The sequence below is a fragment of the Hydrogenophaga sp. genome, from assembly GCF_051860785.1.
Lineage (GTDB): Bacteria > Pseudomonadota > Gammaproteobacteria > Burkholderiales > Burkholderiaceae_C > Hydrogenophaga.
This window is the reverse complement of record NZ_JBIMLB010000021.1, coordinates 1-53,848: the sequence shown is the minus strand read 5'-3', so window position 1 is coordinate 53,848 and position 53,848 is coordinate 1. Positions and strand designations below refer to the sequence as shown.

The following is a 53,848-nucleotide window of genomic DNA, read 5'->3' as shown; positions in this document are numbered from 1 at the left end:
GGATCTGGCACTGCGCTACGCGGTGCCGCAGACGGTGCCTTCGACGGCGCTGCGCCTGTTCGGCGAACAGCTCACGCCAGTGGCCAGCCCCTGGCTCCTCAAGAGCCATCCCATCAGCAGCATCGAAGACCTCTCGAAATGCGCGCTGATCGAAGCCGGTGACGCACACCGCACCCGCCACCTGGAGTGGCTCACCTGGCAACGCTGGCTCGACACCTTCGGCAGCGTGCCCGCCGCCAGCAAGACCGGCAAGAGGGGCGCGCGCAGCCACCTGCAGCCCAAGCTCTCACCGCAGCGCTGGATGTACTTCAACTACGCCAACCAGATCGTGCAGGCCGCGCTGACCGGCCAGGGCGTGGCCCTGGCGCGTCTGCCGCTGGTGGCCGAGAGCCTGGCCAGCGGCGATCTGATCGAGCCTCTGCCCCACACGCGGCTGGACTCGCCCCTCGTCTACTGGTTGATGGTGGCGCCGCGCAGCGTGCAGCGCCCGGAGGTGAAGGCGTTCTGCGACTGGCTGCTGCAGCAGGCGGCGCTGACGCGCGAAGCCATCGGCGACGTGCCCGATCCGGACACAGTGGATCAAATCGATTGATGTCGACGACGAACCTTCACAGCCGCGCCAGCGGCAACCTGCGCAGCATCGTCTTCATGCTGATCGCGGTGGGTTTCTTCGCACTCATGGACGCGGTGCTCAAGACCCTCGCCGCGCGCTACCCGGTGCTGCAGATCGCCGCGCTGCGCGGCATGACTGCCCTGCCGCTGGTGCTGGTCTACATCGCCTGGCGCGGCGCCTGGCACTCGGTGTTGAAGGTGCGCTGGCCGCTGCACGTGCTGCGCGGCCTGCTCGGCATCACCATGCTGTCGCTGTTCACCCTGGGTGTGCGCGAACTGCCGCTGTCGGCGGCGTACACGCTGTTCTTCATCTCGCCCCTCTTGATCACCGCGCTCTCGGTGCCGGTGCTCAAGGAGCGTGTGCCGCAGGCGCACTGGTGGGCCATCGGCATCGGCTTCGTCGGCGTGGTGATCGCGCTGCGTCCGAGCGGCACGGACCTGCAGGCCGGGTTCGTCACCATCGGCGGCCTGGCCACGCTCGGTGCCGCTCTCTGCTATGCAGTGGCGGCCGTCGCCGGTCGACTGGCCAGCCGCACCGACAGCAGCGAGAGCATGGTGCTGTCGATGATGCTGTTCATGGCATTGGGCGCGGGCGCGCTGGCCCTGCCTGGCTGGGTGTCGATCCACCGCGCCGACGCACCCCTGTTGCTGGCGCTGGCCATCACCGGCTTCTGCGGCCAGCTCGCCATCACTGAAGCCTTCCGCCACGGCCAGGCTTCAGCGGTGGCGCCATTCGAATACAGCGCCCTGGCCTGGGGGCTGGGGCTGGACTGGCTGATCTGGCACACGCTGCCCAGCTCACACACCTGGCTCGGCGCGGCCATCATCATCGGCAGCGGGCTCTATTTGGTGCGGCGCGAGAAGCGCATCACCGAGGTGCACGCGAGCGCGGAGCATCCGTAACGATCCGCGAAGCGGTGGGGCCTCTATTTCACAGGCCACATCACCCCGGTGTCACTCAGGATGGCATCCAGCGGCACATCGTGGGCCTCGGGCTTGAGGTACGGCAGGTACCCGAAGTCGTAGCCCAGGCCCACGGTGAAGGGCTTGGGCTGAAGGCTGGCCAGGGTGCGGTCGTAGAAGCCGCCGCCGTAACCGAGCCGGAAGCCGCCGGGGCCATAGCCCACGCAGGGCACGAAGATCAGCGAGGGCTCGACGATCTCGGTGTCCTTTGGCTTCGGGATGCCATAGGCATCCTCTTCCATCGGGCAACCGGGGTACCAGGTGTAGAAGGTGAGCGTCTTGTCGATCTTGTTGACCACCGGCAGGCCGATGCGCCGGTGCCGCTGTGCGCCCTGCGCATCTTCCTCCAGACCGGCTTCCTGCCAGCGGAACAGCGCGGGCAGGGGGTCGAACTCGCCCTTGATCGGCCAGTAGGCGCCAATGATGGCGTCGGGCCGGTGGATCAGCCACACGCGCATGACCCGCTGCAGCAAATCGTTGCGCAGGTTGCGGTCGGCCAGGGCCTGGCGTTTCTCGATCAGCGACTTGCGCCACTCGATCTTCAGCGCCGCTGCCGATCCTTCCGCGGGCGCCGTGTGGGGTCGTGGGTCACTCTGACCTTCTTTGTTGTCCATAATCAGCGCATGAAACGGGTTGGTATGACACAGGGAATTCAGAAGCGGATCGCGGCCGGCTGGCGGCTCATTATGGCGGGCGCGCTGCTGCAGGCTGGTCTGGCGTGTGCGCAGAGTGCATCCGGTGGGTCCGATGCCGCCTTGCTGGAGATGCGCGAAGCCTTCCGGCGCAACAACACGGGGCAACTCGCCAGCTTGCTGCCCCAGATCCGAGGCCACGCGCTGGAGCCCCTGGCCATGTACTGGGACATGCGCCCCCGTCTGGAGACCGCCAGCGTGGCCGACATTCGCGTCGCACTGGACCGCATGGCCGGTACCTACTGGGAAGATCGGCTCCGCAACGACTGGCTGCTGCTGCTGGGCAAGGCGCGCAACTGGGCCGTCTTCGAAGCCGAGCTGCCGAAATTCCGCATGCAGGACGACCGCCAGGTGCGCTGCTACGGGCTCATGCTCGACGCAGCTGCGGGCCGCATCCCGGCAGATGCCGCTGCCGTGCAGGTGCAGGCCAACTGGCTGGCCCAGCGCGAAGCAGAAGACGGCTGCGCCACCGCCGCGCAAGCGCTGCTGGCCAGCGGGCACCTGAAGCCCGAGGCGGTGTGGCAACGCGCCCGGCTGGCCATGGACTCCAACCGCGCGCGCGTGGCCAGCCAGGCCGTGGCGATGCTGGATCCCGAAAGGGCCGCAACGGTGGAGCAGATCGCAAATGACCCGGCGAAGTACCTGGACGACAAGATCACCGCCATCCGTCCGCGCACCAAGGAGCTGGTGACGCTGGCCATCATCCGCCTGGCCGCCAACGATGCGGCTGCAGCCGCGGTGGAAGCCGACCACCTGCGCTGGAAGGCCCAGCTCACCAAGGAAGAGCGAAGCTGGATCTGGGGCGTGATCGGCAAGCGATCGGCGCAAAGACTCCAGGCAGACGCCCTGACTTACTTCGCCAATGGCGAGGAGCGGTTCATGCACGACGAGCACCTGGCCTGGAAGGCGCGCGCGGGCATGCGCGCCAGCGCCTGGGCCGCCGTGCGCGATGCGGTGGCCGCCATGAGCGAGGACCAGCGCAACGATCCGACCTGGGTCTACTGGAACGCGCGCGCCGTGCAGGCGCTCAAGCTGCCCGATCCTGCGACCGCCTCCGTGCAGGCCAACGCGCTTTACGAATCCATTGCCTCACCGCGCGGCTTCTACGAACTGCTGGCCATGGAAGCGCTGGGCCGCCCGATCACCGTGCCGCCCGCCCCGGAGGCCCTGAGTCCGGAGGAAATCGCAGCCGCGCAGACCACCCCTGGCCTGCGCCGAGCGCTGATTGCCATGAAGCTCGGCCTGCGCAGCGAAGGCGTGCGCGAGTGGAACTACACCGTGGGCCTGCACACGCCGGGCGGCATGCCTGAACGCGAGCTGCTGGCCGCGGCCGACCTGGCCTGCAGGCACGAGTTCTGGGATCGCTGCATCAACACCAGCGAGCGCACGCCGCAGGTGCTGGACCACGCGCAGCGTTTCCCCTTGCCGCACCGCGAATCCGTGGTGCCGCGCGCCCGGGAAATCGGCCTCGACCCCGCCTACGTCTATGGCCTCATTCGGCAGGAAAGCCGCTTCATCACCGACGCGCGTTCAGGGGTGGGCGCATCCGGCCTCATGCAGGTGATGCCCGCCACCGCGCGCTGGACCGCCCGCAAGATCGGCCTGACCGACTTCAAGCCCGGCCAGATCACCGATCGCGACACCAACATCCTGATCGGCACCGCCTACCTCAAGTTCGCGCTGGACGATTTCGAAGGCTCACTGCCGCTGGCCGCTGCCGCCTACAACGCAGGACCGGGCCGCTCGCGCACGTGGCGCAACGGCCCCACGGTACCTGGTGAAGTGTGGGCCGAGAACATTCCCTTCGAGGAAACGCGCGACTACGTCAAGCGCGTGCTGGCCAACACCACCCATTACGCCGCGATCATCACCGGCCAGCCACAATCGTTGCGAGCACGCCTGGGCACGGTGGGCCCACGATCCCAGACCTCGCAAGCCATCAACACCGAACTGCCATGACCCCGATCCGAAACGTTCTTGTCCTGGGCGGCACCGGCTTCGTGGGCCGCCACGTGTGCGAAAAGCTGCACCGCCAGGGCTGGCGCATCACGGTTCCCACGCGGCGAGCCATCAACGCCTCGAGCGTTCAGCCTTTGCCGCGTGTCACGGTGATCGAGGCCAACGTGCACGACCCCGCCCAGCTGCTCGCGCTGATGGAGGGACACGACGCCGTGGTGAACCTCGTGGCCATTCTGCACGGCACCGAAGATGCGTTCGAAAAGGTGCACGTCGAACTGCCCCTGGCCATCGCGGAGGCTTGCGCTGCAGAGGGCCTCAGGCGCGTGGTGCACGTCAGCGCCCTGGGTGTGAGCCTGGACGCGCCGTCCCGATACCAGCGCAGCAAGGCACGTGGCGAAGAAGTCCTTCGCGGTGCCAGCCTGGACCTCACGATCCTGCGGCCCAGCGTGATCTTTGGCGCCGGAGACCGCTTCCTCAACCTGTTCGCCCGCATGCAGTCCGTGCTGCCCCTGGTGCCGCTGGCGGGCGCCCGCGCGCGCTTCCAGCCGGTGTGGGTGGAAGATGTGGCCAGCGCCGTGGTGGCCAGCCTGCGCGATGTGGATCTGCCCATGAGCAGCGTGGGCCAGACCTTCGAATGCGCCGGCCCCGAGACCTTCACCCTGGCCGATCTGGTGCGCCTTGCGGGACGCCACGGCAGCCATCAGCGCCCGGTGATGCCCCTGCCCGGCACGCTGGCGCGATGGCAAGCCCGCGTCATGGAGATGCTGCCGGGCGAGCCGCTCATGAGCCGCGACAACCTCGATGCCATGTCCACGGACAACGTGGCCACCAACCAGTGGCCCGGTCTGGCCTCCCTGGGCATCGAGGCCGCCAGCGTGAACACCATCGCCCCGACGTACCTGGGTAATCAGGGCGGCCGCAGCCGGTTGCTTGCTTACCGCCATTCGGCACGTCGTTGAGTCGTTTGGGGATCGAACCCCTCAGGGTGAAGTATTTGTTTGGCAAACTTCGTCGCCTCGCCAAAAGCGAGTACTTTCAACCGACAGGAGAGCCCATGACCGCCACCCTCGTACCCTCCCCGCTCCCGACGCCGTCCCGCCACGTCGGCCTGCTGCACGCGAACAACGGTGTGCGCACCGAGCACCAGCGAGAGGTGATCAACCGCCTCAAGCGCATCGAAGGCCAGGTGCGCGGGTTGATCGAGATGGTCGACAGCGCCCGGCCTTGCGAGGACGTGGCGCAGCAGATGTCGGCCGCGCGCAAGGCGATGGACAAGGCCTTCTACCGCATGATGGCCTGCACGGTCATGGAAGCGGTCTCGGAATCGGCCTCGGAAGTGGAAACCTTCCGTGAAGTCGAGCGCTCCACACGCATCCTGGAAAAGTACGCCTAAAGAATTGAGCCCCCACGCTCCGCCGCTGCGCGGGTCGCTGCCCCCCGAGGGGGCTGGGCCTGCCTTGGGGGCGGCCCGGCGGCGGGCCCGTTGCCCCCACGCTCGGCCGCTGCGCGGGTAGGTGAATGGCGAATCAGTGGAGGCATGGTTTGGCATCAATGCCGCAGCCAGCCTCCACTAACATGCCGGGATTCAAACAGAGGAATCCCATGGCACTGCAGCTCTACATCGGCAACAAGAACTACTCGTCCTGGTCCATGCGCCCCTGGGTGCTGATGAAACAGGCCGGCATTCCGTTTGAAGAAGTGATGGTGCGATTCGACTCGTTCGACGCCGATTCCAGGTTCAAGAGCAAGCTGCGCACCGTGAACCCGCTGGGCAAGGTCCCCGTGCTCGTGGACGACGGCCTGGCGATCTGGGACACGCTGGCGATTGCAGAGTATCTCGCGGAGACTTTTCCGCAAAAGCGCCTGTGGCCTCTAGACCCCAAGGCGCGCGCCCGCGCCCGCAGCGTCTGCGCCGAGATGCACAGCGGCTTCGGGGCGCTGCGCAACCACTGCCCCATGAACATTGAAGCCTTGCTGCCCGACGTGGGGCGGCTGATCTGGCGCGACAAACCCGATGTGCGCGCGGATGTCGCGCGGCTTTGCGGCATGTGGAGCGATCTGCTGGCGTCCCAGCCAGAGGGCAGCCTGCTGTTCGGTGACTTCACGATTGCCGATGCGTACTTCGCACCGGTGTGCATGCGCATCAACACCTACGGCCTGCCCGTGCCTGCCGATCTGGCGGCGTATGTCGCGCGGGTCACTGCGCTGCCCGGTGTCCAGGCCTGGATAGGCGACGCGCTGAAGGAGCACGATTTCATCGACTTCGACGAGCCCTATCGTCTGGGGCGGTGACGGGGCGAAGCCCCTAAACTCGCTCCCATGAAAACCTACCTCGTGGGCGGCGCCGTGCGCGACGCGCTGATGGCGCGCGACGCCCATGCGCCCAAGGCTTCCCACGTGGACCGCGACTGGGTGGTGGTGGGCGCCACGCCCGAAGCCATGGTGGATCAGGGGTTCCTGCCCGTGGGCCGCGACTTCCCGGTGTTCCTGCACCCGCAAACCCGCGAGGAATATGCACTGGCGCGCACCGAGCGCAAGACCGCGCCGGGGTATCACGGCTTCGCGTTCCACGCAGCGCCTGGCGTCACGCTGGAAGACGACCTCGCGCGGCGCGACCTGACGATCAACGCCATGGCGGTGGCCGCCGATCAGGCGAACGACCCGGCAAACGCCCCGTTGATCGATCCGCACCAGGGCCAGCGCGACCTGCGCGATGGCGTGCTGCGCCACGTCACCGCCTCGTTTGCCGAAGACCCGGTTCGCATCCTTCGTGTGGCGCGCTTCGCCGCGCGCTTCCCACGCTTCAGCGTCGCGCCGGAAACCGGGGTGCTGATGCGCCAGATGGTGGAGCACGGCGAGGTGGACCACCTGGTGGCCGAGCGCGTGTGGCAGGAGCTCTCGCGCGGGCTCATGGAGCAGCGACCGAGCCGCATGTTCGAGGTGCTGCGCGAATGCGGCGCACTCCAGCGGCTGCTGCCGGAGGTGGATCGTCTTTGGGGGGTGCCCCAGCGCCCCGAATACCACCCCGAGATCGACACCGGTGTGCATCTCATGATGGTTCTGGACATGAGCGCGCGGCTGGACGCGAACCTGGCCACGCGCTTTGCCTGCCTGTGCCACGACCTTGGCAAAGGCACCACACCGGTCGACGCACTGCCACGTCACATCGGCCACGAAGCGCGCAGCGCGAAACTGCTCAAGCAGGTGTGCGATCGCTGGCGCGTGCCGGTGGAGTGTCGCGAGCTGGCCGACGTGGTGGCGCGCGAGCATGGCAACATCCACCGCAGCGGCGAACTCGGCGCGGCGGCGCTGGTGCGGCTGCTCGAGCGTTGCGACGCGCTGCGCAAACCCGCGAGGTTTCACGACGTGCTGCTGGCCTGCGAGTGCGACGCGCGCGGACGGCTGGGGCATGGCGAGAACGAGTACCCCCCCCGCGTGCGGCTGGCACAGGCACTGGCGCTGGCGCAGTGTGTGGACACCGCTGTGGTGGCCTCCCAGGCCCAGGCCGATGGCCTCGCCGGCCCACGGGTGGGAGAACGCATTCAAAAAGCGCGTGTGACAGCGGTCGCCCAGGGCATGGGTCTCGATCTGCTGGACTGAACGGAAACAAGTCGCAAGAGCGGCAACAAGTCCCGCACCGCAGCGCTCGGTCAAACGCGCCATCCGCTCGACCCGCCGTCGTGTCTGTTACGGTAGCGGGCAGATGAGCACATTTCCCACATTGCTGACAGACCGCATGGCGCTCTTCCTGGACTTCGATGGAACGCTCGCCGATCTCGCCCAACGGCCCGATTCGGTGGTCATCCCCGAGGATCTGGTGCCGCTGCTGGACCGGCTGCACAACCGACTGAACGGTGCGCTGGCGCTGGTCACCGGGCGTGCGCGCGAGGACATCGAACCGATGCTCAAGCCGTGGCGCTGGCCAGGCGCGTTCGAGCATGGCGCGCTGCGCCAGTCGGCACTCGGCCATTTCGAACAGGCGGCACCGCTGGGCCTGGCCGGCGCCCTGCAGGCCGCGCGCGCTGTGGCATCCCAGCATGAAGGCCTGCTGGTGGAACACAAGCGCACTTCGATGGCACTGCATTTCCGTCTGGCACCTGCGCTGGAGGCCCTGTGCGTGACGACGCTGGCTTCGGCGATCGCCAACGACCCCGAGTTGCAACTGCTGCGTGGCAAGGCCGTGGTGGAAGTGAAGTCCACCCGCGTGAGCAAGGGCAAGGCGATCGAGGCCTTCATGCAGGAAGCCCCTTTTGCCGGTCGCGAACCGGTGTTTGCTGGTGACGACGTGACCGACGAAGCCGGGTTCGAGGTGGTGCAACGCCTGGGCGGCAGAGGCATCAAGGTGGGCGACGGACCTTCCGTGGCTCGACACCGATGTCCGAGCCCGGAAGCACTGCGGACCTGGTTGTCCGAATCCCTGCACGTCCAGACCGCCACACCATGAAACCCGACGACATGCCCTCTCACCCGCACGGTTTCGCCCTGCCCGCGCCTCCTTCACTGTCACTCGGCGTGGTCGGCAACTGCGCCTTCAGCGCGCTGATCGATCCTCACGGCCGCGTGGTCTGGAGTTGCCTGCCACGCTTTGATGGCGATCCCGTCTTCCACGCCTTGCTGGGGGGAGAAGACGCCGAGCAGGGCTCTTTTGCGATCGAAATTGAAGACCTGGCCGAGGCACGCCAGCGCTACGAGCCCAACACCGCCGTGCTGGTCACTGAACTGTGGGACCGCCATGGCCAGGGCCTCGCCATCACCGATTTCGCGCCGCGCTTTCCCTCGCGCGGGCGCTTTTTCCGGCCCACCATGCTGGTGCGCCGCGTGCGACCGCTGCAGGGTGCGCCGCGCATCCGCGTGAGCGTCACCCCACGCTTCGACTGGGGACGCCAGACGCCCACCATCACCTCGGGCAGCAACCACATCCGATACGTGGGCGACCAGCAGACGCTGCGCCTGCAGACCGATGCCTCGATCAGCCACGTGCTGGCGCGCGAACCCTTTCTGCTGACGCGCGAACACAACTTTCTGCTCGGACCGGACGAAACCCTCGAAGGCGGCGTGGGGGACACCGCGCGCCATTTCGAACAGGAGACGCTGGCGTACTGGCGCGGCTGGAGCCAGCGCCTGGCGTTGCCCCTGGAATGGCAGGACGCGGTGATCCGCGCGGCCATCACGCTCAAGCTCTCGCTGTACGAGGACACCGGCGCGATCATCGCTGCCATGACCACCAGCATCCCCGAAGCACCTGGGACCCAGCGCAACTGGGACTACCGCTACTGCTGGCTGCGCGACGCTTTCTTCGTGGTGCGCGCGCTCAACAGCCTGGCCGAAGTGGGCACCATGGAGGACTACCTGCGCTGGCTGGCCAACGTGGTCGTGGGCGCGGGCGGCGGCCATGTGCAGCCGCTGCACGGCATCGGCCTGGAGCGTGAGCTGCCCGAGCGCATCTGCGAAACCCTGCCGGGCTACCGCGGCATGGGGCCGGTGCGCGTGGGAAACCAGGCGCAGGAACACTTCCAGCACGACGTGTACGGCAACATCGTGCTCGCCGCCGCGCAAGCGTTTCACGACCGCCGCCTGCTGCACCCTGCGGGTCTCGCTGAGTTCGAGCGGCTGGAGGAAGTGGGCGAGCAGGCCGTTCGCATCCACGACCAGCCGGATGCAGGCATGTGGGAGCTGCGCACCCGCGCTCGTGTGCACACCAGCTCGGTGCTGATGTGCTGGGCCGCCTGCGATCGCCTGGCCAAGATCGCACACACCCTGGGCCTGCCCGAGCGATCCACCTACTGGAAGCGCCATGCCGACGCCATGCGCGAACGCATCCTGCGTGAATCATGGAACGAGGAGCGCCAGGCCTTCGCCGAGAGCTTCGGCGGCCGCGACCTCGACGCCAGTGTGCTGCTGATGGCCGAGGTCGGCCTCATTGACCCGAAGGACCCGCGCTTCATCTCCACACTGGACGCGCTGGAGAAGCACCTGTGCGACGGCCCTTTCATGCGCCGCTATGAAGCGGCCGACGACTTCGGCAGACCCGAGACCGCTTTCAACATCTGCACCTTCTGGCGCATCGACGCGCTGGCACGCATCGGCCGTGTTGAAGAAGCCCGCGCCATCTTCGAAACCATGCTGGCTGCGCGCAACCCGCTGGGCATGCTGTCGGAAGACACGCATGCCACCACCGGAGAGATGTGGGGCAACTTCCCGCAGACGTATTCGATGGTGGGCATCATCAACGCCGCAGTGCGGCTCTCGGCCACCTGGGACACGGTGATTTAAATGGGTCGTCTCGTCGTCATCTCCAACCGCCTCGCCGATCCGCGCAAGACCGCCTCGGGTGGCCTTGCCGTGGCGCTGGGCCAGGCGCTGGAATCTTCGGGGGGCCTGTGGTTCGGCTGGAGCGGCAAGATCGTGGAAGACGGCACGCCGGGCGAAGGCGACATGCACCTGCAGCAGGCCGGAAAGGTGCAGCTCGCCACCGTGGACCTCAGTCGAGAAGACCACGACAGCTACTACCTCGGCTACAGCAATGGCGTGCTCTGGCCGGTGTTCCACTACCGGCTCGACCTGGCCGATTTCGATGCCGGCTACATCGGAGGCTACCGGCGCGTGAACCAGATGTTTGCGCACAAGCTGGCCAGTCTGCTCAAGCCCGACGACGTGATCTGGGTGCACGACTACCACCTCATTCCGCTGGCCGCCGAGCTGCGCGCCATGGGCTGCAAGCAGCGCATGGGCTTCTTCCTGCACATTCCGTTGCCGCCGCCCCTGATCCTGGCCGCAGTGCCTGAGCACGACTGGCTGATGCGCTCGTTTTTCGCCTACGACCTGGTGGGCCTGCAGAGCGAGGCCGATGTCGCGCACTTTGCGCGTTACGTCGGTACCGAGACGCCGGCCGACATCCTGGGCGAACACGAGTTCCGCGCTTTCGGCAAGACGCTGCAGGTGCAGGCCTTCCCGATCGGCATCGATGTGGAGGAGTTCATCGAGCTGGGCAAGGGCCGCGAATCGCAGGACATGCACAACCAGATGCGCACCGAGTACTCGCGCCGCCGCCTGCTGCTGGGCGTGGAGCGGCTTGACTATTCCAAAGGTTTGCCCCAGCGGCTCAAGGCATTTCGCCAGTTGTTGCAGGACTACCCGGAGAACCTCGGCAGCGCCACGCTGATCCAGATCGCGGCGCCCAGCCGCGAGTCGGTCGACGCGTACGCGGCGTTGCGCCAGGAACTGGAGAGCCTGTGCGGTTCGATCAACGGAGATCACGGCGAACTGGACTGGATGCCGGTGCGCTACATCCACCGCAACGTGGCGCGCAAACGCCTGCCGGGGCTCTACCGCGCGGCCAGCGTGGCCCTGGTGACGCCGCTGCGCGACGGCATGAACCTGGTCGCCAAGGAGTTCGTCGTCGCGCAGGATCCCGAGGACCCCGGCGTGCTGGTGCTCTCGCGCTTTGCGGGTGCAGCCGAACAGATGCATGAAGCCCTGCTGGTCAACCCTTACGACACTTCGCGCACCGCGCAGACCATTCAGCGCGCACTGCAGATGCCGCTCGAAGAACGCCAGCGCCGCCACCAGGCGCTGCTGACCGACATCCGCGCACACGACGTGCACTGGTGGCGCGAGCGCTTCCTGGCAGCGCTCGCCGCCATTCCCGCCCCGTAATCCATCCTCGCCGCAGGCGCCGGTCGCAAGGCCGGCGCCTGCTTTGCTTTTTCTTTTTTCTGGAGGAACTCCCTTGAACGACTTTATCGACCTTGCAAACCGCTGGGGAATCAGCCTGGGCGGCGCTGCGGCAAGCCTCATGCGCATCCTGGTGATCATCCTGGCGGCTTGGCTGCTGATCGTGGTTCTGCAACGCGCGGTCAGGACCTTGCGCGAACGCATTGCCAGCCGCATCGACGATCGCGAGGCAGCCAAGCGTGCCCAAACCCTGGGCCGCGTGTTCCGCTACCTCGTGGCGGTGGTCGTGAGCCTGGTGGCCGGCATGCTGGTGCTGGCCGAACTGGGCGTCTCGGTGGCACCCATTCTGGGCGCCGCCGGTGTGGTGGGTCTCGCGGTGGGCTTCGGCGCCCAAAGTCTCGTCAAGGACTACTTCACCGGCTTCTTCCTGCTGTTGGAAAACCAGATCCGCCAGGGTGACGTGATCAAGATCGGCGACCACGCCGGCATGGTGGAAGAGGTGACGCTGCGCTACGTGCAGCTGCGCGACTACGACGGCAACGTGCACTACGTGCCCAATGGCGTGATCAACACCGTGATCAACATGACCCGTGACTACAGCCAGGCGGTCCTCGACATCCGGGTGGCCTACCGCGAGAACGTGGACGAGGTCATGGAGGTGATGCGCGACGTGGCTGCCGCGCTGCGCGAGGAGCCCGATTTCATGGGCAAGATCATCGCCGACCTGGAAATCGCCGGGGTCGACAGCTGGGGTGAGTCGGGTCTGATCATCCGTTGCCGGTTCCGCACCCTGCCGCTGGAGCAGTGGGGTGTGAAGCGGGAATACCTGCGCCGGCTCAAGGCCGCTTTTGACGCCAAGGGCATCGAGATCCCCTACCCGCACCTCACGGTGTACGCCGGGCAGGATCGAGAAGGCAGGGCGCCCTCTTTCCCGCTGCAGCCGTTGCAGCAACGGCAGGAGACCTGAGGAATCCCACGGCGACCGTGGGATATCGGCCCGGCGGGCTGGTGCGGCGAGGCTGCGTGTGCCAACATGTGGCCCACTCCGCTCCACCACCATGGCCGCCCGCAATCCCCTGAATCGCACGCTGGCCGAAGGCATCCGGCGGGTGGGTTTCCGCAAGTGGTATGAGCGCGAACTGCTCTCCAGCCATGCGCACATGCTGCTGGCCCTGCTCTCGGTGGTGGCCCTGCTGGCGAGTTTTGAAGCCCTCGGCGGCGGCAGCACTGGCGAGCAGATCATGGACTTCGCCTTCGTGCTGCTTTGCGGCGCAATCTCGCTATGGGCTCTGCGTCGCTACCTTTTCCTGCTGATGCACGCCGAGGAATTGGCCAACCAGGCCAATTGCCCGCAGTGCAAGGCCTATGGCCTGTTGCAACTGGTCGAAGCCCAGCACCGGCCGAACGCGGGCTGGGTGCCGGTCTGCTGCAAGCGCTGCGGCTTCACATGGAAGCTTGACGACGACAACGGATGAGCGCGCCTCAGGCCACGGCGTCCAGCGCGTGCGAGGCACCCAGCAGCGCCGGCGATTGCGCTGAGGTGATCACCCACACGGGAATGGCGGCCAGGTAGGCCTGGAACCGTCCCTTGGCTTCGAAGCGCTCCCGAAACGGCGAAGCATCGAACCACGTGCCCAGCCGGGGAACGATGCCGCCCCCGATATACACGCCGCCGCGTGCGCCCAGGGTGAGCGCGAGATCGCCCGCCACTGAACCCAGCAGGCCACAGAACATGTTCAGGGCCTCGTTGGCCTGCGGGTGGCTGCCGGCCAGTGCCGCTTCACTCACGGCGGCGGCACTGGCCAGTCCACCGGCGCTGGCGCTGTCGGCCTCGCACAGGAGCAAGAAGGCCTCCAGCAGGCCTGGCCCACTGAGCATGCGTTCGGCCGAGGCGCGGCCATGCCGCCGCTCGAAACCGTCCATCACCAGCCGCTCGCGGCGCGTGGACGCCGGCAGGGTGACGTGGCCTCCTTCACCCTGAATCGGCACCCAGCCGCCCCGGCCATCGGGCAACAGGCCCGACACGCCCAGGCCGGTGCCCGCACCCAGCAGCCCAATGGCTGCCTGCGGCTTCGCCGGGCCACCGCCCACCTGACGCAACTCGTCGGCCGGCAGGTGGGGCAACGCGAGCGCCAGCGCAGTGAAATCGTTAAGCACGCGCAGGGTCTGCAGACCGAACTCGGCCTGGAGTGCGGCCTGGGAGAACGACCAGTCGTGGTTGGTCATCCGCACCAGATCCCCCGTGACCGGGTTGGCCATGGCGATGGCCGCTGCAGCAGGGCGCTCAAGCCCGAGGCCATCGAGGTAGCTGCGCAGCGCGTGCTGCAGGCTGGCGTGTTCGGCAACGCGCAGCACGCGCACATGTTCGATGGCTGCGCCGGCACTGGCTTGCCAGGCGAAGCGGGCGTGGGTACCGCCGACGTCAGCGAGCACACGACCCGAAAGGAAATTGGAAGGCATGTTCAGATGAGCTGTGCGATGAGGCTGGCGATGAAGCTCAGCAGGATGGTGGTGGTGAACGGCAGGAACCACTCGCGCCCGAATGCCTTGAAGCGGAAATCGCCCGGCAGCTTGCCGAAACCCAGCTTGTGCAGCAGCGGCGTGAACCAGCTGATGAGCAGCAAGGCCAGGAAGATGACGATCATCCAGCGGATCATGGTGGTGCTCAGAGCCTATGCGAGCGGTCGCCAGCCGAAAAACCCATGGGAACCCATCCTTCGGCGCTCGCGGCAGGGGCCAGCGCCAGGACCTTGAAGAGTTCACCCATCTCGTGCTCGTTGAGCAGCTTCTGCATCATCGCGTTCTGCTGCACATCGGCGCGCTGCGCCAGGTCGAGCAGGCCGCAGTTGAGCAGGAAGCGGCCCTGGCTGGCGTAGCCGATGACGCCGAGGCCGGCCTCCTGCGCGGCCAGTGCCACACCGGTGAAGTTCACGTGGGCGGTGATGTCCTTCGAACCCACCTCGGCCAGCGGTTCACTGTCGCTGCGGTGGCCGCGGTGGCAGATCAGCGTGCCCATGGTTCGCTGCGGGTGGTAGTACTCGGCCTCGGGAAAGCCGTAATCGATCAAAAAGGCCGCACCGCGTTGCAGGCGATCGGCCAGGGTTCGCACGAAAGCTTCGGCCTGAGGATGGATTTCGGTGAGGTAGTCGTGTTCGCCGGGCACCTCGAACGGCGGGCGCAGGCTGGTCGCGCGGTCGGCCCAGGCGAACTGGCCCGCATCGGCAAGCGCCACGCCGCGCTCGAACCACACGCCACCCAGGCGCACCAGCAGCTGCACCGGCATGGCATCGAGCACCTCGTTGCCCAGCACCACGCCGCTCAGGCGCTCGGGCAGGGCATCGGCCCAGTGCACGCGGCCCGCGTGCGCCTCCAGCGTGGCGCGCTGCCGCTCGCGCAGGCTGCCGGAGAGGTCCACGATGGTGTAGCGAACGGGTGCCTGGCCCAGCACGGTCAGCGCGTCAAGCACGTCGCGGGCGAGCGCGCCACTGCCGGCGCCGAACTCCCACACCTCATCGGTGCCGGTGGCGGCCAGTGCCTGCGCCACCTGGCGCGCCAGCGTGTGGCCGAACAGCGGCGTGAGTTCGGGTGCGGTCACGAAATCGCTGCCGTCCCGGGGCAGATGGCCGAACTTCGGCGCGGCGTTGGCGTAATAACCCAGCCCGGGTTCGTACAAGGCCATCGCCATGAAGCGGTCGAACGGCAGCCAGCCGCCAGCCTCGGTGATGCGGTGCCGGATAATCCCGGGCAAGTCATCTACCGAGCGGTCAACAAGTGAGGCGGGCGCCATGAGTGAGATAAGTGAACGATCGGCGATTATGCGGCCCACCCTTTTGTCTGCCACGCGGGTGCCCCATGGCTGATCGAATCCTGGTAACAGGTGGCGCGCAGCGCCTGGGCGCCGAGCTGGTGCGTGCGTTTGCACGGGCCGGCTGGGAGGTGTGGTGCCACTACCAGCACTCCGCCCGGCAGGCCAGCGAACTGCAAAGCGAGCTGCGGCAAGCCGGAGGGTCGGTCAACCTCATCCAGGCCGATCTGTCCAGGCAGGATGAAGTGCTGGGCATGGTGCAGGCGATCGAGCAGCGCAGCGGCCCCTTGCGCGCCGTGGTGAACAACGCCTCGCAGTTCACACCCGACACCGGCATGGACTTCGACCCCGCGCTCGCCAGAAGCATGCTGGAAGTCAACCTGATCGCGCCCTTGCTGCTGGGCAGGGAACTGGCTAGGCAGGTGAACGCGAAGCCCGTGACCGATGCCTGCGTGATCCACGTGCTCGACCAGAAGGTCTACAACCTCAACCCCGATTACTTTTCGTACACCACGTCCAAGCTGGCGCTGGAAAGGGTGGTGGCCCTGCAGGCCCAGGCGCTGGCGCCCTCGGTGCGCGTGTGCGGCGTGGCGCCCGGACTCATGTACCTCAGTGGCCCCCAGGATGCGACCAATTTCGAGCGCGCGAGCCGCATCAACCTGCTGCGCAAACCCATCGACCCGGGCGATGTGGCCAAGGCCTGCCTGTTCCTGGCTGGCACGCCGTCCATCACGGGCACCACCCTTTGCGTCGACAACGGCCAGCACCTGGTTCCACTGGAGCGCGACGTGATGTTCGTCATCGACGATCTGTTCAAGGAGGCCGAACGTGGCCAGAGCAAATCCTGAGATCGACACCTTGTTGCTGGAGTGCCGCAAGCTCTTCCTGCGCCGTCACGAGGTGTGGGTCCAGATCGGCGTGCACGACTTCGAGAAAACCGCGCCGCAACGCATGTGGATCGATGTGGAGCTGTATGTGCCCTACGCCCAATCCACGCCACAGCACGACCACATCGGCGAAGTCGTGGACTACGACTTCGTCCGAGAGGTCGTGGCCCGGCGCTTGCAGCAAGGCCACATCGAGCTGCAGGAAACGCTGTGCGACGACCTGGCCAGAAGCCTGCTGGGGCATCCCGGCGTGCGCGCGGTCCGCCTCTCCACCTGCAAGCCCGACGTGTACCCCGACACCGAAGCCGTGGGCGTCGAGGTCTTCCGCATCAAACCCGTGGCCCCGGAGGCAACGTGAACACAAGCACATCCCCTTCACCGCAGTCCGGCACGCAGATCCTCACGCTCACGGGGCTGCGCTTCGACGCCAACCTGGGCATCCTGGACCATGAGAAGTCCACGCCACAGCCGATCCAGGTCGACGCCGAACTCAACCAGGGCACACAACCGCTGCTGCCCCACGACGACGACATCGGCCACGTGCTGGACTACCGCAAGGTGCGGCAGATCATCATCGACGAGTGCACCGCCGAACACGTGAACCTGCTGGAAAGCCTGATCGGCAAGCTCACGCGCCGGCTGATGCAGTTGCCGGGCGTGATCGGCGTGCGGGTGAAGATCGCCAAGCTGGAGATTTTTGAAGACTGCGAGGTGGCGATCCGCATGGAAAGCGGGAAATGGTGACGTGACCACCCCGCGCCGGACCTGCGGCGGCATCCGATCTCTTGAATCAAGTGAAATTTGTCAAGTTATTGATTTTTTGTAACTTTTCAAACTTCAGTAGAATCGCTTCTCATGAACCCCATCCGCAACCCCTTTGCGCCTGGTGCCGGCACACCACCTCCAGAGCTGGCCGGGCGCGACGCGCTGCGTGAATCGCTGCGCATTGCGCTGGAACGCGCCCGCATCGGGCGGCCCGCCAAAAGCGCCATGCTGGTCGGGCTGCGCGGTGTGGGCAAGACGGTGCTGCTGGACCGCGTGCGCGACGACGCAGAGGCCGCCGGCATCCACACCGTGCGACTGGAAGCGCCGGAGGGCCGATCCCTGCCCGCGCTGCTCGCACCCCAGTTGAGACAGGCCCTGCTGCGCCTGAGTCAGACCGAGGCCGCGAAAGCGTTTGCCATTCGCGGCCTGCGCGCGCTGGCGGGCTTCGCCAGCCGGCTGAAAGTGACCTACAACGACATCGAGGTCGGGCTCGACTACGAAGCCGAACCGGGCCTGGCGGACAACGGCGACCTCGAGCACGACCTGCAGGCCCTGATGGAACAGGTCGGCCTGGCGGCCAAGGCGGCGGGCACGGCGCTGGCGATCTTCATCGACGAGCTGCAATACGTGCCTGAAGTGCAACTGGCCGCCCTCATCACCGCGTTGCACCGGACCGCTCAACGGCAGTTGCCGGTGGTGCTGGTGGGCGCGGGACTGCCGCAGTTGCGCGGCCAGTTGGGCAACGCCAAATCCTACGCAGAGCGGCTTTTCGATTTCCCCGAGATCGGTGCGCTGCCCAATGAGGCCGCCACGCAGGCGATTGAAAAGCCGCTGCGCGACGAGGGTGTGGAGATCACGCCCCCCGCCTTGAAGGAGATCCTTCGCCTGAGCCAGGGCTACGCGTATTTCCTGCAGGCCTGGGGCAGCCACACCTGGCTGGCTGCGGAAAGCAGTCCGATCGGGGTCGACGTGGTCCGCAAGGCCAGCGTCACGGCGGTGGCCGCGCTGGACGAGGGATTCTTCCGGGTGCGCTTCGATCGCTGCACGCCGAAGGAAAAAAAATACCTGCGCGCCATGGCCGCGCTGGGCCCGGGGCCGCACCGCTCGGGCGACATCGCGGCGGACCTCGACGAAAAAGTCTCGTCGCTCGCGCCCACACGCAGCTCGCTGATCACCAAGGGCATGGTCTGGAGCCAGACGCATGGCGACACGGCGTTCACCGTGCCCATGTTCGATGAATTCATGAAGCGCATCATGCCTGGCGACGCCTGGCGATAGCCAACGGTAAAGGACTCCGATGAACACCGAACTCGAAAACCACAAACTCGAAAAACGCCTGTGCCGCGAAGTCGGCCGTGCGATCGTCGACTACAACATGATCGGCGAAGGTGACCGCGTGATGGTCTGCCTCTCGGGCGGCAAGGACAGCTACGGCATGCTCGACATCCTGCAGAAACTGCAGGCGCGCGCGCCGGTGCGTTTCGAGCTGATCGTGGTCAACCTCGACCAGAAACAGCCCGGCTTCCCGGCCGACGTCCTGCCCGCGTACCTCACGAAACTCGGCGTGCCGTTCCACATCGAGAACCAGGACACCTATTCCATCGTCAAGCGCGTGATTCCTGAAGGCAAGACCATGTGCAGCCTGTGCAGCCGGCTGCGCCGTGGCATTCTGTACCGTGTGGCCAGCGAACTGGGCGCCACCCGCATTGCGCTGGGCCACCACCGCGACGACATCCTGCAGACGCTGCTGCTCAACATGTTCTTCGGGGCCAAGCTCAAGGGCATGCCGCCCAAGCTGGTGAGCGACGACGGCAAGCACGTGGTGATCCGCCCCATGGCGTACGTGGCGGAGAAAGACCTCGCCCGCTGGGCCGAGATTCGCCAGTTCCCCATCATTCCCTGCACGCTGTGCGGCAGCCAGGACAACCTGCAGCGCAAGCAGGTGAGCCTGATGCTGCAGGACTGGGAGAAAAAATTCCCGGGGCGGGTGGAAAACATGTTCACCGCGCTGCAGAACGTGGTGCCCAGCCACCTGATGGACCGCGAGCTGCACCCTTTCGCCAGCCTGGAAGCCACGGGCGAGCCGGACGAGAATGGCGACAAGGCCTTTGACGACGAGCCTGTGGCGACCCGACCCGCCGAGCCGGAACGCTTTGTAAATGTCGGGAACGCCGCACCCGACCGCGCGGTCATACCGATTTCGACCACCACACACTGAATTCGCCCGCCGACGGGCCCTGGAGGCTTCATGACCTGGATTCGCACCTTCATTTCCGGCCTGGCGATGCTGGCCCTCAGCGGCTGCGCCAGCGTGTTCCTGGTGGACAACCAGGTGCAGAGCTTTGCGCGCTGGGGCGAGCGCACCGGCGCGCCTGCCGCCGCCGTGCCCCAGGCACCGCAGGTGTACCGCTTCGACCGCCTCCCCTCTCAGCGCCAGGGGCCAGGTGCCGCCAGCCAGAGCGAGCTTGAGAACCTGACCGCTCTGGCACTGGCCAGACTGGGCTGGACGCAAGCCACAGAGGGTACCGCCGCGCCCTGGACCGTGCAGGCCACGGCGTCCACGCTGCGACTGCCGCGCGCCCCCTGGGAAGATCCCTATGACAGCTGGCGCGGCTTCGGCCCAGGCTACGGGTTCCCCGGGCGCGACTACTACGTGACCGGCACCGGGCAAGTCATCTTCGCGCCGCCCATGATGTTCATGCGCATGGAAACGCCGTATTACCAGCGCCAGGTGGCCATCGTGGTGCGCCATGCGGCGACCGGGCAGGTGGTGTACGAGACCCGCGCCGCGCACGACGGCCGCTGGCACAGTTCGAACCCGCTGTGGTCGGCCATGCTCGACGCTGCGCTGCGAGGCTTTCCCACGCCGCCCGAGGGCTTGCGCCAGGTCGACATCGAAGTCCCTCGCTGATCAGGGCTCAGGCAGCGGGTTGCTCGAGCAGGTTGCGGATCGCCTCGCCCAGGGCGTCCATGCTGTCCTGCTTGCCCAGCACCTCGCGCACGCCGGCCTCGGCCGCCTGGGCCAGCAGCTTGTCGTTCACGTGGCCCGAGACGATGGCGACGCGCAGCGCAGGACGCAGGCTGCGCACCAGGTGGGCCACTTCCACACCAGAGAGGCCGGGCATGTTCTGGTCGGTCACCACCAGGTCCACCGGCTCCTGGGGATGGGCGCGCAGCCAGTCCAGCGCCGCCTCGCCCGACTCGAAGGTGCTGGCCCGGTAGCCCTGCTTGCGCAGCAGCCGGCCCACCAGGAACACCAGCGCTTCGTAGTCGTCGATGTAGATCACGTGCTTGCCCGGCACGGCCGCTTCGGGCCGTTGCGGAGCCACTGCTTCAGGCGCTGGTGATTCGTCGCCCTGCGCCGCAGCGGATGCGAGCGGCAGGTAGACGTCGAAACGCGCGCCCTCGCCCGAACGGCTCTGGATCTGAATGGCGCCCCGATGGGCTTTGACGATGCCGTGCACCACCGCCAGCCCCAGACCCGTGCCGGCTCCGGGCGCCTTGGTGGTGAAGAACGGTTCGAAGATGCGGCGCTGGGTGTCTTCGTCCATGCCGGGCCCGTTGTCGGCCACGCTCAGGCAGGCGTAGGTGCCGCTGGGCACACCGCCCAGTTGCAGGGCCTTCGAAGCGTCCAGGCTCACCTCGCGCAGCGCCACCGTGATGTCTCCCGCCTGGCCATCCATGGCCTGCCAGGCGTTGGTGCACAGGTTCATCAGCACCTGCTGCATCTGCGTGGCATCGGCCTGCACGGGCAGCCCCCGGCCCGGCAGCCGGGCCACCAGCTTGATGCCGGCGGGCAGCAGCGAGCGCATGAGGCCCAGCGCCTCTTCCACCAGCGGGGTCAGGGGCTGGCGCACCATTTCCTGCGTCTGACGCCGGCTGAAGGTCAGGATCTGCTGCACCAGCTGCCGCGCACGAATGGCCGCACGGTTGATCTCGGTCAGACTTTCCTGGGCCGGATGCCCGTCGCCCACGTCCTCGCGCGCCAGCACCAGATTGCCCAGAATGGCGGCGAGCAGGTTGTTGAAATCGTGTGCGACACCACCGGCCAGCGTGCCGATGGCCTCCATCTTCTGCGACTCGCGCAGTTGCACTTCCAGCACCCGTTGCTGGGCTTCTGCCAGCTTGTGTTCGGTGATGTCGGTGTGCGTGCCCACGATGCGCAGCGGCTGGCCATCCTCATCACGCGCGATCACCATGCCCCGCGAAAGCACCCATTTCCACGAACCGTCCCTGCAGCGGATGCGGTGCTCGTTGCGGTAGGCGGGCAGGTGGCCGTCGAAGTGCGCCTGCCGGTCGGCCCGCATCTGGGGAATGTCGTCGGAGTGGGTCAGTGCATCGAGGTTGAACAGGTCCTCATCGCCATAACCCAGCATGTTTTTGATACCCACCGAGACGAAGCCCTGGTCGGTCTGGGGATTCCATTCCCACACGCCATCGCCCGCGCTTTCCAGGGCCAGTTTCCAGAGCGCTTCGTTGGCGTGCAGCGCAGCCTCGGCCTGCTTGCGTGCGGTGATGTCGAGCAACACGCCCACGCGGTGGGTGCCCTCTGGTCCGACCGTGACCGCATAGGAACGTCGGTACACCCACTTCACGTTGCCATCGGGAAGGACAATGCGGAACTCACCGCCCAGATCGACTGGTCCCCTCTGGATGTCCTGCATGTCCTGCTCGAGGATGGCCTGATCGTCGGGATGGCGGTAGCGCGAGGCCAGCAAGGGGTCGCGCAGAAGGTCCTCGGGCTCGAAGCCGTAGATGTCGCGCACGCCCGGGCTCACGTAGAGGTACTCGCGCTGGCCATCGGGCTTGACGAACACGGAGAACACCATGCCCGGCACCTGAGACGTGATCAGTCGCAGCTGTTCCTCGCTCTCGCGCACGGCTTTCTGGCTGCGGATGCGCTCGGTGATGTCCTCCACCGTGCCTTCGTAGTACCGCAGCTCACCTGCCACGTTGCGCACGGCGTGTGCGTTTTCGCTGATCCAGACCCGCTCACGCGTCTTGTGGCGGTAGATTTCAGAGATGAAGCCGCGCACGAAACCATCGCGCTCGAGCTGCTGTTTGAATTCGTTGCGCCGCGCCGGGTCGACGTACCACTCGATGGCAATATCCTTCACGCCTTCGATCATTTCCGCCTCGGTCTCGTAACCGTTGAGTTCCACCAGCGCCTGGTTGGCACGGATCATGTGGCCGTCAGACGAGCTCCGATACGCCCCGATCGGCAGGAAATTGAAAAGGGTGGAAAAATCCCCGTCGGGCGTTGAGGGCGTCATGAGCGAATTGTCTCGCAAAGCCCAGCCTGCGCCGGTTTCCAGCCGGTGTCCGACCCGCTAAAGTCGCCGCTGTCCGACCATTCCCCGAAAGCCTCTCTTGCAGATCACCCGCATCCTGGCCGTGCGCCACGGCGAAACCGCCTGGAATCGCGACACACGCATCCAGGGCCACACCGACATCGCACTCAACGAGCGCGGCCGCTGGCAGGCCGGCCGACTGGCGCTGGCCCTGCAGGACGAGCCGATTGCCGCGGTCTACGCCAGCGACCTGGGCCGCGCCTTCGAGACCGCCGAAGCTGTGGCCCGACTCAAGGGCCTGCCGGTCGTCACCCACACCGGCCTGCGCGAGCGCCATTTTGGCCAGTTCGAGGGCCACACCTGGGCCGACCTGGAGCTGCGCTGGCCCACCGAAGCGCTGGCCTGGCGCAAGCGCATGCCCGATTTCGCGCCGGCCGGTGGCGAATCTCTCCATCAATTGCAGCTGCGCGTGATCCCCACCGTGCTGTCGCTGGCAGCGCGGCACCCCGGTGAACAAGTGCTGATGGTCGCGCACGGCGGCGTGCTGGACATCCTCTACCGCGCAGCCACACGGCTGGAACTGCAGGCCCCGCGCAGCTGGGAACTGCCCAACACCGGCATCAACCGGCTGCTCTGGTCACCCGAAGGCCTGAGTCTGGTCGGCTGGGGCGATACCCAGCATCTGCAAGTCGAAACAGGAAACGCGCTCGATGAATCCAGCACTTGACGAAGCCTCGCGCTGGGAGCGCGCGCGCGCGTGGATCGGCCAGGGCGTGGCCGTGGTCGACACGCCTTCGCTGGTGATCGACCTCGACGCCATGGACCACAACCTCGCGCGCATGGCTGGGTTCGCCCACGAGCGCGGGCTTCGATTGCGGCCTCACGCCAAGATGCACAAGAGCGCCGAACTCGCGCGGTTGCAGGTAGCCCACGGTGCGGTCGGGGTGTGCGTGCAGAAGACCGATGAGGCCCTGGCGCTGGCGCACGCGGGCGCGCACGACATCCTCATCACCAACGAAGTGATTGCGCCGCAAAAACTCCGACGGCTGGCGCAGGCGGTGCGCGACCTGCCCACGCGCTTCGGCCTGGTGGTGGACAGCGCGCTGGGCGTGGCGCGGCTGGCCGATGCCCTGACCGATGCGGGCGTGCGGGGAGAGCACCGCATGGACGTGTACATCGAGATCGACGTGGGCCACGGCCGCTGCGGTGTGCCGCCCGGGGAGACGGCCGTGGTGCTCGCGCACAGCATCCTGGCCAACCCGGTGCTGCATTTCGCGGGTCTGCAGGCCTACCACGGTGCCGCGCAACACCGGCGCAACCCGGCGGAACGGGCCCAGGCCATCGGCGAAGCGGCGTGGACGGCAGCCTTGGCGCGCGAGCGGCTGCAAGCCAGCGGCTTCTCCGTGCCCCTGATCACCGGTGCGGGCACGGGCACTTTCGTGCTGGAGGCCTCCAGCCGCGTGTGGGGCGAGTTGCAGGCGGGCTCTTACCTGTTCATGGACGCGGACTACGCATTGAACGAGCCCGCGCCGCAAGCCCCCGTGTTCGAGCACGCCCTGTTCGTCAAGAGCCAGGTGATGAGCCGGGGCGCGTTGCACGCCGTGTGCGACGCGGGCCACAAGAGCCACGCCATCGACAGCGGCCTGCCCGCGGTGTGGTTTCCCGGCGGCCTGACCTACGCCAACGGCGGCGACGAGCACGGCCTGCTGCGCGCCTCTGGTCCGGGCGCCGCACTGCCCGAACTGGGCGAAACGGTCTGGCTGGTGCCCGGCCACTGCGATCCCACGGTCAACCTGCACGACTTCATGGTGGGTGTGCGGGGCGGACTCGCCGCTGGACACGTGGAGCGCATCATCGCCGTGGACGCACGCGGTCACGGCTGGTAGATCTGGGCCTCCAGCCCCAGCGAGCGGATGCGCTCGGCCGCCGCCTCGACCGCATGGCGGTCGGCAAAGGGGCCTACGCGCACGCGGGTGCGCGCACCCTTGGGCATTTCCACGATCTGGGTGAAAGCCGGCAGGCCCTCTTCCAGCAGACGGGCATGGGCCTTCTCGGCATTGGCGGGATCGGCGAACAGCCCTACGTTGATGGCGTATTCCCTGGTCGAGGCCGCAGCGGCCGGCTCGGGTGCGGGCGGTTTCGGGATCGGTGCAAGGATCGGCGGCGGCACGGGAGCCACCGGCTCTGACGCTGGTGGCTCGACCACCACTTCCCGCGGCACTTCAACCACGGCGGGTTCGGAGGCCGCAGCGGCTGCGGGTTCCGTGGCGGGTTCAACGGTGGTTTGCGCAGGCGTCTCCACCAAGGGCTCGGGTGGAGCGGGCGGCGCGACGGGGGCCGACGCCGGCGCAGTCACCTCGGTGGGCGGTTCGGCCGGCGCCCACGACCAGGCCACATAGCCCGCGACCAGTGAACCCACCAGCAGCGCGTTCAGCGCCACCAGCCCCCAGAGCCTGCGCCGCGTGCTGGCCTGTTTCTCCAGCGCCTCGCAGGCTTCACGCACGGTGCGGGCCTCGCGCACGGCACGCGTCATGCGCCGACGGGTGTCGGCGTGCAGCCAGGCGTTGCCATAAGCCCCGGGGATGGCAATGCACAGGGCAAGCAGCGCGCCCAGCACACCCCACTCCACCGCCGGTGGCCAGTGCAGGAAACGCCGGGCCAGGCCCAGAATGAGCAGGGCCAGCCCCTCGGCACAGGCCACATAGACCAGCGCGGCCAGCCACACCTGACGAAACGCCAGCCAGTTGAGCGTGATCAGGCCGGCGGCCCAGTTCCAGGCCGGACTGGCGCGCCCGGCCTCGTCGAAGCGCGCAAACAGGCTCAGGTAGTGCGCCGTGTTCACCGGGCCGAGAGCGGCACGGTAGAGCGCGGTGGTGGCACTCTCAGGGGCGTTCGCGGCGGGCTGCGAGGGAGCGGACATGCCCGATTCTGGCACGGGGCATGCGGGTTGTTGCCAGCCTCGGGCAGCGGTGAATCTGGCCACAATGCGCGCATGCCCAGCCCCTGCCCCACAAGCTCCACATGAGCCCCACATGAGCCCCAGCCAGATCATCGTGCTGGCCACCCCGGTCTTCTTCGCCCTCATCGCGGTGGAGTACGCCATCGGCATCAAGCGCCGGCGCAACACCTACCGCCTCGACGACGCCATCTCCAGCATCGGCCTGGGCATGCTCAGCCAGATCAGCGCGGTGTTCACGCGTTTGCTGCGGGTGGGCATCTATACCGCCGTCTACTCGTCGGTGGCGATCTGGCCCGATCACCCGTTCTGGACCACCTGGGCCGGCTGGCTCGTGGCGCTGGTGTTCTACGACTTCTGCTACTACTGGCTGCACCGCGCCGGGCACGAGAGCGCCGTGTTCTGGGCCGCGCACGTGGTGCACCACCAGAGCCAGGACTACAACCTCTCCACCGCGCTGCGCCAGACCAGCTCGGGCGCGTTGCTGGGCTGGGTGTTCTACCTGCCGATGGCGGTAGCGGGTGTACCGCCCCTGGTGTTCGGCGTGGTGGCCCTCATCGACCTGCTCTACCAGTTCTGGGTGCACACCGAGCAGGTGGGCAAGCTCGGCTGGTTCGACCGCTGGTTCTGCAGCCCGTCCAACCACCGCGTGCACCACGCCGTGAACGACCGCTACGTCGACCGCAACTACGGCGGCATCCTCATCGTCTGGGACCGCCTCTTCGGCAGCTTCAAGGAAGAGGACGAGAAGTGCGTGTACGGCACGCGCAAGCCGCTGAACAGCTGGGATCCGCTGTGGGCCAATGGCGAGGTGTACTGGGGACTGCTGAAGGACGCCTGGCACACACGAAGCTGGGTCGACAAGGTCCGCGTGTGGTTCAAGCCGCCGGGCTGGCGACCCGCCGATGTGGCGGCGCGTTTCCCATCACCCGCTTTCGACGTGGCCCGCGTGCAGCGCTATGCGCCCTCCACCGGCCGGGATGTGCAGATCTTCGCGGGCGTGCAGTTCGCGCTGCTGCTCGGTGGCGTGGCCGGGTTCCTGTGGTTCGCCGATGTCTTGCCGATGGCGCGCAACGCGGTGGTGTTTTCCGTTCTGCTGGTTGCGCTGTGGGCCATCGGCGCGGTGATGCAGGGCCGCATCGGGATGGGCGAGGCGCTGCTGATCGAATGTGGCGCCTTGTCCATGGCCTGCGCGGCGCTGGGCTGGGTGGAGCTGCACCGCGTGTTCAAGCCCCTGGCCATGCTGGCGGCGATGGCGATCGTGTTCCACGCACGTCCGCGCGGCATGCGCTGGTTGCTGGCTGCCCTGGCGGCCTCGCTGGCAGGCGACGCGTTCCTCATGCTCCCGGGCTATTTCATCCCGGGCCTCGTGGCTTTCCTGCTGGCCCATCTGGCCTACATCGCCCTCTTCCGCCAGGACGTCAATTGGCTGCCCAGCCGCAGGGCTCTTGTTGCGGTGACCGGCGTCGGCCTGGCCATGTACAGCGTGCTCTGGTTAGGAGGCCTGCCTGCGGGCTTGCGCGCACCGGTGGCGGCCTATGTGGTGGCCATCGCGCTGATGGCAGCCCAGGCCATCGGTCGCGCCACCGTGCTGCGAGATGCGCCATCGGTGCTGGTGGCGGTGGGCGCCGGAAGCTTCATGCTCAGCGACACCCTGCTGGCCATCAACCGGTTCGTCACGCCTCTGCCGATGTCGCAAGTGTGGGTGCTGAGCACCTACTACGCCGCGCAGTGCCTGATCGTGGCCGGCATGCTGCGCCAGCGCCCCACGCCGGTCACTCGTTGAACAAGGCCCCGTCGGCCGTGGGCGGTGCCACGCCCAGATGCCGGTACGCCGCCAGCGTGGCAATGCGCCCGCGCGGCGTGCGCTGCAGAAAGCCCTGCTGGATCAGGTAAGGCTCGATCACGTCTTCGATGGTGTCGCGCTCTTCGCCGATGCTGGCGGCGATGTTGTCCAGCCCGACCGGGCCGCCGTCGAAACGGTGGATCACGGCTTCGAGCAGCTTGCGGTCCATCAGGTCGAAGCCCTGCGGGTCCACGTCGAGCATGGCGAGGGCACGGTTGGCGATGTCTTTCGTGATCGTGCCGCTGCCTTTCACATCCGCGTAGTCGCGCACGCGGCGCAACAGGCGGTTGGCGATGCGGGGCGTGCCGCGCGAGCGGCGCGCGATCTCGAAACCGCCTTCCGCATCCATCGGCGCGTTCAGCAAGCCCGCACTGCGTTTGACGATGCGCGCGAGTTCTTCTGAGGTGTAGAACTCCAGCCGCGCCACGATGCCGAAGCGGTCGCGCAGCGGGTTGGTGAGCATGCCGGCGCGGGTGGTGGCGCCGACCAGGGTGAAGGGTTGCAGGTCCAGCTTGATGCTGCGCGCCGCCGGGCCTTCGCCGATCATGATGTCGATCTGGTAGTCCTCCAGCGCGGGATAGAGAATTTCTTCCACCACCGGCGAGAGTCGGTGGATCTCGTCGATGAAGAGCACGTCGTTGGGCTCCAGGTTGGTCAGCAGCGCCGCCAGGTCCTTGGGCTTCTCCAGCACGGGCCCACTGGTCTGGCGCAGGTTCACGCCGAGTTCCTGCGCGATGATGTGCGAGAGCGTGGTCTTGCCCAGGCCCGGAGGGCCGAACAGCAGCACGTGGTCCAGCGCCTCGCTGCGCTTCTTCGCCGCGCCGATGAAGATCTCGAGCTGCTCGCGCACCTTGAGCTGTCCCACGTACTCGTCCAGCAGCTTGGGCCGCAGCGCACGCTCTATCGCCTCTTCCTTGGGTGAGGCCGGCGCGGCAGACACCACGCGCGGCGCGGGGGCGAAATCGTCGGTCTGGATGCTCATTTACTTCGCCAGAGTTTTCAGCGCGAGCTTGATGCCGTCGCTCACACCCACATCCTTGGGCAGGGCCTTGAACGCTGCGCTGGCGTCCTTGTCGCTGTAGCCGAGCGCCATCAGAGCCTGCTGAATATCGCTCTGCACATCGCTCTGCACCAGACCACCGCCGCTGAGGTTCAGGTCGGCACCCAGCTTGCCCTTGAGTTCGAGCAGCAGGCGTTCGGCGGTCTTCTTGCCGATACCGGGCACCTTGACGATGCGGCCGCTGTCCTGCGCGCTGATGGCCTGGGACAGGTCGGCCACGCTCATGCCGGAGAGCACTGAGAGCGCGGTGCGCGGACCGACGCCGCTGATCTTGATGAGCTGGCGAAAGGCCTCGCGCTCCGGTGCGGTGCCGAAACCGTAGAGAATCTGCGCGTCCTCACGGACCACGAAGTGCGTGAGCAAGGCCACTTTCTCGCCGGTGGCGGGCAGGTTGTAGAAGGTGCTCATCGGCACGTCCACCTCGTAGCCCACGCCGTGGCAGTCCAGCAGGATCTGGGGCGGATTCTTTTCCAGCAGCGTACCGGTCAACTTGCCTATCATTGGCGTTCTTTCTTTCCAGTCGTTCGCAGGGCCGTCCCAAGAACAACTGCACCCCCTCGGGGGGCCTGGCTTCGCCAGGGTTGGGGGCCTAACTTCACGGGAATTATCGGCTTGATTCTCAGACACACCTTCTCACCGCCCGACAACACGCGCATGTCGCACCTGTGCGGACCCATGGACAGCCACATCCGCAGCATCGAGGCCGCGCTGCAAGTCAAGGTGGCGCACCGCTTCGAGCAGTTCCGCATCGAAGGGCCCAAGGCGAAGGCCACCCAGGCGCTGGAAACCTTGCAGGCGCTCTACGAGATGGCGAAGAAACCGATTCCCGCAGAGCAGGTTCAACTGATGCTGAGCGGCGACACCGCGCTGGCCGAGCCCGGCGACGGTGCCCTGGCCATGCAGACGCGGCGTGGCGAGGTGCGCGGGCGCACGCCCAACCAGGCGCGCTACCTGGAGAACATGGCCACCCACGACATCACCTTCGGCATTGGCCCGGCCGGCACCGGCAAGACGTATCTGGCCGTGGCCTGCGCGGTGGACGCGCTGGAGCGCAGCGCGGTGCAGCGCATCGTGCTCACGCGCCCCGCCGTGGAAGCGGGCGAGAAGCTCGGTTTCCTGCCCGGCGACCTCGGCCAGAAAGTGGACCCTTATCTGCGTCCGCTGTACGACGCGCTCTACGACCTGATGGGAGCCGACAAGGTGGCCAAAGCGTTCGAGCGCCAGCAGATCGAGATCGCGCCACTGGCCTTCATGCGCGGACGCACGCTCAACCACGCCTTCGTGATCCTGGACGAGGCGCAGAACACCACCGTCGAGCAGATGAAGATGTTCCTCACCCGCATCGGCTTCGGCGCCAAGGCGGTGGTCACGGGCGACGTGAGCCAGATTGACCTGCCGCGCACGCAGCTGAGTGGCCTGATCGATGCCGAGCGCGTCTTGAAGCGCGTGCAGGGCATCGCCATCACACGCCTCTCCAGCGCCGACGTGGTGCGCCACCCGCTGGTGGCGCGCATCGTGGACGCCTACGACGCCCGCACGCCGGCGGCAGAAGATGCGCCTCCGGTCAAACGCGCCCGACGCAGCGCCAGCTGAGATCACACCCCATGCGAAACCCCATGCCTTTTCGCGCCCTGCTGGCCTTGGTGGGCGCGCTGGCGTCCAGCGCCTTCGCCCAGGGCAGCGCACCCGCACCGGCGGCACAGCCCCTGATGTTCAGCAGCCAGACCGTGCAGTACAAATGCGACGGCGGCGCTGAGATCGAACTGGTCTACCTCAACCTGGCCAATGGCAACGCGTTCGCCGCGCTGCACCACCAGAACCGCACCGTGATGTTGCAAGGCCGCCGCGCCACCACCGGCGTGCGCTTCGTGGCGCTGGACGAGCGGTACAGCCTGCGCTGGTACACCCAGGGCATGAAGGGCGAGCTCAGCATCCAGCCCGTCGGCCAGGGCGCGCAAGAGGCCACGTTGCTGGCCAACTGTTTCGCCCAGCCGGCCAAACGCTGATGGCGCTGCCCTCGCTCTCGCTGTCCCTGCAGTTCGGCGACCTCGCCGACGCCGCCACCCACCGTGCCGCGTTGCCACGCCATCTCGTGGTGCGCTGCATCCGCCACGCGCTGGAGGCCGATGCCGAGATCACGGTGCGCATCGTCGATGCCGAGGAAGGCCAGGCACTCAACCGCGACTACCGCGGCCGCGACTACGCCACCAACGTGCTGACTTTCGACTACGCCACCGAGCCGATGGTGATGGCCGACCTGGTGCTGTGCGCCCCGGTCGTGGCGCGCGAAGCGGCCGAACTGAAGAAGCCGCTGGCCCAGCACTACGTGCACCTGCTGGTGCACGGCACGCTGCACGCGCAGGGCTGGGACCACGAGACCGGAGAAGAAGACGCGGAAGAGATGGAAGCGCGCGAGACCCAGATCCTCGCGGGCCTCGGCCAGCCCGATCCGTATCGCTAGATCCCCCCGCGCCGCCTGCGGCGTCACCCCCGGGGGCGCACTCTACGGCCCGGCAAAGCCGGTTCCGTGAGTGCTCTGGACGAGGACCTGCGCTCTTACGCCACCATCCGCAAGGGAATCGTGACGGGTCCGTCGTTGACCAAGTGCACCTTCATGTCGGCACCGAAACGGCCCGTGTGGACCACCGGGTGCTGCGCCCGGGCCGACTTCACGAACGCGTTGTAGAGCGCTTCACCCAGCACGGGCGGCGCGGCGCCCGTGAAACCCGGCCGGTTGCCACTCCTGGTGTCGGCCGCCAGAGTGAACTGACTGACGATCAGCATGCCGCCGCCCACGTCCTGCACGCTGCGGTTCATCTTGCCGGCCTCGTCGCTGAAGATGCGCAGCTTGAGGATCTTGGCGAGCAGCTTCTCGCCGGTGGCTTCGGTGTCGTCGGGTTCGGCGCACACCAGCACCAGCAGGCCATGACCGATGGCGCCCACCGTCTGGCCATCGATGTCCACTCGGGCCTCACTCACCCGTTGAAGCAGCGAAATCAAATCAGGTCCCTTTCATCATCGAAGTGCGCTTCCACATCGCTGGGCAGCAGCTGGATGGTGGCACGCAGGCCCGGCACAGCGCTCATGAGCGCCTGCTCCACGCTTGTGCGCACGGCCGCGGCCCTGCCCAGCGACCAGTTCGCCGGCATGTGCATGTGCAGGTCAACGAATCGCCGCTGGCCGGCCTTGCGCGAACTCACGTGGTCGAAACGGATGATGGTTGTTTCACCCGCTGTGGATGCAAATCCGTCCAGCGTCTGCTGGATGGTGGCCAGAACCTCGGGCTCGACCGCTTCGTCCATCAGCCCCTGCGACGAACGCCACATGAGGTGAAAACCTTCCTTGAGAATGTTGGTCGCCACGGCCATGGCGACCAGCGGGTCGAGCCACAGCCAGCCACTGAAATGCACCAGGCCAATACCCAGCACCACACCGGCGGAGGTCCAGACATCGGTGACAAGGTGTTTTGCATCGGCCTCCAGCGCAATGGACCGGTGCTCTTTCGCAGCCCGGAACATCACCCAGGCCAGCAGACCGTTGAGCGCCGAGCTCGTCACCGACAGCGCCAGGCCCCAGCCGACTTGCTCGATGGGTCGCGGGTCGAACAGGCGGTGCCCGGCCGCCCAGATGATGCCGAGGGCCGCAGCGATGATGAGGATGCCTTCGAATCCAGAGGAAAAGTACTCGGCCTTGTGGTGGCCGTAGGGATGGTCCTCGTCGGCTGGACGCGCCGCGATCGTCACCATCACCAGGCCAAACACCGCACTGGCCAGGTTCACCAGCGACTCCATGGCGTCGGACAGAAGCCCCACCGAATCGGTGATGACCCAGGCCAGGGTCTTGAGCGCGATGGTGACCACCGCGACGACGATGGACGCCATCAGCAGGCGCCTCGGTGTCAGCATGCGAGAGTGCGCGGGTGTCATGCACCGGATTGTGACGGCTGGCCAGCGTGCCAGAATCGGCCGCATGCGGCAGTCTTGGCAATCGCTCAAGTGGTGGGTGCCCGCCGGGGTGGCCATCGCCCTGGGCGGCGCGGTATGGCTCGCCCGGAGTTCGCTGGCGGATCAACGCGCGCTGTTCGAGACCGACGCGCGCATCGTGCACCGCCTGCTGAGTCAACAAGTGGTGCAGCACGACGCCATCCTCGCCACGCTGGCGCTGCTGCAACCCGACGGTGCGGGACCGTCCGGCACGCCGCCCGAGCAACGCCTGCCCGCGCTCTACCCTCAGATTCTTGCCGTCCAGCGGCGCGACGCCAACCAGACATGGCCCGACACAGCGCTCGCCGAGGCCGAGGCCGCCTCGAGAACGGCCCGCCGCGCCGCACTGGCCGCGCCCGACCTGCACAGCGGGCGCTACCGCATGGTGCTCGCAGCCACGCCGACGAGCTACGCACTCACCATCGATCTGCGCGGCATGGTGCCGTGGTCGGAGTGGCCGATGCAGCGCGAGAGCAGCCCGGTGCGGGTGTCGCTGGTGCACGCGGGCAGCGAGCACGTCATCCAGCCCGGTGCGCCAGCGAAAGCGGGAGGAAGCGGCTGGCGCTTCGAGTTCCACAAGGTGGTGGCCGCCGAGAGCCAGCCATTCGACGTGGTGGCCGTGCGCGATGTGGGCTGGAGCCAGTTGCCCTGGGGGCGCATGCTGGCCTGGATGCTGTCGGTGGCGTTTTTGCTGGCCGCCCTGCGGCACCTGCAGCGCCAGCGCAGCGAACGCCGCCGCGCGGAAGAACTGCTGCGGCTCGGACAGGTGGGACGGCTGAACACGCTGGGTGAACTGGCCGCCGGCATGGCACACGAACTCAACCAGCCACTCACCGCCGTTCTGGCCAATACCCAGGCCGCCCAGCGTCTGCTCAACGACGAGCCCCCAGCCATCGATACCGCGCGCGGTGCCATGACCCAGGCCGCCGAACAAGCCCGTCGCGCAGCCGAGGTGGTGGGTCGTCTGCGCCGCGCGGTGGAGCGCCCCGACACCGCCGGCCAGCAGCAGGCGGTGGACCTGGTCGAAGCCGTGCGCCGCGCGCTGTACCTGCTGGAACCCGAATGCAAGCGGCGTGGCGTCGAGCCCGTGCACGAAGGCGCGCAGAACCTGATGGTGCAGGCCGACCCGGTGGCGCTCGACCAGATCGTGCACAACCTGATCCTCAATGCGCTGCAGGCGCTGGAGCAGGTAGAAGCCACGAAGCGCCGTCTCGTGCTGACGCTGGGCGTGCACGGCGGGCAGGCCGAACTGGCGGTGGCCGACAGCGGCCCTGGCATTGCGCCCGACGTTTTGCCTCGGCTGTTCGAACCCTTCTTCTCCACCCGCGAAAACGGGCTGGGCCTCGGGCTGAGCCTGTGCGAATCGCTCGCCCAGGGCATGGGAGGCTCGATCACCGCCGCCAACCCGCCCGCGGGCGGGGCGGTGTTCCGGCTGAGGCTGCCGCTGAAAGGAGTCCACCCGTGAGCACCGACACCTTGTCGCCCACGGTGCACCTGATCGACGACGACCAGGCGGTGCGGGAAAGCCTGGCCTTGCTGATCGGCACGGTGGGTCTGCGCGTGCAGCCCTGGAGCGATCCGCAGGCTTTCCTGAAGGAGTTCGACCGCGAGGGCATCGGTGCCATCCTGCTGGACGTTCGCATGCCTGGCATCAGCGGTCTCACGGTGCTCGACACGCTGGTGGCGCAGGGCGTGGACCAGCCGGTGATCATGCTCACCGGCCATGGCACGGTGGAGATGTGCCGCCGCGCCTTCAAGGCCGGCGCAGCAGAGTTTCTGGAAAAGCCGGTGAACGACGAGGCCTTGCTGGAAGCGCTGCAGAACGCCGTGCGCCAGCATGTGCGCTCGCGCCAGAGGAACGAAGGCGATCGCGCCGCCCGTGAGCGCTATGCGCAACTCTCCGAGCGCGAGCGCGAGGTGCTGGGCCTGATCGTCGAGGGCCTCACCAACAAGGAAATCGGCCGTGCGCTGGGCCTGTCGCCGCGCACCGTGGAAACCCACCGGGCCAACCTGTTCGCCAAGCTGCAGGTGGCGTCGCTGGCGCACCTGATCCGGCACTACGCCGCGCTGGTGGATGCCGATGATGCCGGCACTGCGTAGTTCTACGGAGGGCTGCGCGTAGCCGTCCGAATGGTGCCGGCGCGCGCGAATTTCTACAGTTCTCCCACGGTTGATCGAACCGCTTCACAACACCCGGAGAACACCATGAAACTCATCGCCCAGACCTCATTCCTTGCCCTGTCCGTCATCGCCACCGCCGCCAGCGCCCAGGCCGTGCGCGTGGAAAAGAACATGTCGCTCGACCTGGCCAACCAGATCGCCGCCGCCACCGTCGCGTCGTGCAGCGCGAGCGGCTACAACGTGACGGCCGCCGTGGTGGACCGTGCCGGCTCCCTGCGCGCCCTGCAGCGCGCCGACAACGCCGGCCCGCACACGGTGGGAGCCGCACAGGGCAAGGCCTACACCTCGGCTTCAGCACGCAACACCACCGCCGCCATGCTGGAGAACGTACAGAAGAACCCGGGCGCCGCGACGCTGGTGGACATCCCGGGCTTCCTGGTGCTGGGTGGCGGTGTGCCCATCAAGGTGGGCAACGAAGTCATCGGTGCCGTTGGCGTGGGCGGCGCGCCCGGTGGTCATCTGGACGAGCAATGTGCGAACGCGGGCATTGCCAAAGTTGCCGAGCTTCTGAAATGAAGACCCTGTTGTTGGCGCTGTCGCTGATTTTCACCGTTGCAGGCGCTCAGGCGCAGGTCGGCCCCAGCGCGGCCGAAGTGGCGACCTACACGGGGCTGCACGCAGCGGCCTACAAAGGCGACACGGCAAAGATCGCACGACTGGCGGCCGCAGGTGCACCACTCAACGCCACCGACGCCCATGGGCGCACACCACTGCATGTGGCTACCTTCGCGCGTCAACGCGAGGCGATCCGCGCGCTGGCCAAGGCCGGCGCCGACATCAACCGGCTGGAGAACGACCGCTACGACGGTGTCACCATCGCCTCGGTCGCGGACGATGAGGAAACGTTGCGCGTGCTGCTGCAACTCGGCGCCAGCGCGAAGCAGACCACCAGCCGCTACGACGGCACGGCCCTCATTGCGGCGGCGCACCTGGGGCACGACGGCGTGGTGCGTCAGCTCATTGCAGCGGGCGCGCCGCTGGACCACGTGAACAACCTGCACTGGACGGCGGTGATCGAGTCCATCGTGCTGGGTGACGGTGGTGCGCGGCATCAGGCGACCTTGAAAGCCTTGATCGACGCGGGTGCCAGCCTGGCGCTGACGGACCGTCAGGGGCAGACGCCGCTGGCGCTTGCAAAGTCTCGAGGCTACTCAGCCATGGTGGTCATGCTGGAGAAGGCCGGGAGGTGAGCCACTTCGCTGGCTTCAACTCAGGGAAACCCGAGCAAACTTCCGTTTCCCCACCTGCATCACATATGTACCGGCCGGCAGTTTCAAACCCTTGTCACTGACCACCGCGCCGTCCACCCGCACGCCGCCCCCATCGACAAGGCGGTTGGCCTCACTTGAGGAAGGCGCCAGGCCCGCCGACTTGAGCAGCGAAGCAATGCCCAGCGGCGCACCCGACAAAGAGACGTCGGGAATCTGGTCCGGCACTCCGCCCCTGGAACGGTTGATGAAGTCCTGCTCGGCCGCATCCGCCGCCGCCGCGCTGTGGAAACGCGCCGTGATCTCCTTGGCCAGCGCCACCTTCGCGTCCTTCGGATTCGCGCCCTCCGCAATCGCCTTCTTCAGCGACTCGATGTGCGCCATCGACTTGAACGACAGCAGCGTGTACCAGCGCCACATCAACGTATCCGAAATGCTCAGCACCTTGGCAAACATCGAGTTCGCATCTTCCGTGATGCCGATGTAGTTGTTCTTGCTCTTGGACATCTTGTCCACGCCGTCCAGGCCTTCCAGCAGCGGCATGGTCAGGATGCACTGCGGCTCCTGGCCGTATTCGGCCTGCAAGTGGCGGCCCATGAGCAGGTTGAACTTCTGGTCGGTCCCGCCCAGCTCCAGATCGCTCTTGAGCGCCACCGAGTCGTAGCCCTGCATCAGCGGGTACAGGAATTCGTGCACGCTGATCGGCGTGCCCGCCTTGAAGCGGTCGTGGAAATCGTTGCGTTCCATCATCCGGGCCACCGTGTACTTGGCCGCGAGCTGGATCATGCCCATCGATCCCAGCGGCAGACTCCATTCGCTGTTGTAGCGAATCTCCGTGCGTGCCGGGTCCAGCACCAGGCTGGCCTGTTTGTAATAGGTTTCCGCGTTGACCTTGATCTGTTCGCTCGTCAAGGGGGGGCGCGTGTTGTTGCGGCCCGAGGGGTCGCCGATCAGGCTGGTGAAATCGCCGATCAGAAAGATCACCTGGTGGCCCAGGTCCTGCAGCTGGCGCATCTTGTTCAGCACCACCGTGTGGCCAATGTGGATGTCGGGCGCGGTGGGGTCCAGCCCCAATTTGATGCGCAACGACTGGCCTGTGGTTTCCGCCTGTGACAATTTTTTGACCCAATCGGCCTGAGGTATCAATTCTTCGCACCCGCGAAGCGTGACGCTCAGCGCTTCCCTCACACCGTCCGTCAGCGCACTGCCTTGGGGCACTTCGTTCGGAATACTTTTGGGTTCGTTCAAGCTGGGGTTCATACGCGTTTTCTCGAATGCGGAGGGGGCTGCGATGGCTATACTGCGCGGCCAGGGTGACAGATTTTAGTTGGCGCGCTTTTTGCACGATGGCAAGGGCGCCTCGTCACCCACCGAGCGATCGAGTGAACTTGTTCCGACTCGACCGCTCTTTTTTGTGTGCCATTGCCCCACAGATCGTGGGCAAGCCCTTGCCGGGAACCCCGATTTTGATCCGTCCGCTACTTCATACGCTGGCACAGCTTCTTGATGCCACCACCCAGAGCCTCGCAAGGCATCCCCGCCGCATCATGGGCGGCGTCGGTGTCATCCTGCTGGGCACTGGCGTCACCGCCTTCGGCATCGCGCCACTCGCCCCGGATGCGTCCGATCTGCCTGTTCGCCAGGTGATCGAAGCGCTGGATACCAACTCCCTGATTCAAAGCCACGGATTCAGCGCCGAAACCGCGCCCGCGCTGGTGCTGTTCCGCAGCGAAACCACCCGCCGCGACGACACCGCCCAGAGCCTTCTGCAGCGCCTGGGTGTGAACGACGGACAGGCCCAGGCTTTCCTGCGCAACGATCCGATCGCGCGACAGCTCATCAATGGGCGCGCCGGCCGCCTGGTCACGGTCGAAACGTCCGATCGCCAGTCGCTGTTGCGCCTGTCGGCGCGCTGGCTGGCGGCTTCGGACGAAGGCTCCTTTACGCGCCTGGTCGTCGAGCAAACGCCCACGGGCTTCGCTTCGCGGCTGGAACAGGCCCCGCTCACGGCATCCCCCCGGCTGGCCAGCGGCGTGATTCGCAGCTCGCTGTTCGCCGCCACCGACGAGGCCGGCATCCCCGACCCCGTCGCCATCCAGCTGGCCGAAATGTTCGCCAGCAACATCGATTTCCGCCGCGACCTGCGCCAGGGCGACCGTTTCAGCGTGGTCTACGAAAGCCTGGAGGCCGATGGCGAGAGCCTGCGCACCGGCCGTGTGCTGAGCGCGGAGTTCGTCAACAACGGCCGCGAGCACGAAGCTGTGTGGTTCGAGGACGCTGGCCACAAGGGCGGCTACTACGATTTCAATGGCCAGAGCGCACGGCGCTACTACCTGTCTTCCCCCCTGGAATTCTCACGCGTGAGCAGCGGCTACGGCATGCGCTTCCACCCCATCTCGGGCGAGCGCAAGGCCCACATGGGCGTGGACTACGCCGCCCCCACTGGCACGCCGGTGCGCACCATTGGTGACGGCGTGGTGGAATTTGCGGGCGTGCAGCGTGGTTACGGCAACGTCATCTACATCCGCCACCGCAACAACCAGATGACCGTCTACGCCCACCTGAGCCGCATCGCCGTGCGCGATGGGCAACGCGTAAACCAGGGCGAGCACATTGGCGCCGTGGGGTCGACGGGCGCATCCACCGGCCCGCATCTGCACCTGGAATTCCGCGACAACGGCGTGCACGTGGACCCGCTGGAGATCGCCCGTCAGAGCGAATCGATCCCCGTGCCGGCAGAGCTTCGCCAGCGCTTTGAAGCCGTGGCGCAAATGCAGCGGGTTCAACTGGATGCCGCCGCCAGCGTGCAGCAGGCCAGCGCTCAGTAAGCCAGGACCGATCACCCATGAAAAAAGGGAGCTTGCAGCTCCCTTTTTTGTTGCTTCGGCGTGTTCGCGTCTAGACGCTGAAGCTCGAACCGCAACCGCAGGTGGTGCTGGCGTTGGGGTTCTTGATGACGAATTGCGCGCCTTCGAGGTCTTCCTTGTAGTCAATCTCGGCACCCACCAGGTACTGGTAGCTCATGGCATCGATGAGCAACGACACGCCGTTCTTGCTCATGGTGGTGTCGTCTTCGTTCACCACTTCATCGAAGGTGAAACCATACTGGAAGCCGGAGCAACCACCGCCCTGCACGAACACGCGCAGCTTCAGATCGGGGTTGCCTTCTTCGGCCACCAGTTCGGCCACTTTGGCCGCCGCGCTGTCGGTGAAGATCAGCGGTGCAGGCATTTCGGTCTGGATGTTTTCAGCCACGGCGCTCATGGATCACCTCTCGGGATGGGTGTGGCCGCAAGACGGGCCACGAAATCTAGGTGGGTGCGATTCACCCACGGACAAGGGTGCCATGCTAAAGCAAATCGCCCCGCACCGGGTTCAACCGTTGTTTGCCGCCAGTTTCAGTGTGGGTTTGTCTTCAAGGCCGCCCGCCATGGGTTTGAGCTGCCCGCTGATGGTGGCACCCTGGTGCATTTCCAGCGCCTTGTAGGACACGTCACCCTCGATTCGCGCCTTGGGCTGCAGCTCGAGCAGATCGAACGCCAGAACCGGGCCCTTGACATGGCCATTGATGATGACGTGATCGGCGTGGATCTGGCCGGTCACCGTGGCCACTTCGCTCACCACCAGAAGGCTGGGGGATTCATCGCTCGCGCGGATGTCGCCAACCACCTCGCCATCGATGCGCAAGCCATCGTGGAAAAGCACATGGCCCTCGATCCGGGTGCCCTGGGCAATCAGGCTCTTGATAGGCGGCTGCTTTTTCTTGTTGAACATGAGTGACTCCTGACGAAGGGTTACAGGTTGGAGCTTTGCATGGACCTCACCGAACTGCCCTGCAGGATCTTGGCGGTCACATTTTTTACCACGGCCTGGGCGGGCACGTCCACCAGCCCCTCCATGCGCAGATAGCCCTTGATCAGCACCGGTTGCGGTGCGGGCGCCTGCGCGGCGGTCCAGGGCTTGCCAGCCAGCGTGCCGGCGAAAGTGATCTCGAGGGCACCCTTGAAGTCGGGCGCATTCTTGCTTGCCTGCATCATGAGCACCTGCCAGCGCAGTTGCGTGTCCGACACGCGTTCGGCCTGCAGGCCGCGGATGCTCAAGGCATCGGTGCCCGAGCCGGGAATCAGGCGCTCGAAGAAGCCGAGGTCACTGCGCAACGTCTGGTTGTCCGCCTGCAACTGGCGAATCTGCATCATGAGCTGCTCTTGCGTAGCACGCTCGGCAATCAGGAGGCTTTCGGAGGTGTTGGACACCGACTGCGATTCGTTCAGGTTGGAACGCAACACCTGAACTTCCCGGCGCAGCTGTTGCAATTCGAGAGCGGCGTTGCGATCCAGCCCCGCAATGTCTTTGCCAAATTCGAAAGCCCAGACCGCGAGCGCTCCCGAAAAGCCCAGCACGATCGCCCCCAGCAGACAGCGCATGGGCCAGGGCAGCCTGCTGCGCACAGACACGAGCGGTGCACTGACCGTGAGTCTTCGACGCAGCAAGCGAAAACGCATTCAAACCTTTCAAGTGCAAGCAAAAGAAACCCGGCCCCAGAAAGCAAAAACCGCCCCAAGTTCGACTTGAAGGCGGTTTCTGCGTGGCTGCCAGGGCGCTTAGCGCTTGCTGAACTGCTTGCGACGGCGTGCCGAACGCAAACCCACTTTTTTCCGTTCCACTTCACGGGCGTCGCGTGTGACGAAACCGGCTTGCGACAGTTCCGACTTGAGCGTGGCGTCGTAGTCGATCAGGGCACGCGTGATGCCGTGACGCACTGCGCCGGCCTGGCCAGACTCACCGCCACCGTGCACGTTGACCTGGATGTCGAAGGTCTCGGCGTGGTTGGTCAACAGCAGGGGCTGCTTGGCGATCATGATGGAGGTCTCGCGGCCGAAGTAGGCCTGGATGTCCTTGCCATTGACCGTGATGTGGCCACTGCCTTTTTTCAGAAACACACGGGCGACGCTGGATTTGCGACGGCCGGTGCCATTGTTCCATTCACCAATCATCTCAAGGCTCCTTTAGAGTTCCAGCACTTGCGGCTGTTGGGCGGTGTGCGGGTGCTCAGCACCGCCGTACACCTTGAGCTTCTTGATCATGGCGTAGCCGAGCGGGCCCTTGGGCAGCATGCCCTTGACAGCCTTCTCGAGTGCGCGGCCAGGGTGCTTGGCCTGCATGTCGCGGAAGTTGGTGCCATAGATACCGCCGGGAAAACCCGAGTGGCGGTAGTACACCTTGTCGAGGGCCTTGTTGCCCGTGACGCGGATCTTGGCTGCGTTGATGATGACGATGAAGTCACCGGTATCGACGTGAGGCGTGTAAATGGCCTTGTGTTTGCCGCGCAAACGGAGAGCAACTTCACTGGCTACTCGTCCGAGGACCTTGTCGGTCGCGTCAATCACAAACCACTCGTGCTTCACGTCAGCGGGTTTGGCGCTGAACGTTTTGGTCATGAGTTTTCTCTTGAAGAGTTGGTTTGGCGGCTCTTTTCCACGGTCGGTCGTTCTCTGACGGAACGCTCTTAGGTGGGGTTTGAATACTTCGCCGCGGAGCCAGCAAGTCGCTGCGAAGCCCTCGATTGTACGAAATAACCGGTCCCGCTGGCAAATGGGCATGCCTGGACGGTAGAAAGGAGGGGCCGAGCCGCTACCATCGGACGATGTTCAGCTACCGCCACGCCTTCCACGCCGGGAACCATGCCGACGTGCTCAAGCACCTGACCCTCATCGCCACCCTGCGCCATCTGATGCAGAAAGAGGCAGGCATCACGCTGATCGATACCCACGCCGGTGCTGGCCTTTACCGGCTGGACGGCGACTACACCGAAACCGGTGGCGAGGCGAGGGACGGCGTGGTGAAGCTCATGGCTGCCCTGCGCCCGGCAGGGAAGGAGCCTCCCGCTGCCGCACCCGCCATCGACGACTACCTCGATCTGATCGCCAGCTACAACCCCTCAGGTGCACTGCGCGTCTACCCGGGTTCGCCCTTCGTCTTGCATCAGCTCATGCGCGCCGAATCGCGCGACCGGCTCAAGCTTTTCGAGTTGCACCCGACCGACAGCCGCACGCTCTCGGCCAATATTGCCCAGCTCGAAGCGGGGCGGCAGATCGCCGTGGCGCGGCAGGATGGCTTTGAGGGCGTCAAACCCCTGCTGCCACCACCACCGTCGGCCACGGGCTCCAAGCGGGCGCTGGTGCTGATCGACCCCAGCTACGAGATCAAGAGCGATTATGGGAAAGTGAGTGCCTGCATACAAGAATGCCTGCGGCGTTTTCCCACCGGCACGTTCCTGGTCTGGTATCCGGTGATCCCACGCCCGGAAGCGCACGATCTGCCGCGCCGACTGAAGACGCTGTCCAACCAGGCGCAGCGCCCCTGGCTGCATGCCACCCTGGCCATCGGCCAGGACCCCACCCATGGCCCGGACGACCGGCCAGGCCTCACCGCCAGCGGCATGTTTGTGATCAACCCGCCACACACGCTCAAGGCGGTGCTGGCCGAGGCCCTGCCCCAGTTGCTCAGCCACCTCGGACGCGGCCGGGGAAAGTCACAGGCCATCGAGTCGGGCGGCTGACACCACGACGGCTTACTGCGGCCGGGCCAGCGCCATGGTCCAGTACTTGCCGTAGGTGCTGCCGCTTTGCTGCACGCAACTCACGCCCACGTCGCGGTATTCGGCCCGCATGATGTTGGCGCAATGCCCTGGGCTGGCCAGCCAGCCGTTCATGACACTGGTGATGGTCTGCTGTCCCGCGGCGATGTTCTCCCCGGCCCAGGACCAGGCATAGCCCTCGGCGGCGATGCGCTGCGCGGGGGTGCTGCCGTTCAAGCCGGTGTGGGAAAAATAGTTGTTGGTCGCCATGTCACCAGAATGCCGCGCGGCAGCAGAGAACAGCCGGTTGTTCCAGGCCAGCGGGGCGACGGCCGGCATCGCGGTGCTGCCACAGGTGCGGCCGGTGGAGCGCGCGGCGTTGATCTGCTGCATCAGCGTGTTCTGGAAATCGGCCAGGCCACAGCTGGTGCTCGCATCCAGGGCGAGCAAGCCCGGCGTGCCCGTGGAGCCCGAAGAACCTGCGACGCTGGTGGGCGTGCCGCTCACGCTGCCGGCTGCCGGCGCGGCCGTATCCGAGCCACCGCCACCGCAAGCCGCCACTGCCAGGCAGGTCACGCCCGCGGCGATCCAGAGCGGGAGGCGGGCAGACGGTGTGTGAGGTGCATGCATGCCGGTCACTCTACGGGCGCCAGGTGCGGTGCAGGTAAGCGAATGTGCGAACGGTGGCTGGCTCCGGAGAAACCCTCTTCAGCGCACGAAAATTAGCCGACCGATCGGTCGGCTAATTGGCTATACTCCCCGGAACGCGCACCAATGCCCAAAGGAGACGCCCCATGTACACCCAGTCGTTCAACGTCCCGGATGCCGAGGCCAAGGCCGACAGCCCTCTCAAGGCCGTGCCCCACGACGCCGCGCTGCAGACCCATTTCGATGCGGTGATCGACGCCGACGGCAAGATCGAGCCGCGCGACTGGATGCCCGAGGCCTATCGCAAGACGCTGGTGCGGCAGATCAGCCAGCATGCGCACAGCGAGATCGTCGGCATGCTGCCCGAAGGCAACTGGATCTCGCGCGCGCCCAGCCTCAAGCGCAAGACCATCCTGGTGGCGAAAGTGCAGGACGAGGCGGGCCACGGCCTCTACCTCTACAGCGCGGCCGAGACGCTGGGCACCAGCCGCGACCAGATGTACGACGCGCTACACAGCGGCCGCGCCAAGTACAGCTCGATCTTCAACTACCCCACCCTGACCTGGGCCGACGTCGGCGTGATCGGCTGGCTGGTCGACGGCGCGGCGATCATGAACCAGATTCCTCTCTGTCGCTGCAGCTACGGCCCGTACGCACGCGCCATGATCCGCGTCTGCAAGGAAGAGAGCTTCCACCAGCGCCAGGGCTTTGAAGCCCTTCTGGTGATGATGCAGGGCACGGCCGAGCAGAAGGCCATGGTGCAGGACGCGGTGAACCGCTGGTGGTGGAAATGCCTGGCGATGTTCGGCCCGCCCGACGCCGACAGCCCCAACAGCGTGCAGGGCATGCGCTGGGGCATCAAGCGCATCTCCAACGACGACCTGCGCCAGAAGTTCGTGGACGCGACCGTGCCGCAGGCCGACGTGCTGGGCGTGACCCTGCCCGATCCCGATCTCAAGTGGAACGAGGCACGCGGGCACCACGACTACGGCCAGATCGACTGGGACGAGTTCTGGGCTGTGGTGAACGGCGACGGCCCCTGCAACAAGGAACGGCTGGCCACGCGCGTGAAAGCGTGGGACGACGGCGCCTGGGTGCGCGAAGCGGCCCTGGCACATGCGCGCAAGCAACAGGCACGCACCATGAAGGAGGCCGCATGAACGCCCCTGCCTTGAAAGAATGGCCGCTCTGGGAAGTGTTCGTCCGCAGCAAGCAAGGCCTGGAGCACAAGCACTGCGGCAGCCTGCATGCCAGCGACGCCCAGCATGCACTGCATCTGGCGCGCGACGTGTACACGCGCCGCCAGGAAGGGGTGAGCATCTGGGTGGTGCAATCCGCCAGCATCACCGCCAGCGAGCCCGACAGCAAGGACAGCTTCTTCGACCCGGCGGCCGACAAGGTCTACCGCCACCCGACCTTCTACGAGATTCCCGACAAAGTGGGGCACATGTGATGACCACCACCGCCCATGCTCCGGTCGACTACCTGCTTCACCTGGCCGACAACGCCCTGGTGCTGGGCCAGCGCAACGCCGAGTGGTGCGGCCACGGCCCCATCCTGGAAGAAGACCTGGCCCTTGCCAACAACAGCCTGGACCTGCTGGGCCAGGCGCGCCTGCTCTACCAGCACGCAGCGGCACTGATCAACGACGATGCCGATCAGGCCCGGCGCTTTGCCCACCTGAAAGGTGCGCGACAGGACGGCCGCATCACCGAAGACACGCTGGCCTACTTTCGCGACGTGGCCGAGTTCCGCAACCACACGCTGCTGGAACTGCCCCACAGCGGGCCACTCGCGGGCACAGCATCCGGTGACCGCGACTACGCGACCACCATCACGCGCAATTTCCTCTACAGCACGCTCATGGTGCTGGTATGGGACCGGCTGCAGTCGTCTGCCGACGCGCAACTCGCGGCCATCGCCGCCAAGTCGATCAAGGAGACGCGCTACCACCTGCGCCATGCCAGCGACTGGCTGGTGCGTTTCGGCGACGGCACCACGGAATCGCATGCCCGCGCGCAGGCTGCGCTCGACCATCTGCTGCCCTATGCCCAGGAGTTCTGGATCGGCAGCGAAGCCGAGGCGCAAGCGGCGAAGGGCGGCACCGGCATCGATGCGGCCAGCCTCCAGGCTGACTGGAGCGCCCTGCTGGACGACACCCTGAACGAAGCCACCCTGCAACGACCTGCCGGGCAAGGTTACGTGCCGCAGGGCAAGCTCGGCGTGCACTCCGAGCACATGGGCTTCCTGCTCGCGGAGATGCAGAGCCTGGCGCGTGCGCACCCGGCCGCCGTGTGGTGAGACCAGCGATGCACGCCGACATCTGGGACGCACTCGCCGATCTGGCCGATCCGGAGATTCCGGTGATCAGCCTGCGCGAGCTCGGCATCCTGCGCGACGTGCGCACCGGTGCCGATGGCACACCCGAGGTGGTGATCACGCCCACTTACAGCGGTTGCCCGGCCATGGGCCAGATCGAGGACGACGTGCGTGCGGCGCTCACGAAGGCGGGGCATTCGGCCCGCGTGGTCACGCAACTGGCCCCGGCCTGGACCACCGACTGGATGAGCGAGGCCGCGCGGGAGAAGCTGAGGGCTTACGGCATTGCGCCACCGCAGTGCAGCAGCAGCGCACCTGCGGGCACCAACGTGCTGAAGTTCTCGCGCCAGGCCCTGGCACGCGATGCCGTGCCGTGCCCGCAATGCGGCTCGACCCACACCACCGAGACCTCGCCCTTCGGCTCCACCGCATGCAAGTCCATGTACCGCTGCCTCGATTGCCTCGAACCCTTCGACTACTTCAAACCCTATTGACGCCATGAGCACCGCCGCCCGTTTCCACGAACTGCCGATCGCCCGGGTCACGCCCGAAGCGGCCGGCGCAGTGGCCGTCACGCTGGCCGTCCCGCCGGAGCAGCGCACCGCCTTCACCTTCGAGCCTGGCCAGTTCCTCACCGTGCGCGCCACCATCGGTGGGCAGGACGTGCGGCGCAGCTACTCCATCAGCAGTCCGCGCAGCCTGTACACCCGCCAGGGCGAACTCACGCTGGGCATTCGACCGGTGGAAGGCGGTGTGTTCTCCAACTGGGCGGCCTCCGCGCTCAAGCCAGGCGACACGCTCAAGGCCATGCCGCCGGATGGCCGCTTCACCGTGCACAAGCCACGCGCCGTGCACCGCGTGGGTTTTGCTGCGGGCTCGGGCATCACCCCCATCCTGTCACTCATGGCAAGCACGCTGGAAGAGTCCGAAGACAGCAAGTTCACCCTGGTGTACGGCAACCGCCGCATGGGCAGCGTGATGTTCAACGAAGCCCTGCAGGACTTGAAGGACCGCTACGCAAGCCGGCTCACGCTGATCCACATCCTTTCGCGCCAGGCGCAGGAAGTGCCGTTGCTCGAAGGCCGCATCGATGGCGACAAAGTGCGTGAACTCATCGGCACGCTGCTGCCCGTGGCCAGCATGGATGAAGTTTTCGTCTGTGGCCCCGAGGCCATGATCGAAGCCACCGAAAAGGCCTTGCTCGATGCCGGCGTGCGCGCCGACCGAGTGCACACCGAACGATTCACATCGCCCACACTGGAGGCCCTGTCGCCAGACCAGCGGCAAGCCGTGGTGCTGGGGCAGCCGGCCGTGCGAACCGAAGGCGACGTGGCGCTGACCGTGGTGCTCGACGGCAAACCCCACGAGCTGCGCATGAGTCGCGACGAACGCGTGCTCGACGTGGCGCTCAATGCCGGACTGGACCTTCCGTGGTCGTGCCGGGGCGGGGTGTGCTGCACCTGCCGCGCCAAGGTGCTGGAAGGAACGGTTGCGATGGAGAAGAACTTCACCCTGGAACCTTGGGAAACCGACAAGGGCTTCGTGCTGAGCTGCCAGGCAAGGCCCACCACCGATCGGGTGGTGGTGAGCTACGACGAACGCTAGTTCCTGAAGACCACGACCGGTGCCACGCCGGTCTGCACCAGACCGATCGACGCAGCGGCCGCACGGCTCAGGTCGATGATGCGGCCTCTCACGTGCGGCCCCCGGTCGTTGATTCGCACCAGCACTTCCTTGCCTGTTCTGGCGTGGCGCACGCGCACTTGCGTGCCGAAAGGCAAGGTCTTGTGCGCGGCGGTCATGGCATTCATGTCGAAAGGCTCGCCACTCGCGGTGCGCCGCCCATGGAATCGTTCGCCATACCACGATGCCATGCCGCGCTCGATCTCGTCCGGTATTTCACCGTCGTCTTGAGCCGTGTCAGGCGCGCTCGGAACATCGGGCGTCGACGGAGCGCGCGTCGCACAACCGCCCAGCCAGAGCACCGTGGCCAGCAGGGCAACGAGCGCGGGCTTGAAGCTCATGACGTGCCAAGCCGCTGCACGATCTCGGTCGTCGCGCCGCTCTGGTTCATGGTGTAGAAATGCAGGCCGGGCACGCCGGCGTTGCGCAGCTGGTCGCACAGGTCGGTCACCACATCCAGCCCGAACGCCTTGATGGACGCGGTGTCGTCGCCGAAGGCCTGCAGCCGCAGGCGGATCCAGCGCGGGATCTCGGCGCCACAGGCATCGGAAAAACGCATCAGCTGCGTCGAGCTGGTGATGGGCATGATGCCGGGGACCACCGGCACCTCCACACCCAGGGCATGCAGATCGTCGACGTAGCGGAAGTAGGCATCGCTGTTGAAGAAGTACTGCGTGATGCCGGCGTTGGCCCCGGCCTTCACCTTGGCCGCAAACGCCTCCAGGTCGCTCTGCGGCGACTTCGCCTGCGGATGCGTTTCGGGATACGCCGCCGCCTCGATGTGAAAACGGTCACCGGTCTCGGCTCGCACAAAGGCGATGAGGTCGCTGGCGTAGCGGAACTCGCCGCCCATGCCGTAGCCGCTGGGCAGGTCGCCGCGCAACGCAACGATGCGGCGGATGCCGGCCGCCGTGTAGGCCGCGAGGCGCTCGCGGATGCTCTCGCGCGACTGGCCGATGCAGCTGAGGTGCGGCGCCGCCGGGCAGCCCTCGGCGATGATTTCGGTCACCGCCTGCAAGGTGCCGTCCTGCGTCGACCCCCCGGCGCCAAAGGTGACCGAGCAGAACTCGGGCTTGAGGGCGTACAGCTGCTGGCGCACCGCGCGCAGCTTCACGGCGCCTTCGGGCGTCTTGGTCGGAAAGAATTCCAGGCTGATGGGAAGGCTCACGACTTCTTCCTTACGTCACTTGTTGGCACAAAACAAAAAACTCGCGGTTGCCGTCACCGCCTGTGATCGGGCTGTCGAAGTAGTCGCGCATCGCCAGGCTGGCGTCGGCACAGGCCTGTTCGATGCGTTCGCGAACCAGGGCGTGGCTCGCGGCGTCCTTCACCAGGCCCCCTTTGCCGATCTGCCCGGGCTGCAACTCGAACTGCGGTTTCACCAGCATCAGCAGGTGTCCGCGCGCGGCCATCAGCGGCACCAGCGCCGGCCACACCAGCGTCTGCGAAATGAACGACAGGTCGCCCACGATCAGGTCGAACGGCGGCGGTCCACCCGCGTCCTGCAGCACGCGGGCCGAGACCTCGCGCGCGTTGCACTTCTCGATGCAGACCACACGTGGATCGACGCGGAGCTTCGGGTGCAACTGGTCCTGACCCACGTCCAGGCCCACCACCTGCTGCGCGCCCTGCTGCAGAAGACAGTCGGTGAACCCCCCGCTGCTCTGACCCACATCGAGGCAGCGCAGGCCGGTCACATCGAGCCCGGTGTGCCGCAAGGCGCCTTCAAGCTTGAGGCCACCCCGCGAGACATAACGCGCCTCGGCGGTGTCCAGCAGACGCAGCTCGGCCACTTCGCGCAGCATTTCGCCGTTCTTGGCCACGGTGATCCACTCGCCGCCGGGCAGCCGCCATTGCACGCCCGTGGCAATCAGCCGCTGGGCCTGCGAACGGGTGGCCGCCAGGCCGCGCTCGACCAGCAACTGGTCGACCCGCATGCCGATCAATACCGGTAGGTATCGGGCTTGTAGGGACCCGCCTTGTTCACGCCGATGTAAGCCGCCTGCTCGTCGGTCAGTTCCGTCAGCATCGCACCGACCTTCTTCAGATGCAGGCGTGCGACCTTCTCGTCCAGGTGCTTGGGCAGCACATAGACCTGGCCCACTTCGTACTTCTTCGGCTGGGTGAACAGCTCGATCTGCGCAATGGTCTGGTTGGCGAAGCTGGACGACATCACGAAACTGGGGTGGCCGGTGCCGCAGCCCAGGTTCACCAGGCGGCCCTTGGCCAGCATGATGATCTTCTTGCCATCGGGAAACTTGACGTGGTCGACCTGCGGCTTGATCTCTTCCCATTCGTACTTCTCGATCGAGGCGATGTCGATCTCGTTGTCGAAGTGGCCGATGTTGCAGACGATGGCCTGGTCCTTCATCTTCACCATGTGGTCGTGCGTGATGATGGACTTGTTGCCGGTGGTGGTGACGAAGATGTCGGCCTTGTCGGCGGCGTATTCCATCGTCACGACCTTGTAGCCTTCCATCGCGGCCTGCAGGGCGTTGATGGGGTCGATCTCGGTCACCCACACTTGCGCCGACAGGGCGCGCAGCGCCTGGGCCGAGCCCTTGCCCACGTCGCCGTAGCCGGCGACCACGGCGACCTTGCCGGCGATCATCACGTCGGTGGCGCGCTTGATGCCGTCGACCAGCGACTCACGGCAGCCGTACAGGTTGTCAAACTTGCTCTTGGTCACCGAGTCGTTCACGTTGATGGCGCGGAACGGCAGCGTGCCCTTGGCGCTCATTTCCTTCAGGCGGTGCACGCCCGTGGTGGTCTCTTCGGTCACGCCGATGATCTGCGCGGCCTTGCGGGTGTACCAGGTCGGGTCCTGCGCCAGCTTGGCCTTGATGGCGGCATACAGGCAGGTTTCCTCTTCGCTGGTCGGCTTGCTGATGACCGACGGGTCCTTCTCGGCCTTCTGGCCCAGGATCATCAGCAGCGTGGCGTCGCCGCCGTCGTCCAGGATCATGTTCGGGCCTTCGCCTTCGGTGCCTGCGGCACCGAATTCAAAGATGCGGTGGGTGAAGTCCCAGTATTCGGTCAGGGTTTCGCCCTTGTGCGCGAACACCGGCGTGCCTTGCGCCACCAGTGCGGCGGCGGCGTGGTCCTGCGTGGAGAAGATGTTGCAAGAAGCCCAGCGCACGCTGGCGCCCAGGGCCTGCAGGGTTTCGACCAGCACCGCGGTCTGGATGGTCATGTGGATGCTGCCGGTGATGCGCGCGCCCTTGAGCGGCTTGGCAGCGGAGAACTCTTCACGGATGGCCATCAGGCCAGGCATTTCGGTTTCCGCAATGCGGATTTCCTTGCGGCCCCATTCGGCCAGGGAAAGATCGGCGATCGCGCTGTCGGCGGTCGGGTTGTTCAGACGTGCATTCATGGTTCGCTCCGGAAAGGATGGACAAACCACATCGCGCAGGGGGAGTCGAAATGAGCTCATCGCACGGGATGTGGATGAGCGTCGTTGCATGGATGGTCCGAGCCTCACGCCCCGCTGCCGAACAAGTCGGTGGGACGCTGCAACGCTCCTCGGATCGGGGGATTCTAGCCGACCTGCATGTTTCAGTGTGTATGAGACACTGCCCGGCTTCCATGGACAGAACACCGCTCAACCATTGGCCAGCCTCGGCGCGCGCGCGCATTCGCGGCGTGCTGACCGACATAGACGACACGCTCACGACCGAGGGCGCCATCACGCCCGAGGCGCTGGACGCCCTGCAACGCCTGCGCGAGGCGGGCCTGCCGGTGTTCGCCATCACCGGCAGGCCCGCCGGCTGGAGCGAGGCCTTTGCGCTGGACTGGCCGGTGGGCGCGATCGTGGCGGAAAACGGTGCAGTCGCGCTGTGGCGCGGGGCAGGCGGCCAGCTCTGCCGCGCCTACCTGCAGGACGCCGACACCCGCGCCGCCCACTTCCAGCGGCTCCAGGCCGTCGCACAACGCGTGCTGTCCGAATTGCCGCAGACGCGGCTGGCCGAAGACAGCCCCGGCCGCGAGACCGACATCGCCATCGACCACAGCGAATTCGCGCACCTGAGCGAAGACGAGATCGCCCAGGTGGTGCGCATCATGAAAGCGGAAGGCCTGAACGCCACGGTGAGTTCGATCCACATCAATGGCTGGATCGGTGACCACGACAAGCTGGCCGGCGCACGCTGGATCGTGCGCGAGCACCTCGGCCGTGCGCTCGACGACGAGCTCGACCAGTGGGTCTACGTGGGCGACTCCACCAACGACGCGCGCATGTTCGGCCACTTTCCAAACAGCGTGGGCGTGGCCAACGTGGCGCGCTTCTGGGACGCCCTTTCGCATCACCCGCGCTACGTGACGCAAGGCGAGCGCGGCGCCGGTTTCAACGAAGTCGCCACAGCGGTCCTGGAAACTCGCGGCGCATGAGCGAGCACCCTTTGCCGCCGCCTTCGGCCGGTCTTGGTGTGGCGCAGGGCGGCACCACGGTGAACGCACCCCTGGGCCTGTTCGCCATCTTCGGCTCCACCTTCTTCCAGCTGGTGGGTTACTTCATGCTCATGCCGCTGTTGCTGCTGCGCTTGAAGGGTGATGGCGTGTCGACCGCGCTCGCAGGCGTGTTCGTCGCCACCGGCTGGCTGGGCATCTTCGCGATGACGCCGTTTGCCTCCGCAATCACGCAGCGCCTGGGCCGCCGACCCTCGCTGTGGCTAGCGGCCTTCGTGCCGGTGCTCGCCATCACCGGCTTCCTGTTCAGCGATTCGCTGGCGCTGTGGTTCGTCTGCATCTTCATCGAGGGCATGGCAGCGGGCCTGCGTTGGGTGCTGGCCGAGGCTGTGGTGGCCGAGTTCTCGCCGTCGCACCAGCGCGGGCGCAACGTCGGCATCTTCGAGACCATGGTGGGCACCACCTTCGTGCTCGGGCCGCTGGTGCTGGCCTGGGTCGGTGCGCAGAGCGACGTGGCGTTGTGGCTCGCGCTGGGATTCACGGTGCTCGGCCTCAGCTGGAGTCTGCTGATCCCGCGTGTGCCGGCGGCGGCCGATGCGCACAGCGCCCGGGTGGGGCTTGGCGGCGTGTGGCATGCGCTGCGCGCGCACCCGCTGATCATGACCGTGGGTTTCGTCGGCGGCTTTTTCGAGAGCGGCCTCACCTCCATCCTGCCGCTGTACGGCCTGGCCCTGGGCCTGGGCGCCACGCTGGCGGCGCTGCTGGTGTCGGCCAGCGGCCTGGGCAGCGCCATCATGATGCTGCCCGCCGGCGTACTGGCCGATCGCATGTCGCACCATCCCCAGAGGCGCTGGGGCGACGAACGCGCGGCGCGCCTCACGCTCATGCGCGCCTGCGCGCTCGTCACACTGCTGGCCACGCTGGTGATTCCCTTCGTCGCCGGCACGCCCTGGCTCGCCGCGCCGGTGGCCTTTCTCTGGGGTGGCGCGGGCGGCTGCCTGTATACGCTGGCCATGATCGACATCGGCTCGCGCGAAGAAGGCATCACGCTGGTCAACAGCACAGCGGTGCTGGTGCTGTCGTACACCCTGGGCGGCGTGCTCGCCCCCGCGCTGGGTGCGGCCGCGCTGCAGTGGGCACCCACCATCGGCTTCCCCGCGCTGTTGCTGGCGGTCGCAGGCGGCGGCTGGTGGCTGTTGAGAAGGGCCGCGCCGTCCCCATCTGAGGGAACCCACCCGGGTTAAGCTGCTCCCACTGGGTGCCCCCACCACCGAAAGGACTCCCCCCATGGCCATTCCCTGGATGGTTGCGCTGAAAGTGATTCCCTGGGGCGACGTGATCGAACACGCGCCGAAGGTACTGAACGCCGCCCGCAAATTGATGGACCGCCAGAAGGCGCCCTTGACCCCGATGCCGCCGGCCGAGCCGCTGGACCTGAACCAGGCACCAAGCCTGGGTGAGCTGAAGAACCGCCTGGTGGAAGCGCGTCAGTTGATCGACCAGCAGGCCGCCGTGCAGGAACAGATGGCCCAGACCCTGGCCGAGCTGGCCGAGCAGAACGCGCGGCTGGTGGGCGCGGTGGATCTGCTGCGCAAGCGCACGCGCATCCTGCTGGTGGTGGCCGGGCTGCTGCTGATTGGCGTGGTCTGGCTGTTCGCGCGCTGAGGCGCATCGCTTGCCCCTATACTGCTTCCGTCGTACAGAAGTGCGATCAGGATTGGCGTCCTGGAATCGATAACCAACAAGAGACGGCTGCCAATGCAGCTGTCTCTTGTTTCTTGTCTGAGCCTCTTTATGGTGGCCCGGATGGGGAGACTTCGGTCTCGCCGGTTTTGGTTATCGATCCGGTACGCCAACCTACTGGGACTTCCCACAAAGTCAAGCCTCTGCCTTGACTCTTTTCCCTCCCCTTTGTTTGTTCGCTGTGTATTCCAGCGCTGTTGAGCACTCCTCAGTCCGAGCCTGACCCTACCGACTTGGCTGCGGCATCGTGACCAGCGCATTGGAGAGCTGTACTTCTTCCTGGCGACGCAGAGCCGTGGCAAACGAGGAAAGACTGCGAACCTACTGTCGGCCTTGTTGCACCGTAGCGTTGTGGCTCACGGTGCGGACCCAGATGCAAACCGCTCAGCGGGGCTCCTACCCATTTACGTGGCAATCGCTTGCCACAAGTTGGCGTTCGAGCTTGGCCGCTGCCGGTCTAACCTGTTCACGCATCTTTGGATCGGCGTCTTGCAAGAAACTCCTTTGTCTTGGTTCAGCCGGAGGCTGGCCGTATGCTGATGTGGTGAGGATCAAAGGCCTTGTCCCTGGCGAACATGGCCCACAGGATGCG

At 66.4% G+C, this 53,848-nt stretch carries 59 protein-coding genes and 1 riboswitch (1 of these 60 cut by a window edge); of the genes, 38 read left to right on the top strand and 21 right to left on the bottom strand.

Annotated elements, in window-relative coordinates:
* On the top strand, positions 1-592 hold the 3' portion of the coding sequence (locus tag ACTIF6_RS21845) for a LysR substrate-binding domain-containing protein (protein WP_439589929.1). It extends 443 nt beyond the left edge of the window; the window shows 592 of its 1,035 coding nt (coding positions 444-1,035); its start codon lies off the left edge, out of view; its stop codon occupies positions 590-592.
* On the top strand, positions 592-1,515 hold the full coding sequence (locus ACTIF6_RS21840; RefSeq protein WP_439589928.1) for a DMT family transporter: 924 nt from the start codon (positions 592-594) through the stop codon (positions 1,513-1,515). The genes ACTIF6_RS21845 and ACTIF6_RS21840 overlap by 1 nt, the downstream gene beginning before the upstream one ends.
* Before the next feature lie 23 nt (positions 1,516-1,538).
* Here ACTIF6_RS21840 and ACTIF6_RS21835 read toward each other — a convergent pair whose 3' ends face one another.
* A complete protein-coding gene (locus ACTIF6_RS21835; protein ID WP_439589927.1) occupies positions 1,539-2,189 on the bottom strand; it encodes a 5-formyltetrahydrofolate cyclo-ligase in 651 nt (216 codons plus the stop codon).
* A 24-nt stretch (positions 2,190-2,213) separates the two neighbouring features.
* Here ACTIF6_RS21835 and ACTIF6_RS21830 point away from each other — a divergent pair, with 24 nt between their 5' ends.
* The 10 genes from ACTIF6_RS21830 (at position 2,214) to ACTIF6_RS21785 (ending at position 13,375) form a co-directional block, all read left to right on the top strand.
* A complete protein-coding gene (locus ACTIF6_RS21830; RefSeq protein ID WP_439589926.1) occupies positions 2,214-4,226 on the top strand; it encodes a transglycosylase SLT domain-containing protein in 2,013 nt (670 codons plus the stop codon).
* Between the two features lie 5 nt (positions 4,227-4,231).
* Complete coding sequence (locus ACTIF6_RS21825; RefSeq protein WP_439589967.1) at positions 4,232-5,185, top strand: complex I NDUFA9 subunit family protein; 954 nt, start codon at positions 4,232-4,234, stop codon at positions 5,183-5,185.
* 95 nt (positions 5,186-5,280) lie between these two features.
* Positions 5,281-5,619, top strand: coding sequence for a metal-sensitive transcriptional regulator (locus ACTIF6_RS21820; RefSeq protein WP_439589925.1), 339 nt, complete (start codon positions 5,281-5,283; stop codon positions 5,617-5,619).
* Positions 5,620-5,828: 209 nt separating this feature from the next.
* The gene (locus ACTIF6_RS21815; protein WP_439589924.1) at positions 5,829-6,518 is read left to right on the top strand and encodes a glutathione S-transferase family protein; all 690 of its coding nucleotides are present in this window, start codon (positions 5,829-5,831) and stop codon (positions 6,516-6,518) included.
* A 27-nt stretch (positions 6,519-6,545) separates the two neighbouring features.
* Complete coding sequence (locus ACTIF6_RS21810; RefSeq protein ID WP_439589923.1) at positions 6,546-7,826, top strand: multifunctional CCA addition/repair protein; 1,281 nt, start codon at positions 6,546-6,548, stop codon at positions 7,824-7,826.
* 103 nt (positions 7,827-7,929) lie between these two features.
* Positions 7,930-8,670, top strand: coding sequence for a trehalose-phosphatase (gene otsB / locus ACTIF6_RS21805; RefSeq protein ID WP_439589922.1), 741 nt, complete (start codon positions 7,930-7,932; stop codon positions 8,668-8,670).
* A complete protein-coding gene (locus ACTIF6_RS21800) occupies positions 8,667-10,499 on the top strand; it encodes a glycoside hydrolase family 15 protein (protein WP_439589921.1) in 1,833 nt (610 codons plus the stop codon). The genes otsB and ACTIF6_RS21800 overlap by 4 nt, the downstream gene beginning before the upstream one ends.
* Positions 10,500-11,882 (top strand): alpha,alpha-trehalose-phosphate synthase (UDP-forming), encoded by a 1,383-nt coding sequence (gene otsA, locus ACTIF6_RS21795; RefSeq protein WP_439589920.1) that lies wholly within the window; start codon positions 10,500-10,502, stop codon positions 11,880-11,882.
* A 73-nt stretch (positions 11,883-11,955) separates the two neighbouring features.
* Positions 11,956-12,867: a mechanosensitive ion channel family protein gene (locus ACTIF6_RS21790; protein ID WP_439589919.1), complete on the top strand. Its 912-nt coding sequence runs from the start codon at positions 11,956-11,958 to the stop codon at positions 12,865-12,867.
* A 91-nt stretch (positions 12,868-12,958) separates the two neighbouring features.
* A complete protein-coding gene (locus ACTIF6_RS21785; RefSeq protein WP_439589918.1) occupies positions 12,959-13,375 on the top strand; it encodes a hypothetical protein in 417 nt (138 codons plus the stop codon).
* Positions 13,376-13,382: 7 nt separating this feature from the next.
* Here ACTIF6_RS21785 and glk read toward each other — a convergent pair whose 3' ends face one another.
* From glk to ACTIF6_RS21770, 3 genes are read right to left on the bottom strand one after another with little or no spacing between them, the layout of a single operon-like run.
* Positions 13,383-14,360: a glucokinase gene (gene glk, locus ACTIF6_RS21780; RefSeq protein ID WP_439589917.1), complete on the bottom strand. Its 978-nt coding sequence runs from the start codon at positions 14,358-14,360 to the stop codon at positions 13,383-13,385.
* Positions 14,361-14,362: 2 nt separating this feature from the next.
* Positions 14,363-14,557, bottom strand: coding sequence for a DUF2905 domain-containing protein (locus ACTIF6_RS21775; protein WP_439589916.1), 195 nt, complete (start codon positions 14,555-14,557; stop codon positions 14,363-14,365).
* Positions 14,558-14,565: 8 nt separating this feature from the next.
* Positions 14,566-15,687, bottom strand: a complete 1,122-nt coding sequence (locus ACTIF6_RS21770) for a class I SAM-dependent methyltransferase (protein ID WP_439589915.1) — start codon at positions 15,685-15,687, stop codon at positions 14,566-14,568.
* 65 nt (positions 15,688-15,752) lie between these two features.
* Here ACTIF6_RS21770 and ACTIF6_RS21765 point away from each other — a divergent pair, with 65 nt between their 5' ends.
* The 6 genes from ACTIF6_RS21765 (at position 15,753) to ACTIF6_RS21740 (ending at position 20,268) form a co-directional block, all read left to right on the top strand.
* Positions 15,753-16,553 (top strand): SDR family oxidoreductase, encoded by an 801-nt coding sequence (locus tag ACTIF6_RS21765; protein ID WP_439589914.1) that lies wholly within the window; start codon positions 15,753-15,755, stop codon positions 16,551-16,553.
* Positions 16,534-16,950, top strand: a complete 417-nt coding sequence (locus tag ACTIF6_RS21760) for a dihydroneopterin aldolase (RefSeq protein WP_439589913.1) — start codon at positions 16,534-16,536, stop codon at positions 16,948-16,950. Before ACTIF6_RS21765 ends, ACTIF6_RS21760 begins: the two co-directional genes overlap by 20 nt.
* Positions 16,947-17,336: a dihydroneopterin aldolase gene (locus tag ACTIF6_RS21755; protein ID WP_439589912.1), complete on the top strand. Its 390-nt coding sequence runs from the start codon at positions 16,947-16,949 to the stop codon at positions 17,334-17,336. Before ACTIF6_RS21760 ends, ACTIF6_RS21755 begins: the two co-directional genes overlap by 4 nt.
* A gap of 111 nt (positions 17,337-17,447) precedes the next feature.
* Positions 17,448-18,635: an AAA family ATPase gene (locus tag ACTIF6_RS21750; protein ID WP_439589911.1), complete on the top strand. Its 1,188-nt coding sequence runs from the start codon at positions 17,448-17,450 to the stop codon at positions 18,633-18,635.
* Between the two features lie 19 nt (positions 18,636-18,654).
* Entirely contained in the window at positions 18,655-19,575 is a 921-nt protein-coding gene (gene ttcA / locus ACTIF6_RS21745) for a tRNA 2-thiocytidine(32) synthetase TtcA (protein ID WP_439589910.1), read from the top strand.
* Positions 19,576-19,605: 30 nt separating this feature from the next.
* Positions 19,606-20,268: a DUF4136 domain-containing protein gene (locus tag ACTIF6_RS21740; protein ID WP_439589909.1), complete on the top strand. Its 663-nt coding sequence runs from the start codon at positions 19,606-19,608 to the stop codon at positions 20,266-20,268.
* A 7-nt stretch (positions 20,269-20,275) separates the two neighbouring features.
* Here the strand turns inward: ACTIF6_RS21740 and ACTIF6_RS21735 are convergent, their stop codons facing one another.
* The gene (locus tag ACTIF6_RS21735) at positions 20,276-22,630 is read right to left on the bottom strand and encodes a hybrid sensor histidine kinase/response regulator (RefSeq protein WP_439589908.1); all 2,355 of its coding nucleotides are present in this window, start codon (positions 22,628-22,630) and stop codon (positions 20,276-20,278) included.
* 97 nt (positions 22,631-22,727) lie between these two features.
* Here ACTIF6_RS21735 and ACTIF6_RS21730 point away from each other — a divergent pair, with 97 nt between their 5' ends.
* Together ACTIF6_RS21730 and ACTIF6_RS21725 are read left to right on the top strand one after the other, a co-directional pair.
* Positions 22,728-23,375: a histidine phosphatase family protein gene (locus ACTIF6_RS21730; RefSeq protein WP_439589907.1), complete on the top strand. Its 648-nt coding sequence runs from the start codon at positions 22,728-22,730 to the stop codon at positions 23,373-23,375.
* On the top strand, positions 23,359-24,534 hold the full coding sequence (locus ACTIF6_RS21725) for a DSD1 family PLP-dependent enzyme (protein WP_439589906.1): 1,176 nt from the start codon (positions 23,359-23,361) through the stop codon (positions 24,532-24,534). The genes ACTIF6_RS21730 and ACTIF6_RS21725 overlap by 17 nt, the downstream gene beginning before the upstream one ends.
* Here ACTIF6_RS21725 and ACTIF6_RS21720 read toward each other — a convergent pair.
* Positions 24,522-25,568, bottom strand: coding sequence for an SPOR domain-containing protein (locus tag ACTIF6_RS21720; RefSeq protein ID WP_439589905.1), 1,047 nt, complete (start codon positions 25,566-25,568; stop codon positions 24,522-24,524). The two genes, ACTIF6_RS21725 and ACTIF6_RS21720, sit on opposite strands and share 13 nt — an antisense overlap.
* Positions 25,569-25,680: 112 nt before the next feature.
* Between ACTIF6_RS21720 and ACTIF6_RS21715 the strand changes: the two genes are divergently transcribed.
* Positions 25,681-27,390, top strand: coding sequence for a lysoplasmalogenase family protein (locus ACTIF6_RS21715; RefSeq protein ID WP_439589904.1), 1,710 nt, complete (start codon positions 25,681-25,683; stop codon positions 27,388-27,390).
* Here the strand turns inward: ACTIF6_RS21715 and ruvB are convergent.
* Both ruvB and ruvA read right to left on the bottom strand, forming a co-directional pair.
* Positions 27,380-28,432: a Holliday junction branch migration DNA helicase RuvB gene (gene ruvB, locus ACTIF6_RS21710; RefSeq protein ID WP_439589903.1), complete on the bottom strand. Its 1,053-nt coding sequence runs from the start codon at positions 28,430-28,432 to the stop codon at positions 27,380-27,382. The genes ACTIF6_RS21715 and ruvB overlap by 11 nt on opposite strands.
* Entirely contained in the window at positions 28,433-29,011 is a 579-nt protein-coding gene (ruvA, locus tag ACTIF6_RS21705) for a Holliday junction branch migration protein RuvA (protein ID WP_439589902.1), read from the bottom strand. It lies immediately after the preceding gene.
* A 111-nt stretch (positions 29,012-29,122) separates the two neighbouring features.
* Between ruvA and ACTIF6_RS21700 the strand changes: the two genes are divergently transcribed.
* From ACTIF6_RS21700 to ybeY, 3 genes are read left to right on the top strand one after another with little or no spacing between them, the layout of a single operon-like run.
* Positions 29,123-30,103, top strand: a complete 981-nt coding sequence (locus tag ACTIF6_RS21700; protein WP_439589901.1) for a PhoH family protein — start codon at positions 29,123-29,125, stop codon at positions 30,101-30,103.
* A 23-nt stretch (positions 30,104-30,126) separates the two neighbouring features.
* Positions 30,127-30,516, top strand: coding sequence for an MliC family protein (locus tag ACTIF6_RS21695; protein ID WP_439589900.1), 390 nt, complete (start codon positions 30,127-30,129; stop codon positions 30,514-30,516).
* Positions 30,516-30,971: an rRNA maturation RNase YbeY gene (gene ybeY, locus ACTIF6_RS21690; RefSeq protein ID WP_439589899.1), complete on the top strand. Its 456-nt coding sequence runs from the start codon at positions 30,516-30,518 to the stop codon at positions 30,969-30,971. Before ACTIF6_RS21695 ends, ybeY begins: the two co-directional genes overlap by 1 nt.
* 95 nt (positions 30,972-31,066) lie before the next feature.
* On the opposite strand, the gene dtd is transcribed toward ybeY, so the two are convergent.
* Together dtd and ACTIF6_RS21680 are read right to left on the bottom strand one after the other, a co-directional pair.
* A complete protein-coding gene (gene dtd / locus ACTIF6_RS21685; RefSeq protein ID WP_439589898.1) occupies positions 31,067-31,510 on the bottom strand; it encodes a D-aminoacyl-tRNA deacylase in 444 nt (147 codons plus the stop codon).
* Complete coding sequence (locus ACTIF6_RS21680) at positions 31,507-32,436, bottom strand: cation diffusion facilitator family transporter (RefSeq protein ID WP_439589897.1); 930 nt, start codon at positions 32,434-32,436, stop codon at positions 31,507-31,509. The genes dtd and ACTIF6_RS21680 overlap by 4 nt, the downstream gene beginning before the upstream one ends.
* A 43-nt stretch (positions 32,437-32,479) precedes the next feature.
* Between ACTIF6_RS21680 and ACTIF6_RS21675 the strand changes: the two genes are divergently transcribed.
* The 4 genes from ACTIF6_RS21675 to ACTIF6_RS21660 all read left to right on the top strand — a co-directional run bounded on the left by ACTIF6_RS21675 (position 32,480) and on the right by ACTIF6_RS21660 (position 35,864).
* Positions 32,480-33,958: a sensor histidine kinase gene (locus ACTIF6_RS21675; RefSeq protein ID WP_439589896.1), complete on the top strand. Its 1,479-nt coding sequence runs from the start codon at positions 32,480-32,482 to the stop codon at positions 33,956-33,958.
* Positions 33,955-34,593 carry a response regulator transcription factor gene (locus ACTIF6_RS21670; RefSeq protein ID WP_439589895.1) on the top strand — a complete coding sequence of 213 codons (639 nt, stop codon included), beginning with the start codon at positions 33,955-33,957 and terminating at the stop codon, positions 34,591-34,593. Before ACTIF6_RS21675 ends, ACTIF6_RS21670 begins: the two co-directional genes overlap by 4 nt.
* Before the next feature lie 105 nt (positions 34,594-34,698).
* A complete protein-coding gene (locus ACTIF6_RS21665; protein WP_439589894.1) occupies positions 34,699-35,190 on the top strand; it encodes a GlcG/HbpS family heme-binding protein in 492 nt (163 codons plus the stop codon).
* Entirely contained in the window at positions 35,187-35,864 is a 678-nt protein-coding gene (locus tag ACTIF6_RS21660) for an ankyrin repeat domain-containing protein (protein ID WP_439589893.1), read from the top strand. Before ACTIF6_RS21665 ends, ACTIF6_RS21660 begins: the two co-directional genes overlap by 4 nt.
* A 15-nt stretch (positions 35,865-35,879) precedes the next feature.
* Here ACTIF6_RS21660 and tyrS read toward each other — a convergent pair whose 3' ends face one another.
* Complete coding sequence (tyrS, locus tag ACTIF6_RS21655; protein ID WP_439589892.1) at positions 35,880-37,142, bottom strand: tyrosine--tRNA ligase; 1,263 nt, start codon at positions 37,140-37,142, stop codon at positions 35,880-35,882.
* Positions 37,143-37,429: 287 nt separating this feature from the next.
* On the opposite strand from tyrS, the gene ACTIF6_RS21650 reads away from it, so the two are divergent.
* A complete protein-coding gene (locus ACTIF6_RS21650; protein WP_439589891.1) occupies positions 37,430-38,710 on the top strand; it encodes a peptidoglycan DD-metalloendopeptidase family protein in 1,281 nt (426 codons plus the stop codon).
* Positions 38,711-38,780: 70 nt separating this feature from the next.
* Here ACTIF6_RS21650 and erpA read toward each other — a convergent pair whose 3' ends face one another.
* The 5 genes from erpA to rplM all read right to left on the bottom strand — a co-directional run bounded on the left by erpA (position 38,781) and on the right by rplM (position 41,320).
* Complete coding sequence (gene erpA / locus ACTIF6_RS21645) at positions 38,781-39,146, bottom strand: iron-sulfur cluster insertion protein ErpA (protein WP_439589890.1); 366 nt, start codon at positions 39,144-39,146, stop codon at positions 38,781-38,783.
* A 111-nt stretch (positions 39,147-39,257) separates the two neighbouring features.
* Entirely contained in the window at positions 39,258-39,656 is a 399-nt protein-coding gene (locus ACTIF6_RS21640) for a bactofilin family protein (protein WP_439589889.1), read from the bottom strand.
* A gap of 20 nt (positions 39,657-39,676) precedes the next feature.
* A complete protein-coding gene (locus ACTIF6_RS21635) occupies positions 39,677-40,372 on the bottom strand; it encodes a DUF6776 family protein (RefSeq protein ID WP_439589888.1) in 696 nt (231 codons plus the stop codon).
* A gap of 111 nt (positions 40,373-40,483) precedes the next feature.
* Entirely contained in the window at positions 40,484-40,876 is a 393-nt protein-coding gene (rpsI, locus tag ACTIF6_RS21630) for a 30S ribosomal protein S9 (RefSeq protein WP_428290282.1), read from the bottom strand.
* Between the two features lie 12 nt (positions 40,877-40,888).
* Positions 40,889-41,320 (bottom strand): 50S ribosomal protein L13, encoded by a 432-nt coding sequence (rplM, locus tag ACTIF6_RS21625; RefSeq protein ID WP_439589887.1) that lies wholly within the window; start codon positions 41,318-41,320, stop codon positions 40,889-40,891.
* A gap of 206 nt (positions 41,321-41,526) precedes the next feature.
* Here rplM and ACTIF6_RS21620 point away from each other — a divergent pair, with 206 nt between their 5' ends.
* Positions 41,527-42,441, top strand: a complete 915-nt coding sequence (locus tag ACTIF6_RS21620) for a 23S rRNA (adenine(2030)-N(6))-methyltransferase RlmJ (protein WP_439589886.1) — start codon at positions 41,527-41,529, stop codon at positions 42,439-42,441.
* Positions 42,442-42,453: 12 nt separating this feature from the next.
* On the opposite strand, the gene ACTIF6_RS21615 is transcribed toward ACTIF6_RS21620, so the two are convergent.
* Entirely contained in the window at positions 42,454-43,089 is a 636-nt protein-coding gene (locus ACTIF6_RS21615) for a CAP domain-containing protein (protein ID WP_439589885.1), read from the bottom strand.
* Between the two features lie 164 nt (positions 43,090-43,253).
* Between ACTIF6_RS21615 and paaA the strand changes: the two genes are divergently transcribed.
* The 5 genes from paaA to ACTIF6_RS21590 are packed head-to-tail and all read left to right on the top strand — an operon-like array spanning position 43,254 to position 47,031.
* A complete protein-coding gene (paaA, locus tag ACTIF6_RS21610) occupies positions 43,254-44,267 on the top strand; it encodes a 1,2-phenylacetyl-CoA epoxidase subunit PaaA (RefSeq protein WP_439589884.1) in 1,014 nt (337 codons plus the stop codon).
* A complete protein-coding gene (gene paaB, locus ACTIF6_RS21605; RefSeq protein WP_439589883.1) occupies positions 44,264-44,560 on the top strand; it encodes a 1,2-phenylacetyl-CoA epoxidase subunit PaaB in 297 nt (98 codons plus the stop codon). The genes paaA and paaB overlap by 4 nt, the downstream gene beginning before the upstream one ends.
* Positions 44,560-45,408, top strand: coding sequence for a 1,2-phenylacetyl-CoA epoxidase subunit PaaC (gene paaC, locus ACTIF6_RS21600; protein WP_439589882.1), 849 nt, complete (start codon positions 44,560-44,562; stop codon positions 45,406-45,408). The genes paaB and paaC overlap by 1 nt, the downstream gene beginning before the upstream one ends.
* 8 nt (positions 45,409-45,416) lie before the next feature.
* Positions 45,417-45,920: a 1,2-phenylacetyl-CoA epoxidase subunit PaaD gene (paaD, locus tag ACTIF6_RS21595; RefSeq protein WP_439589881.1), complete on the top strand. Its 504-nt coding sequence runs from the start codon at positions 45,417-45,419 to the stop codon at positions 45,918-45,920.
* Positions 45,921-45,924: 4 nt separating this feature from the next.
* On the top strand, positions 45,925-47,031 hold the full coding sequence (locus ACTIF6_RS21590) for a 2Fe-2S iron-sulfur cluster-binding protein (RefSeq protein ID WP_439589880.1): 1,107 nt from the start codon (positions 45,925-45,927) through the stop codon (positions 47,029-47,031).
* On the opposite strand, the gene ACTIF6_RS21585 is transcribed toward ACTIF6_RS21590, so the two are convergent.
* From ACTIF6_RS21585 to ahcY, 4 genes are read right to left on the bottom strand one after another with little or no spacing between them, the layout of a single operon-like run.
* Positions 47,028-47,450 (bottom strand): septal ring lytic transglycosylase RlpA family protein, encoded by a 423-nt coding sequence (locus ACTIF6_RS21585; protein ID WP_439589879.1) that lies wholly within the window; start codon positions 47,448-47,450, stop codon positions 47,028-47,030. The genes ACTIF6_RS21590 and ACTIF6_RS21585 overlap by 4 nt on opposite strands.
* Entirely contained in the window at positions 47,447-48,277 is an 831-nt protein-coding gene (gene metF / locus ACTIF6_RS21580; RefSeq protein ID WP_439589878.1) for a methylenetetrahydrofolate reductase [NAD(P)H], read from the bottom strand. The genes ACTIF6_RS21585 and metF overlap by 4 nt, the downstream gene beginning before the upstream one ends.
* A 10-nt stretch (positions 48,278-48,287) precedes the next feature.
* Positions 48,288-49,046 carry a TlyA family RNA methyltransferase gene (locus ACTIF6_RS21575; RefSeq protein ID WP_439589877.1) on the bottom strand — a complete coding sequence of 253 codons (759 nt, stop codon included), beginning with the start codon at positions 49,044-49,046 and terminating at the stop codon, positions 48,288-48,290.
* A 5-nt stretch (positions 49,047-49,051) separates the two neighbouring features.
* Positions 49,052-50,482, bottom strand: a complete 1,431-nt coding sequence (gene ahcY, locus ACTIF6_RS21570; RefSeq protein ID WP_439589876.1) for an adenosylhomocysteinase — start codon at positions 50,480-50,482, stop codon at positions 49,052-49,054.
* A 69-nt stretch (positions 50,483-50,551) separates the two neighbouring features.
* A riboswitch (S-adenosyl-L-homocysteine riboswitch) is annotated at positions 50,552-50,639 on the bottom strand.
* 55 nt (positions 50,640-50,694) lie between these two features.
* Here ahcY and ACTIF6_RS21565 point away from each other — a divergent pair.
* From ACTIF6_RS21565 to ACTIF6_RS21555, 3 genes are read left to right on the top strand one after another with little or no spacing between them, the layout of a single operon-like run.
* Complete coding sequence (locus tag ACTIF6_RS21565) at positions 50,695-51,495, top strand: HAD-IIB family hydrolase (protein ID WP_439589875.1); 801 nt, start codon at positions 50,695-50,697, stop codon at positions 51,493-51,495.
* Positions 51,492-52,757, top strand: coding sequence for an MFS transporter (locus tag ACTIF6_RS21560; RefSeq protein ID WP_439589874.1), 1,266 nt, complete (start codon positions 51,492-51,494; stop codon positions 52,755-52,757). Before ACTIF6_RS21565 ends, ACTIF6_RS21560 begins: the two co-directional genes overlap by 4 nt.
* 43 nt (positions 52,758-52,800) lie before the next feature.
* Positions 52,801-53,178: a hypothetical protein gene (locus tag ACTIF6_RS21555; RefSeq protein WP_439589873.1), complete on the top strand. Its 378-nt coding sequence runs from the start codon at positions 52,801-52,803 to the stop codon at positions 53,176-53,178.
* The last annotated feature ends 670 nt before the right edge of the window (positions 53,179-53,848 follow it).

Excerpts from the sequence above, each read along its gene's own strand:
- paaC (WP_439589882.1), top strand. The coding sequence starts at position 44,560 with ATGACCACCACCGCCCATGCTCCGGTCGACTACCTGCTTCACCTGGCC.
- ttcA (WP_439589910.1), top strand. The coding sequence starts at position 18,655 with ATGAACACCGAACTCGAAAACCACAAACTCGAAAAACGCCTGTGCCGC.
- ACTIF6_RS21560 (WP_439589874.1), top strand. The coding sequence starts at position 51,492 with ATGAGCGAGCACCCTTTGCCGCCGCCTTCGGCCGGTCTTGGTGTGGCG.
- ACTIF6_RS21640 (WP_439589889.1), bottom strand. The coding sequence starts at position 39,656 with ATGTTCAACAAGAAAAAGCAGCCGCCTATCAAGAGCCTGATTGCCCAG.
- ACTIF6_RS21565 (WP_439589875.1), top strand. The coding sequence starts at position 50,695 with ATGGACAGAACACCGCTCAACCATTGGCCAGCCTCGGCGCGCGCGCGC.
- tyrS (WP_439589892.1), bottom strand. The coding sequence starts at position 37,142 with ATGAACCCCAGCTTGAACGAACCCAAAAGTATTCCGAACGAAGTGCCC.
- ACTIF6_RS21575 (WP_439589877.1), bottom strand. The coding sequence starts at position 49,046 with ATGCGGGTCGACCAGTTGCTGGTCGAGCGCGGCCTGGCGGCCACCCGT.
- ACTIF6_RS21620 (WP_439589886.1), top strand. The coding sequence starts at position 41,527 with ATGTTCAGCTACCGCCACGCCTTCCACGCCGGGAACCATGCCGACGTG.
- ACTIF6_RS21695 (WP_439589900.1), top strand. The coding sequence starts at position 30,127 with ATGCCTTTTCGCGCCCTGCTGGCCTTGGTGGGCGCGCTGGCGTCCAGC.
- ACTIF6_RS21675 (WP_439589896.1), top strand. The coding sequence starts at position 32,480 with ATGCGGCAGTCTTGGCAATCGCTCAAGTGGTGGGTGCCCGCCGGGGTG.
- ACTIF6_RS21830 (WP_439589926.1), top strand. The coding sequence starts at position 2,214 with ATGACACAGGGAATTCAGAAGCGGATCGCGGCCGGCTGGCGGCTCATT.
- ACTIF6_RS21720 (WP_439589905.1), bottom strand. The coding sequence starts at position 25,568 with ATGTCCGCTCCCTCGCAGCCCGCCGCGAACGCCCCTGAGAGTGCCACC.
- ACTIF6_RS21775 (WP_439589916.1), bottom strand. The coding sequence starts at position 14,557 with ATGATCCGCTGGATGATCGTCATCTTCCTGGCCTTGCTGCTCATCAGC.
- ACTIF6_RS21660 (WP_439589893.1), top strand. The coding sequence starts at position 35,187 with ATGAAGACCCTGTTGTTGGCGCTGTCGCTGATTTTCACCGTTGCAGGC.
- rplM (WP_439589887.1), bottom strand. The coding sequence starts at position 41,320 with ATGACCAAAACGTTCAGCGCCAAACCCGCTGACGTGAAGCACGAGTGG.
- ruvB (WP_439589903.1), bottom strand. The coding sequence starts at position 28,432 with ATGAGCATCCAGACCGACGATTTCGCCCCCGCGCCGCGCGTGGTGTCT.
- ACTIF6_RS21770 (WP_439589915.1), bottom strand. The coding sequence starts at position 15,687 with ATGGCGCCCGCCTCACTTGTTGACCGCTCGGTAGATGACTTGCCCGGG.
- ACTIF6_RS21725 (WP_439589906.1), top strand. The coding sequence starts at position 23,359 with ATGAATCCAGCACTTGACGAAGCCTCGCGCTGGGAGCGCGCGCGCGCG.
- ACTIF6_RS21765 (WP_439589914.1), top strand. The coding sequence starts at position 15,753 with ATGGCTGATCGAATCCTGGTAACAGGTGGCGCGCAGCGCCTGGGCGCC.
- ybeY (WP_439589899.1), top strand. The coding sequence starts at position 30,516 with ATGGCGCTGCCCTCGCTCTCGCTGTCCCTGCAGTTCGGCGACCTCGCC.
- ACTIF6_RS21665 (WP_439589894.1), top strand. The coding sequence starts at position 34,699 with ATGAAACTCATCGCCCAGACCTCATTCCTTGCCCTGTCCGTCATCGCC.
- ACTIF6_RS21615 (WP_439589885.1), bottom strand. The coding sequence starts at position 43,089 with ATGCATGCACCTCACACACCGTCTGCCCGCCTCCCGCTCTGGATCGCC.
- ACTIF6_RS21840 (WP_439589928.1), top strand. The coding sequence starts at position 592 with ATGTCGACGACGAACCTTCACAGCCGCGCCAGCGGCAACCTGCGCAGC.
- ACTIF6_RS21750 (WP_439589911.1), top strand. The coding sequence starts at position 17,448 with ATGAACCCCATCCGCAACCCCTTTGCGCCTGGTGCCGGCACACCACCT.
- ACTIF6_RS21815 (WP_439589924.1), top strand. The coding sequence starts at position 5,829 with ATGGCACTGCAGCTCTACATCGGCAACAAGAACTACTCGTCCTGGTCC.
- ACTIF6_RS21835 (WP_439589927.1), bottom strand. The coding sequence starts at position 2,189 with ATGGACAACAAAGAAGGTCAGAGTGACCCACGACCCCACACGGCGCCC.
- ACTIF6_RS21740 (WP_439589909.1), top strand. The coding sequence starts at position 19,606 with ATGACCTGGATTCGCACCTTCATTTCCGGCCTGGCGATGCTGGCCCTC.
- ACTIF6_RS21800 (WP_439589921.1), top strand. The coding sequence starts at position 8,667 with ATGAAACCCGACGACATGCCCTCTCACCCGCACGGTTTCGCCCTGCCC.
- ACTIF6_RS21650 (WP_439589891.1), top strand. The coding sequence starts at position 37,430 with ATGGGCGGCGTCGGTGTCATCCTGCTGGGCACTGGCGTCACCGCCTTC.
- ACTIF6_RS21820 (WP_439589925.1), top strand. The coding sequence starts at position 5,281 with ATGACCGCCACCCTCGTACCCTCCCCGCTCCCGACGCCGTCCCGCCAC.
- ACTIF6_RS21590 (WP_439589880.1), top strand. The coding sequence starts at position 45,925 with ATGAGCACCGCCGCCCGTTTCCACGAACTGCCGATCGCCCGGGTCACG.
- otsA (WP_439589920.1), top strand. The coding sequence starts at position 10,500 with ATGGGTCGTCTCGTCGTCATCTCCAACCGCCTCGCCGATCCGCGCAAG.
- ACTIF6_RS21715 (WP_439589904.1), top strand. The coding sequence starts at position 25,681 with ATGAGCCCCAGCCAGATCATCGTGCTGGCCACCCCGGTCTTCTTCGCC.
- ACTIF6_RS21585 (WP_439589879.1), bottom strand. The coding sequence starts at position 47,450 with ATGAGCTTCAAGCCCGCGCTCGTTGCCCTGCTGGCCACGGTGCTCTGG.
- paaA (WP_439589884.1), top strand. The coding sequence starts at position 43,254 with ATGTACACCCAGTCGTTCAACGTCCCGGATGCCGAGGCCAAGGCCGAC.
- ACTIF6_RS21810 (WP_439589923.1), top strand. The coding sequence starts at position 6,546 with ATGAAAACCTACCTCGTGGGCGGCGCCGTGCGCGACGCGCTGATGGCG.
- ACTIF6_RS21735 (WP_439589908.1), bottom strand. The coding sequence starts at position 22,630 with ATGACGCCCTCAACGCCCGACGGGGATTTTTCCACCCTTTTCAATTTC.
- ACTIF6_RS21785 (WP_439589918.1), top strand. The coding sequence starts at position 12,959 with ATGGCCGCCCGCAATCCCCTGAATCGCACGCTGGCCGAAGGCATCCGG.
- ACTIF6_RS21555 (WP_439589873.1), top strand. The coding sequence starts at position 52,801 with ATGGCCATTCCCTGGATGGTTGCGCTGAAAGTGATTCCCTGGGGCGAC.
- ruvA (WP_439589902.1), bottom strand. The coding sequence starts at position 29,011 with ATGATAGGCAAGTTGACCGGTACGCTGCTGGAAAAGAATCCGCCCCAG.
- paaB (WP_439589883.1), top strand. The coding sequence starts at position 44,264 with ATGAACGCCCCTGCCTTGAAAGAATGGCCGCTCTGGGAAGTGTTCGTC.
- erpA (WP_439589890.1), bottom strand. The coding sequence starts at position 39,146 with ATGAGCGCCGTGGCTGAAAACATCCAGACCGAAATGCCTGCACCGCTG.
- ahcY (WP_439589876.1), bottom strand. The coding sequence starts at position 50,482 with ATGAATGCACGTCTGAACAACCCGACCGCCGACAGCGCGATCGCCGAT.
- otsB (WP_439589922.1), top strand. The coding sequence starts at position 7,930 with ATGAGCACATTTCCCACATTGCTGACAGACCGCATGGCGCTCTTCCTG.
- paaD (WP_439589881.1), top strand. The coding sequence starts at position 45,417 with ATGCACGCCGACATCTGGGACGCACTCGCCGATCTGGCCGATCCGGAG.
- glk (WP_439589917.1), bottom strand. The coding sequence starts at position 14,360 with ATGCCTTCCAATTTCCTTTCGGGTCGTGTGCTCGCTGACGTCGGCGGT.
- ACTIF6_RS21680 (WP_439589897.1), bottom strand. The coding sequence starts at position 32,436 with ATGACACCCGCGCACTCTCGCATGCTGACACCGAGGCGCCTGCTGATG.
- rpsI (WP_428290282.1), bottom strand. The coding sequence starts at position 40,876 with ATGATTGGTGAATGGAACAATGGCACCGGCCGTCGCAAATCCAGCGTC.